This window comes from Embleya sp. NPDC001921 (assembly GCF_053594475.1).
On sequence record NZ_JBSFEO010000062.1, the window covers coordinates 1 to 57,189 of the forward strand.

Annotated in this window: 49 protein-coding genes, 5 tRNA genes and 1 pseudogene (1 of these 55 only partly in view); 23 read left to right on the forward strand and 32 right to left on the reverse strand. The window is 71.7% G+C overall.

The genetic code is table 11. From position 1 onward, the window contains the following. Window positions 1-89: 89 nt before the first annotated feature. Window positions 90-261 (reverse strand): annotated as a pseudogene (locus ACWCPW_RS45180) (IS630 family transposase); the annotation flags it as partial. A gap of 786 nt (window positions 262-1,047) precedes the next feature. Further along, window positions 1,048-1,776 (reverse strand): TetR/AcrR family transcriptional regulator, encoded by a 729-nt coding sequence (locus ACWCPW_RS45185; RefSeq protein WP_449767461.1) that lies wholly within the window; start codon window positions 1,774-1,776, stop codon window positions 1,048-1,050. A 148-nt stretch (window positions 1,777-1,924) separates the two neighbouring features. Between ACWCPW_RS45185 and ACWCPW_RS45190 the strand changes: the two genes are divergently transcribed. Further along, entirely contained in the window at window positions 1,925-3,562 is a 1,638-nt protein-coding gene (locus ACWCPW_RS45190) for an MFS transporter (RefSeq protein WP_449767462.1), read from the forward strand. A 136-nt stretch (window positions 3,563-3,698) separates the two neighbouring features. On the opposite strand, the gene ACWCPW_RS45195 is transcribed toward ACWCPW_RS45190, so the two are convergent. Then, entirely contained in the window at window positions 3,699-5,210 is a 1,512-nt protein-coding gene (locus ACWCPW_RS45195; protein WP_449767463.1) for an MFS transporter, read from the reverse strand. A 400-nt stretch (window positions 5,211-5,610) separates the two neighbouring features. Beyond that, complete coding sequence (locus ACWCPW_RS45200; protein ID WP_449767464.1) at window positions 5,611-5,988, reverse strand: nuclear transport factor 2 family protein; 378 nt, start codon at window positions 5,986-5,988, stop codon at window positions 5,611-5,613. Window positions 5,989-6,207: 219 nt separating this feature from the next. Between ACWCPW_RS45200 and ACWCPW_RS45205 the strand changes: the two genes are divergently transcribed. After that, on the forward strand, window positions 6,208-9,030 hold the full coding sequence (locus ACWCPW_RS45205; RefSeq protein WP_449767465.1) for an AAA family ATPase: 2,823 nt from the start codon (window positions 6,208-6,210) through the stop codon (window positions 9,028-9,030). A gap of 54 nt (window positions 9,031-9,084) precedes the next feature. On the opposite strand, the gene ACWCPW_RS45210 is transcribed toward ACWCPW_RS45205, so the two are convergent. Together ACWCPW_RS45210 and ACWCPW_RS45215 are read right to left on the reverse strand one after the other, a co-directional pair. Beyond that, complete coding sequence (locus ACWCPW_RS45210; protein ID WP_449767466.1) at window positions 9,085-9,870, reverse strand: hypothetical protein; 786 nt, start codon at window positions 9,868-9,870, stop codon at window positions 9,085-9,087. Between the two features lie 154 nt (window positions 9,871-10,024). Next, window positions 10,025-10,603: a TIGR03086 family metal-binding protein gene (locus tag ACWCPW_RS45215; protein WP_449767467.1), complete on the reverse strand. Its 579-nt coding sequence runs from the start codon at window positions 10,601-10,603 to the stop codon at window positions 10,025-10,027. Between the two features lie 93 nt (window positions 10,604-10,696). Here ACWCPW_RS45215 and ACWCPW_RS45220 point away from each other — a divergent pair, with 93 nt between their 5' ends. Next, window positions 10,697-11,509, forward strand: coding sequence for an AraC family transcriptional regulator (locus tag ACWCPW_RS45220; RefSeq protein ID WP_449767468.1), 813 nt, complete (start codon window positions 10,697-10,699; stop codon window positions 11,507-11,509). Window positions 11,510-11,574: 65 nt separating this feature from the next. Then, complete coding sequence (locus ACWCPW_RS45225) at window positions 11,575-12,801, forward strand: DUF2786 domain-containing protein (protein WP_449767469.1); 1,227 nt, start codon at window positions 11,575-11,577, stop codon at window positions 12,799-12,801. 86 nt (window positions 12,802-12,887) lie between these two features. On the opposite strand, the gene ACWCPW_RS45230 is transcribed toward ACWCPW_RS45225, so the two are convergent. The 4 genes from ACWCPW_RS45230 to ACWCPW_RS45245 all read right to left on the reverse strand — a co-directional run bounded on the left by ACWCPW_RS45230 (window position 12,888) and on the right by ACWCPW_RS45245 (window position 17,981). After that, window positions 12,888-13,442 (reverse strand): winged helix-turn-helix transcriptional regulator, encoded by a 555-nt coding sequence (locus tag ACWCPW_RS45230; protein ID WP_449767470.1) that lies wholly within the window; start codon window positions 13,440-13,442, stop codon window positions 12,888-12,890. A 99-nt stretch (window positions 13,443-13,541) separates the two neighbouring features. After that, on the reverse strand, window positions 13,542-15,866 hold the full coding sequence (locus ACWCPW_RS45235; RefSeq protein ID WP_449767471.1) for a DEAD/DEAH box helicase: 2,325 nt from the start codon (window positions 15,864-15,866) through the stop codon (window positions 13,542-13,544). Window positions 15,867-16,074: 208 nt separating this feature from the next. Next, window positions 16,075-17,484 (reverse strand): hypothetical protein, encoded by a 1,410-nt coding sequence (locus tag ACWCPW_RS45240; protein WP_449767472.1) that lies wholly within the window; start codon window positions 17,482-17,484, stop codon window positions 16,075-16,077. A gap of 137 nt (window positions 17,485-17,621) precedes the next feature. Further along, window positions 17,622-17,981 (reverse strand): metallopeptidase family protein, encoded by a 360-nt coding sequence (locus tag ACWCPW_RS45245; protein WP_395864608.1) that lies wholly within the window; start codon window positions 17,979-17,981, stop codon window positions 17,622-17,624. A gap of 151 nt (window positions 17,982-18,132) precedes the next feature. Between ACWCPW_RS45245 and ACWCPW_RS45250 the strand changes: the two genes are divergently transcribed. The 6 genes from ACWCPW_RS45250 (at window position 18,133) to ACWCPW_RS45275 (ending at window position 21,391) form a co-directional block, all read left to right on the forward strand. After that, window positions 18,133-18,205: transfer RNA gene (locus ACWCPW_RS45250), tRNA-Glu, on the forward strand. Window positions 18,206-18,311: 106 nt separating this feature from the next. Continuing rightward, a tRNA-Asp gene (locus tag ACWCPW_RS45255) sits at window positions 18,312-18,386 on the forward strand. Window positions 18,387-18,431: 45 nt separating this feature from the next. Continuing rightward, a tRNA-Phe gene (locus ACWCPW_RS45260) sits at window positions 18,432-18,505 on the forward strand. A 213-nt stretch (window positions 18,506-18,718) separates the two neighbouring features. Beyond that, the gene (locus ACWCPW_RS45265) at window positions 18,719-19,447 is read left to right on the forward strand and encodes a VIT1/CCC1 transporter family protein (protein WP_449767473.1); all 729 of its coding nucleotides are present in this window, start codon (window positions 18,719-18,721) and stop codon (window positions 19,445-19,447) included. A 368-nt stretch (window positions 19,448-19,815) separates the two neighbouring features. After that, entirely contained in the window at window positions 19,816-20,148 is a 333-nt protein-coding gene (locus ACWCPW_RS45270) for a hypothetical protein (protein ID WP_449767474.1), read from the forward strand. Between the two features lie 31 nt (window positions 20,149-20,179). Beyond that, window positions 20,180-21,391 carry a glutathionylspermidine synthase family protein gene (locus tag ACWCPW_RS45275; protein ID WP_449767475.1) on the forward strand — a complete coding sequence of 404 codons (1,212 nt, stop codon included), beginning with the start codon at window positions 20,180-20,182 and terminating at the stop codon, window positions 21,389-21,391. Between the two features lie 803 nt (window positions 21,392-22,194). Here the strand turns inward: ACWCPW_RS45275 and bldC are convergent. Then, window positions 22,195-22,401, reverse strand: coding sequence for a developmental transcriptional regulator BldC (gene bldC / locus ACWCPW_RS45280; RefSeq protein WP_020555617.1), 207 nt, complete (start codon window positions 22,399-22,401; stop codon window positions 22,195-22,197). A gap of 534 nt (window positions 22,402-22,935) precedes the next feature. Then, window positions 22,936-23,817, reverse strand: coding sequence for a hypothetical protein (locus ACWCPW_RS45285; protein WP_449767476.1), 882 nt, complete (start codon window positions 23,815-23,817; stop codon window positions 22,936-22,938). 147 nt (window positions 23,818-23,964) lie between these two features. Here ACWCPW_RS45285 and ACWCPW_RS45290 point away from each other — a divergent pair, with 147 nt between their 5' ends. Both ACWCPW_RS45290 and ACWCPW_RS45295 read left to right on the forward strand, forming a co-directional pair. Next, the gene (locus ACWCPW_RS45290; protein ID WP_449767503.1) at window positions 23,965-25,065 is read left to right on the forward strand and encodes a Leu/Phe/Val dehydrogenase; all 1,101 of its coding nucleotides are present in this window, start codon (window positions 23,965-23,967) and stop codon (window positions 25,063-25,065) included. 239 nt (window positions 25,066-25,304) lie between these two features. Beyond that, window positions 25,305-25,556: a DUF3073 domain-containing protein gene (locus ACWCPW_RS45295; protein ID WP_020555620.1), complete on the forward strand. Its 252-nt coding sequence runs from the start codon at window positions 25,305-25,307 to the stop codon at window positions 25,554-25,556. A 195-nt stretch (window positions 25,557-25,751) separates the two neighbouring features. Here the strand turns inward: ACWCPW_RS45295 and purM are convergent, their stop codons facing one another. From purM to ACWCPW_RS45310, 3 genes are all read right to left on the reverse strand, one after another. Beyond that, window positions 25,752-26,825, reverse strand: a complete 1,074-nt coding sequence (gene purM / locus ACWCPW_RS45300) for a phosphoribosylformylglycinamidine cyclo-ligase (RefSeq protein WP_449767477.1) — start codon at window positions 26,823-26,825, stop codon at window positions 25,752-25,754. A 112-nt stretch (window positions 26,826-26,937) separates the two neighbouring features. Continuing rightward, window positions 26,938-28,494: an amidophosphoribosyltransferase gene (gene purF, locus ACWCPW_RS45305; protein WP_406297788.1), complete on the reverse strand. Its 1,557-nt coding sequence runs from the start codon at window positions 28,492-28,494 to the stop codon at window positions 26,938-26,940. Window positions 28,495-28,531: 37 nt separating this feature from the next. After that, on the reverse strand, window positions 28,532-29,320 hold the full coding sequence (locus ACWCPW_RS45310) for a sterol carrier family protein (RefSeq protein ID WP_449767478.1): 789 nt from the start codon (window positions 29,318-29,320) through the stop codon (window positions 28,532-28,534). Window positions 29,321-29,425: 105 nt separating this feature from the next. Between ACWCPW_RS45310 and ACWCPW_RS45315 the strand changes: the two genes are divergently transcribed. The 3 genes from ACWCPW_RS45315 to ACWCPW_RS45325 are packed head-to-tail and all read left to right on the forward strand — an operon-like array spanning window position 29,426 to window position 31,366. Then, window positions 29,426-29,773: a hypothetical protein gene (locus tag ACWCPW_RS45315; protein WP_449767479.1), complete on the forward strand. Its 348-nt coding sequence runs from the start codon at window positions 29,426-29,428 to the stop codon at window positions 29,771-29,773. Next, window positions 29,770-30,678, forward strand: coding sequence for a hypothetical protein (locus ACWCPW_RS45320; protein WP_449767480.1), 909 nt, complete (start codon window positions 29,770-29,772; stop codon window positions 30,676-30,678). Before ACWCPW_RS45315 ends, ACWCPW_RS45320 begins: the two co-directional genes overlap by 4 nt. Before the next feature lie 34 nt (window positions 30,679-30,712). Beyond that, window positions 30,713-31,366, forward strand: coding sequence for a hypothetical protein (locus ACWCPW_RS45325; protein WP_449767481.1), 654 nt, complete (start codon window positions 30,713-30,715; stop codon window positions 31,364-31,366). 42 nt (window positions 31,367-31,408) lie between these two features. On the opposite strand, the gene purL is transcribed toward ACWCPW_RS45325, so the two are convergent. Genes purL through purS form a run of 3 tightly spaced genes read right to left on the reverse strand, consistent with a single transcriptional unit; the run spans window position 31,409 to window position 34,589 of the window. Continuing rightward, window positions 31,409-33,658: a phosphoribosylformylglycinamidine synthase subunit PurL gene (gene purL / locus ACWCPW_RS45330; RefSeq protein ID WP_449767482.1), complete on the reverse strand. Its 2,250-nt coding sequence runs from the start codon at window positions 33,656-33,658 to the stop codon at window positions 31,409-31,411. Beyond that, a complete protein-coding gene (gene purQ / locus ACWCPW_RS45335) occupies window positions 33,658-34,335 on the reverse strand; it encodes a phosphoribosylformylglycinamidine synthase subunit PurQ (RefSeq protein WP_449767483.1) in 678 nt (225 codons plus the stop codon). Before purQ ends, purL begins: the two co-directional genes overlap by 1 nt. After that, complete coding sequence (purS, locus tag ACWCPW_RS45340; protein WP_391589184.1) at window positions 34,332-34,589, reverse strand: phosphoribosylformylglycinamidine synthase subunit PurS; 258 nt, start codon at window positions 34,587-34,589, stop codon at window positions 34,332-34,334. The genes purQ and purS overlap by 4 nt, the downstream gene beginning before the upstream one ends. 498 nt (window positions 34,590-35,087) lie before the next feature. On the opposite strand from purS, the gene ACWCPW_RS45345 reads away from it, so the two are divergent. The 3 genes from ACWCPW_RS45345 to ACWCPW_RS45355 all read left to right on the forward strand — a co-directional run bounded on the left by ACWCPW_RS45345 (window position 35,088) and on the right by ACWCPW_RS45355 (window position 35,865). Beyond that, window positions 35,088-35,414: a histone-like nucleoid-structuring protein Lsr2 gene (locus ACWCPW_RS45345; RefSeq protein ID WP_126636576.1), complete on the forward strand. Its 327-nt coding sequence runs from the start codon at window positions 35,088-35,090 to the stop codon at window positions 35,412-35,414. 211 nt (window positions 35,415-35,625) lie between these two features. Beyond that, a tRNA-Gly gene (locus ACWCPW_RS45350) sits at window positions 35,626-35,697 on the forward strand. A gap of 92 nt (window positions 35,698-35,789) precedes the next feature. Beyond that, window positions 35,790-35,865 (forward strand) — tRNA-Gly (locus ACWCPW_RS45355). A 155-nt stretch (window positions 35,866-36,020) separates the two neighbouring features. On the opposite strand, the gene ACWCPW_RS45360 is transcribed toward ACWCPW_RS45355, so the two are convergent. The 7 genes from ACWCPW_RS45360 to ACWCPW_RS45390 form a co-directional block, all read right to left on the reverse strand. Then, the gene (locus ACWCPW_RS45360) at window positions 36,021-36,923 is read right to left on the reverse strand and encodes a phosphoribosylaminoimidazolesuccinocarboxamide synthase (RefSeq protein ID WP_449767484.1); all 903 of its coding nucleotides are present in this window, start codon (window positions 36,921-36,923) and stop codon (window positions 36,021-36,023) included. Between the two features lie 108 nt (window positions 36,924-37,031). Further along, window positions 37,032-38,408: a hypothetical protein gene (locus ACWCPW_RS45365; RefSeq protein WP_449767485.1), complete on the reverse strand. Its 1,377-nt coding sequence runs from the start codon at window positions 38,406-38,408 to the stop codon at window positions 37,032-37,034. Window positions 38,409-38,600: 192 nt separating this feature from the next. Next, window positions 38,601-39,881, reverse strand: a complete 1,281-nt coding sequence (gene purD, locus ACWCPW_RS45370) for a phosphoribosylamine--glycine ligase (RefSeq protein ID WP_449767486.1) — start codon at window positions 39,879-39,881, stop codon at window positions 38,601-38,603. 37 nt (window positions 39,882-39,918) lie between these two features. Further along, window positions 39,919-40,521: a hypothetical protein gene (locus ACWCPW_RS45375; RefSeq protein ID WP_449767487.1), complete on the reverse strand. Its 603-nt coding sequence runs from the start codon at window positions 40,519-40,521 to the stop codon at window positions 39,919-39,921. Window positions 40,522-40,594: 73 nt separating this feature from the next. Beyond that, on the reverse strand, window positions 40,595-41,317 hold the full coding sequence (locus tag ACWCPW_RS45380) for a GntR family transcriptional regulator (RefSeq protein WP_449767488.1): 723 nt from the start codon (window positions 41,315-41,317) through the stop codon (window positions 40,595-40,597). A 287-nt stretch (window positions 41,318-41,604) separates the two neighbouring features. Continuing rightward, window positions 41,605-42,957 carry an aminotransferase class III-fold pyridoxal phosphate-dependent enzyme gene (locus ACWCPW_RS45385; protein WP_449767489.1) on the reverse strand — a complete coding sequence of 451 codons (1,353 nt, stop codon included), beginning with the start codon at window positions 42,955-42,957 and terminating at the stop codon, window positions 41,605-41,607. A gap of 108 nt (window positions 42,958-43,065) precedes the next feature. Next, window positions 43,066-44,358 carry an adenylosuccinate synthase gene (locus ACWCPW_RS45390; protein WP_449767490.1) on the reverse strand — a complete coding sequence of 431 codons (1,293 nt, stop codon included), beginning with the start codon at window positions 44,356-44,358 and terminating at the stop codon, window positions 43,066-43,068. 124 nt (window positions 44,359-44,482) lie between these two features. Between ACWCPW_RS45390 and ACWCPW_RS45395 the strand changes: the two genes are divergently transcribed. Then, the gene (locus ACWCPW_RS45395; RefSeq protein ID WP_449767491.1) at window positions 44,483-45,433 is read left to right on the forward strand and encodes a diacylglycerol kinase family protein; all 951 of its coding nucleotides are present in this window, start codon (window positions 44,483-44,485) and stop codon (window positions 45,431-45,433) included. Between the two features lie 90 nt (window positions 45,434-45,523). Here ACWCPW_RS45395 and ACWCPW_RS45400 read toward each other — a convergent pair whose 3' ends face one another. Next, window positions 45,524-45,940, reverse strand: coding sequence for a DUF3151 domain-containing protein (locus ACWCPW_RS45400; RefSeq protein WP_449767492.1), 417 nt, complete (start codon window positions 45,938-45,940; stop codon window positions 45,524-45,526). 98 nt (window positions 45,941-46,038) lie between these two features. Beyond that, window positions 46,039-47,061, reverse strand: coding sequence for a class II fructose-bisphosphate aldolase (gene fbaA / locus ACWCPW_RS45405; protein ID WP_020555640.1), 1,023 nt, complete (start codon window positions 47,059-47,061; stop codon window positions 46,039-46,041). A 615-nt stretch (window positions 47,062-47,676) separates the two neighbouring features. Here fbaA and ACWCPW_RS45410 point away from each other — a divergent pair. Next, a complete protein-coding gene (locus ACWCPW_RS45410; RefSeq protein WP_449767493.1) occupies window positions 47,677-48,303 on the forward strand; it encodes a SigE family RNA polymerase sigma factor in 627 nt (208 codons plus the stop codon). Then, complete coding sequence (locus tag ACWCPW_RS45415; RefSeq protein WP_449767494.1) at window positions 48,300-49,301, forward strand: hypothetical protein; 1,002 nt, start codon at window positions 48,300-48,302, stop codon at window positions 49,299-49,301. Before ACWCPW_RS45410 ends, ACWCPW_RS45415 begins: the two co-directional genes overlap by 4 nt. Window positions 49,302-49,410: 109 nt before the next feature. Here ACWCPW_RS45415 and ACWCPW_RS45420 read toward each other — a convergent pair whose 3' ends face one another. Then, window positions 49,411-50,778 (reverse strand): FAD-dependent oxidoreductase, encoded by a 1,368-nt coding sequence (locus tag ACWCPW_RS45420; RefSeq protein WP_449767495.1) that lies wholly within the window; start codon window positions 50,776-50,778, stop codon window positions 49,411-49,413. A 171-nt stretch (window positions 50,779-50,949) separates the two neighbouring features. On the opposite strand from ACWCPW_RS45420, the gene ACWCPW_RS45425 reads away from it, so the two are divergent. Continuing rightward, entirely contained in the window at window positions 50,950-51,618 is a 669-nt protein-coding gene (locus tag ACWCPW_RS45425) for a DedA family protein (RefSeq protein WP_449767496.1), read from the forward strand. A gap of 216 nt (window positions 51,619-51,834) precedes the next feature. Here ACWCPW_RS45425 and ACWCPW_RS45430 read toward each other — a convergent pair whose 3' ends face one another. From ACWCPW_RS45430 to murJ, 4 genes are all read right to left on the reverse strand, one after another. Continuing rightward, complete coding sequence (locus tag ACWCPW_RS45430; protein WP_449767497.1) at window positions 51,835-52,770, reverse strand: LPXTG cell wall anchor domain-containing protein; 936 nt, start codon at window positions 52,768-52,770, stop codon at window positions 51,835-51,837. 314 nt (window positions 52,771-53,084) lie between these two features. Next, window positions 53,085-53,624, reverse strand: a complete 540-nt coding sequence (pyrE, locus tag ACWCPW_RS45435; protein WP_449767498.1) for an orotate phosphoribosyltransferase — start codon at window positions 53,622-53,624, stop codon at window positions 53,085-53,087. 11 nt (window positions 53,625-53,635) lie between these two features. Further along, the gene (locus tag ACWCPW_RS45440; protein WP_449767499.1) at window positions 53,636-54,457 is read right to left on the reverse strand and encodes a hypothetical protein; all 822 of its coding nucleotides are present in this window, start codon (window positions 54,455-54,457) and stop codon (window positions 53,636-53,638) included. Between the two features lie 88 nt (window positions 54,458-54,545). Further along, window positions 54,546-56,363, reverse strand: a complete 1,818-nt coding sequence (gene murJ, locus ACWCPW_RS45445; RefSeq protein WP_449767500.1) for a murein biosynthesis integral membrane protein MurJ — start codon at window positions 56,361-56,363, stop codon at window positions 54,546-54,548. Between the two features lie 173 nt (window positions 56,364-56,536). On the opposite strand from murJ, the gene ACWCPW_RS45450 reads away from it, so the two are divergent. Continuing rightward, window positions 56,537-57,189 carry the 5' portion of a lipid II:glycine glycyltransferase FemX gene (locus ACWCPW_RS45450; protein WP_449767501.1) on the forward strand. Its footprint extends 544 nt past the window's final position, so the window shows 653 of its 1,197 coding nt (coding positions 1-653); it begins with the start codon at window positions 56,537-56,539; its stop codon lies off the right edge, out of view.

The following is a 57,189-nucleotide window of genomic DNA, read 5'->3' on the forward strand; positions in this document are numbered from 1 at the left end:
CAGGCTGCCACAGCTCGCGGTCGCAGACCCGGAATATCGGCTGGGCCCAGTTGACGGGGCACGGGGCGCCAGTGCTTACGGGACAGCCCTTAGTGTGCTGCGCCAAGAATTCTGGCGATATATTTCGCGAGTGAATCAAGGATTTCGTCGACGGTCTTCGTCCAGACGAACGGTCTCGGGTCCTCGTTGCGCGTCTGGATCCGTGCGGATGTCGGCTTCGAGGGCCTGGACGGATCTGTGGGCGCCACGGCGGATGAGTTTGACATACGAGATGAGTGCGATTTGGCCGCGTTCGGCAGTCTCCCTTGCGTAGGCCAGAACAAAGTCGAAGTCCACATCCTGGCTGGACAGATGTACGGCGCGCGGTCAAGCTCGCGAATCGCATGCTGGCTCAGCATTGGAGAGATGGCCGAATGTCCGGCAGCGCCAGGACGCCGACCCAGGCAATCCGCCATTGTCGAACGAGGGGCCTACGACCAGGCACGGACGCTTCCCGGAGGCTCTGAATGCGTGAGCGATGCGTGAGCGGAGGTGCTCACGCATCGCATCACGAGGCGGTATCAGCGGGACGCAGTGGTGTGCAAATCCGGACAGAAATGCACACCGCTACCCGCCCCAACACCCGCTACCACCACCGCTGTCTAGCTTTTAATCCGCGGGTTCAGGGTTCGATCCCCTGACGGCCCACCGCGCAATACCGCTCCACCGCTGATCAGGACCGGCTTGATGGCCCCCGCCTCGGATAGCGCCGGCGGGCCGCGAGCACATGGTGAACACATCGCCGGCGATCTCGCGGTTCGCCGTCTCGGCTTCGGCCCACTTCTTCGGGACGTACGCGGCGCCATCCCCGTCGGCCGGGGAGAAGCGTTGCCGGACGTTCGCGGCCGGCCGCGCGGGCGTGGCGGTCCTCGGTCCGAAGGGGGCCGGCAACTCCGCGGCCATCCGCGCACTTTCGGGTACGGCTGCCGCGCTCTTACCGACGGCGCGGTGGGGTCTGGGAGACCCCATTCGGCGACGTCCGGCTCTCCGGCGCGCCCGGCGTTCGGCCTATCGCGTGGTCCGGGGCGGGGTCAGGCCCAGGGAGCGGATCAGGTCGTGGATTTCGGTGCGGTAGATGCGGCCCGGGTCGGTGGTCTGGCCGCGCAGGTGGCCGTAGATCTCCAGGGACACCAGGCCGTGCAGCCGGCCCCACACCCGAAGGGCGAGGGCGACCGCGGTCGGTGGCAGGTCGGGGAACTCGGCGCGGATCAGGCCGACCAGCGTCGGGTCGAAGTCGGGCCAGTCGTACGCGTCCTCGGACTGCAACGCCTCGGCGGACGGCCACGCGGCGGCGACCAGACCGGTGAGCCCGGCGCAGGCCCGGTGTCCCGCCTCGGACGCGGCCCCGCCGACCGGTGCCTGGTAGCCCGGTACGGGATCGCCGTAGATCAGTCGGAAGCCCTCCGGGTTGGCCAACGACCACTCCCGGAACGCCCGCGCCCAGGCCAGCATCCGGCCCGCCGCGTCCTCCACCGGCACCCGGTCCCGAGCCGCTTCCGCGGCCTCCACCAGGGACAGGTAGATCTCGCTGATCAGCACGCTCACCAGGTCGTCCCGGGTCGCGTAGTAGCCGTAGATCGCGTTCGCCGTCATGCCCATCTCCCGGGCGATCGCGCGCAGCGTGATCGCGCCGGGACCGCCCTCGGCCAGCAGCTCGAGCGCGATCGTCTTGATCTCGCGGGCGGTCTCCGCCCGTAGCCGGGCCCGGCGGGTCGGCGTGCGTTCATCCATGGCCATGACCGAACTCTACAGCGTTGCGATACTGCTCGACGTGCTGTAACTATACGGCGTGCAGTAAATGCACGCCGCATAGTCAAGATCACTCGGATCACTCGGATCACTCGGATCACACAGAACGCTCGGATCGCACAGAACGGCTCTCGCTGTGCCTGTTTCCCCTGCCCCGAACACCTCCGCACAAAGCGCCGCCACTCGTGGCGCCTCCGCCCGAGACACCTCCGCCCGCGACGCCCCGGCCAGGGGCACTCCCACCGCGTGGTCCCTGGCCGTACTCGCGGCCGCGCAGTTCGTGGTCGCCCTCGACTACAACATCGTGTACGTCGCCCTTCCCGACATCGGCGCCGGACTGGGCTTCGGCGCCCAGTCGTTGCAGTGGGTGGTCAGCTCCTACGCGGTGACCTTCGGCGGCCTGCTCCTGCTCGGCGGTCGGCTCGTCGATCGGCTGGGCGCGCGTCGGATGTTCCTGCTCGGCCTGGCGCTGTTCGGCCTGGCCTGCCTCGCGGGCGGCCTCGCCGGCAACCCCGGCACCCTGCTGGCTGCCCGCGCGGTCCAGGGCGTCGGCGCCGCGATGCTCGCCCCCGCGACGCTGTCCCTGATCAACACCGGCTTCGCGGAAGGGCGCGAGCGCACCCGGGCGCTGTCCGTCTGGTCCGCCGCCGGCAGCGCGGGCCTCGCCGCCGGCGCCCTCCTCGGCGGCGTCCTCACCGAACTCGGCGGCTGGCGCTGGGTGATGTTCGTGATGGTCCCGGCCGCCGCGGCCATCCTGAGTGCCGCCCCGCGCACCCTCGGACCGAAGACACCGAAGACACCGAAGACACCCAAGTCACCCAAAGATTCCAAGGACTCCAAGGAACCCAAGGAACCCAAGGAACCCAACGCACCGACCCACCAGCCCGCCGGCCTGGACGTCCCCGGCGTACTGCTCGCCACCGCCGGCTCCACCCTGCTCGTCTTCGGCCTGGTCAGCGGGCCGGAAGCGGGCTGGGCCTCACTCCGCGGCGCGGGCGCGATCGTCCTGGGCGCCGTCCTGCTCGGCGCGTTCCTGCTCGTCGAGCAACGCACCCGCGACCCGCTCGTACCGCTCCGCCTGTTCGGCAACCGCAGCCTGGCCGTCGCGATGGCCGTGATCCTGGTGTTCCAGAGCGGGCTCGGCGGCGCCTACTACGTGTTCACCACCTATCTCCAGAACGGCCTGGGCTACAGCGCACTGCGCACCGGCCTCGCCTTCGTCCCGGTGACCGTGCTGTCGGTGTTCGCCGGCATGCGGCTCGGCCCCGCCCTGATCGGCCGCCGGGGCCTGCGAACCACCCTGTTCGTAGGGATGCTCGGCAACGGCCTGGGCATCGGCGCCCTCGCCCTCGGCATGTCGAGCGACGGCGCGTTCGTGGCGCTGCTCCCGGGCATCCTGATCTGGGGCATCGGCGGCGGCGTCACCTTCACCGCGATGTTCGTCACCGCGGCCTCCGGCGTGGACGCCCGCGAACAGGGCATCGCGTCCGCCCTGGCCACCACCGCCCAGCAACTCGGCGGCGCGGCCGGGCTCGCCGTACTGATCGCCGTGGCCAACGCGCACCTCGACCCGAGCGCCGGCCCGGCCTCCCCCGCCGACCTCATCGACGGCCTACGCACCGCCGGCCTCGTCGCGGGCGCGGCAGCCGTACTCGGCGCCTTCCTGGCCTTCACCCTCAAGCGCCCCCCGAACCCCGAACCCCGAACCGACACTGGCACCGCCGGGATCGACACCGAAGCCGGCCGAACCCAGCCAAGCCAAAACACCGACTGAACCAGCCGAACCGAGACAACCGCAGCCCAACTCACCCACAAACCCCGAGAACGACAAACGCGATGGGCCCCGACCACCCGGCCGGGGCCCATCGCGTCTCACACGGTCGTACTCACCTCACACCGTCGTACCCACCTCACACCGCAACCGCCACCTTCACCGGCTCGTCGGCCGCCTCGTCGGCGTCCACCGACTCGGCCCCATCCGCCCCGGCCCGCGCCCGCCGGCTCGGCAGCAGTTGCACCAGCACCGCGACCACCGCGCAGAACGCGGTCAGCAGCCACAGGCCGTTCACGAACGCGTCCCCGAAGGTGTCCGCCGTCGGCGCGTCACCCAGCGTGTCGTAGAAGACGATGCCCACCAGGGCCACTCCCAGCGCGCCGCCCACCTGCTGTGCCGTGGACAGCAGCCCCGCCGCCGAACCCACGTGCCGGGCCCGAATCCCGGACAACACCGTCTCCGCCATCGGCCCCATCACCAGGCCCATCCCGAATCCGGCCAGCGCCAGTCCCGGAATCAGCGCCAACGTCGCGTCGGTGTTCGCCAGCGTCTCCACGAGCACCACGTGCCCGACACCCTGGACCGAGGCGCCCGCCGCCAGCACCTGTCGGCCGAGCTTGGCCGCGATCTGCCCCGAGACCGCCGAGGACAGGAAGTACCCGACGCCCAGGGCGATGAACAGCAGCCCGGAGTCGAGCGCCGACATCCCGTGACCCATCTGCAGGTACAGCGCCAGGATCAGGAAGAACGCCGCGTTCACCAGGCCGTACACCAGCGCCATCGTGATGCCGACCGAGAACGACCGCTCACGGAAGAGCACCAGGTCCACCAGCGGCGCACCGCCCTTCGACGCCAGGCCGCGCTGATACAGCGTGAACGCGCCGAGGAGCAGCGGAGCGACGCCCAGCGACAGCCAGGTCCACAGCGGCCAGCCCTGCTCGCGTCCCTGGACCAACGGGAGCACCACCGCGACCAGACCGAGCGTGATCAGCGCCGTACCGACCAGGTCGAGCCGGGTGCCGCCGCCCTCGCCACGGCTTTCCGGTACCAGCTTCGGCGTCAGCGCCAGTGCGACCAGTCCGACCGGGACGTTGATCCAGTAGATGCTGCGCCAGTCGAGCCCGAACAGGTCGACCTGGATCAGCGCGCCGCCGATCAACTGACCGAAGACCCCCGCGAAGCCCATGGCGAGCCCGTACGCGGTGAACGCCTTGACCCGCTGCCCGCCGACGTACAGCACGTTGATGAGGCCCAACACCTGCGGCATCAGCAGGGCCGCCGCCGCACCCTGGACCACCCGGGCGGCGATCAGCGTCTCCGCGTTGCCGGCCAGCCCGCAGCCCGCCGAGGCGAGGGTGAACAACCCCAGTCCGACCGCGAACATCCGCCGTCTGCCGTAGATGTCCCCGAGTCGACCGGCCGTGATCAGCCCGGCGGCGACCGCGAGTCCGAAGCCCGCGACCACCCATTGGATCGCGGCGGGTGTCGCGTGCAGGTCCTCCTGCGTGGCCGGGATCGCGACGTTGACGATGAAGAAGTCCAGCGTGGTGATGAAGATCCCGGCGAGCAGGACCAACAGTGCGCCCCACGACTGCCGGGGCGTCGGTGCCTCTGCTTCGGGAGCGAGGGCCGTCGTGGTGGCGGACATGAGTGTTCCTTTCGGTTCATACGAGCGCCGATCGGCGCGGGACGAGGCAGGTAGGAAGCGGCGACGCACGCGGCGAGACGCGTCCGACACGCGAAGAGAAGAGATGCAGCAGCGCCCGAGAAGCCGAGATCCTGAGATCCCGGGAGGCCGGGAGGGCCGAGAACGGCCGGGAAGGCCGGGAAATTTGCGAGGCCGCGCATCGAGACACCGCGAGGACACCGGGGGGCCGGGCACTGCCTCGCCCCGGCCCCGGGTCCATCCAGCGGATACGGCACCGACACGCACGGCGTCGGAATCAACACGAACGAGGGGTCGACAAGGGCTCGACGAGGGAGCGGCAGGGGCTCGACGCCGGCCCGACGAGGGCACCCGAGGGCGCACCCGAGACCTCAGCGAACGATCACAACCCCGCCGGAACCTTGTCCAGGAAGCCGCTCACCCGAGCGATCCGACCGTCCGCGGCGATCTGGATCACGTCGAAGCCGACCACGATGGCCTCCTCGCCCGCCGGGCCGAGGTTCCACGTGAAACGCGCCAGGTCGTGGTGCCCCTCGACCGGACCACCGAGGCTGAACACCAGGCCGGCGAACTGCCCCTGTACCGCGCCCAGCGTCGCGTCGATCGCGTCGTGGCCCTCGGCCACCACCAGCGGGTCGACGTACACCGCGTCCTCGGTGTAAACCGCCTCGACCAGCTTGTGGCGGGCGGTCGGGTCGGCCTCGTTCCAGGTGGCGATGTAGCGCTCGGCCAGGGCGGTGAAGTCGATGTTCGTGGTCATGGTGACCGTCCTTGTGCTTCCTCCGGGCTTCCGGCCGTTCCGGCGAGCTCCGTTGGACATGAACCTACGGAGCCCCGTACCGACGGGAATCAGTCCCGCATAGGTACTTTGGCGTCGGGGGATCCGCAGGTGGCATCTGTACCGGATCGGTACCGCGTCGGTACCGCGCCGGTACGAGACACGAGATACGAGATCGGCAGACACGGGGGACGGCAAGGCATGTTGTACGGCAGAGACTCCGAGCTGACGACCATCGAACAACTGCTCGCGGACGCCGAGAAGGGCCGCAGCGGCGTGCTCGTCGTGCGCGGTGAGCCCGGCATCGGCAAGACCGCCCTCCTGGATCACGTGGTCGCCGGCACGAGCCTGCGCACCATCCGGGGCACCGGCGTCGAATACGAGGCCGAACTCCCCTACGCCGGACTCAGCCTGCTGCTCCGCCCGGCGCTTTCGCACCTGGACCGCCTGCCCGACCCGCAACGACACGCCCTGGAGGCCGCGTTCGGGCTGGCCGTGGGCGAGCGCTCGGAACCGATGTTCGTCGGCCTGGCGGTGTTGTCGCTGCTGTCCGAGTACGCCGGTGACGGCCCGCTCCTGTGCGTCGTCGACGACGCGCAGTGGCTGGATCGGGCTTCCAAGGACGCGCTCGTGTTCGCCGCCCGACGGCTGTACGCCGAGGGCATCGCGCTGATCTTCGCCGCACGCGACGACCGCCACGCGTTCCCCGTCCCGGGTCTGCCCGAGCTGCACCTGACCGCACTGCGGGCCGAACACGCGAGCGAGCTGTTGGCCGGCCAGGCCGGGGAATTGTCCGCCACCGCCCGCTACCGGGTGCTCGCCGAGGCCCAGGGCAACCCGCTCGCACTGATCGAACTGCCGGTCGCGCTCGCCGGCGAACGGCCGGGCGACACCCTGCGCCCGGGCGCGCTGCCGCTCACCAGTCGGCTGCAGATCGCCTTCCACGGCCAGGTCACCCGGCTCGACGAGCGAACCGGGATGTTGTTGCTGCTGGCCGCGAACGACGACTCCGGCGAACTGGGCGTCCTGCTCCGGGCCGGCGCCGAGTTCGGCGCCGGCCCCACCGATCTGGCCGCCGCGGAGGAGGCGGCGCTGATCGTGGTCGACGACGACCGGCTGCGCTTTCGGCACCCGCTGATCCGGGCGGCGGTCCAGCAGCGCGCGCCGATCGACCGCCGGCTCGCCGCTCACCGCGCGCTGGCCGCCGCGTTCGACGCGCCCGATCACGCGGACCGTCGGGCCTGGCACCTGGCCGCCGCCGCGACCGGCGTCGACGAGCTGGCCGCCGCCGCCCTGGAGAGCACCGGCGAACGCGCCCGCGAACGCAGCGGCCACCTCGCCGCCGCGCTGGCCTACGAGAAGGCCGCGCGCCTGACCGAGGACGTCGAGGCGCGCACCCGCCGGCTCGTGCTGGCCGCCGAGGCCGCGTCCGAGGCGGGCGAGTTGGACCGCGCCCGTACGTTCGCCGAGCGGGCCCAGGCCGGCGCGACCGACGACGCGATCCGGGCCCGGTTGCTGCACGTACGCGCCCTGTCCGATTTCTGGCAGGGCGCGTTCGCCGGCGCGCACGAACTGCTGCACCGAGGCGCCGAGCTGACCGCCGTGACCCACCCGGAGCGCGCGGCGCGCATGCTGCTCCAGGCGATGCACACCGCGTGGTACCTGGGCGAGGAGCAAGTGCGGTCCACGGTACGGGCGTTGGCCGCCCTGGAACTGCCGCCGACGGCCTCCGTGACCCCGGTCGCCCACTTCATCATCGCCGCCTTCCCACCGAACGCGGACACGAACGCGAACACGAACGCGAACGAGGACACCGGGCACCCGGAATCCGCCCGCCCCGAATCCGAGCGCCCCGGATCCGAACCCGCCGATCCCGAGCGCCCCGAACTCGGCGACCTCGTCCGAGTCGCCCACCGAACCGGCAACGACGAGCTCCGCGACCTGCTGCTCGCCTGCGGCGTCGGACTGACCCTCGGTCAGGACGTGCACGCGCACGACATCGCGGCGATGTTCGCCACCGAGAGCCGGCTGCACGGCGGGATCGGTCGGCTGCCGACGATCCTGTTCTTCGTGGCCGAGGCCGAGGTCTTCGAGAGCCGGCACACCGACGCGCTGGCCACCGCGTCCGAGGCGCTGCGGATCGCGCAGGACAGCGGGCAGCAGCAGTGGATCAGTCAGTTCGAGAGCGTGCTGGCCTACCTGGCGGGCGTGTCCGGCGACGAGGAGGCCGCCCACCGGCACGCCGACGCGGCGCTGGCCGGCGGCGTGGGCAGCGCGATGCCGGCCGGCGCGCCGTGGTCGGCGTGGGCGCTGGGACTGCTCGATCTGGGTCTGGGCCGGCCCGAATCGGCGCTGAACCGGCTGGAGCGGCTCACCCGGGAGCCGATGCGTCATCACATCTGCGCGACCCGTTCGATTCCCGATCTGGTCGAGGCCGCCGTCCGGTTCGGCGCCCCCGAGCGCGCGCACGAACCGCTGGCCCGCTTCGAGCGGTGGGCCCGCCGCGCCGACCAACGCTGGGCCCACGCGCTGGTGCTGCGCTGCCACGCGCTGCTGGCCGGCGACGACGCGGCCGAGGAGCTCTGGCTCGCCGCGCTGGCCCGGCACGAGAGCGAGCGCCGGCCGCTGGAGCGGGCCCGGACCGGGCTGCTGTACGGCGAATGGCTGCGCCGGATGCGCCGCAAGACCGACGCGCGCGACCGGCTGCGCATCGCCCTGGAGGAGTTCGACCGCCTAAACGCCCGGTCCTGGGCGGAGCGCGCCCGCACCGAACTGGGCGCGATCGGCGGCAGCGCGACGCCACAGGGTCCCCGCCCCGCCGGCGTGCTCGCGCTGCTCACCCCGCAGGAGTTGCAGATCACCCGGCTCGCCGCGCAGGGATTGTCCAACCGGGACATCGCGGCCCAGTTGTTCCTGAGCCCGCGCACCGTCGGCCACCACCTCTACAAGGCCTATCCCAAGCTCGGCATCGTCTCGCGCACCGAACTGTCCGCGATCCCCGAACTGGCGGGCCGCCCCGGCTGACCGCGACCCGCGACCGCCGCCGCCCGGACCGCCGCCCGCCCGCCCCGCTCGTGCTCAGCCGACGGCGTCGGCCCGAGCGTGCCGGTCCCACCCCGTCGCGACCTGCCGCAGCACCGGGTGCTCGGCCCCGCCCCCGGCGCGGATGTGCTCGTACACGGCGCGCAGCACCTCCGCGCCCTCCGCCGCCCACAACCGTTCCGCGGCCCGGGTCAGGGTGAAGTGGAACCACGCGAAGTTGATCGCACCGTGCTCGAAGGAGCGCTCCATGTCCGCGAGTTCGCGCACCGGGGTGACCTGGACCGGCAGGTCGTCCACGGTCGAGGTGAAGGCCCGCAGGGCCGGCAACAGCTCCGGCTCCACCTCGTGCGCGTAGCCGACCATCGCGAGGTTCGCGTGCAATTCGGCGATCCACATGCCCGGATACCCGGGCCAGACCTGGTCCTGGAAGAGGTGGGTGAGCTCGTGCACCGCCACCAGGTCGAAGTACGGGCGCAGCGCGGGCGGTTCCCCGTACACGGCACGCACCGTCCGGGCCGTCTCGGCGCCCAGGTGCGGCCGGATCGCGGCGAACAGCTCGGTGCCGAACCAGCCGTCGTCGGCGGCCACCCGCAGGTGGTCCCGCGCGCCCTGCGGCGTGCCGTACAGCGGCACCGTCGCCACGCTGTCCCAGTCCGCCGCGTTCGCCACGGACAACCGTATTCGGGGTGCGAAGCCCAGCCGTTCGCCCAGCCACGCGGCGGCGCGATCCACCCGCCCCGCGACGAACTCGGCCCGCTCCCGCGCGCCCGGACTGAATCGGACCGTACAACCGAAACCGTCGAGTGTCGCCAACGCTGCCACGCATGCCTCCGAGTGGGTTCGGCGGCCACCATAGGCACAGCCGTCCCGCTCCCGCTCGGCTCCCCGTCCGCGACGATCCCGACCACCGGCCGCGCCGGGCAGGCCGTCGTGGTCGGGCCGGCGAGGTCGGGCCGGCGAGGTCGGGCCGGCGAGGTCAGGCCTTCCAGCGCGGATCCCGGCCGGACGCGCCGAGCGCGCGCTCGAACGCGCTCGCGTCCTGGGGGACGGCCACCGGCTCGGCGAAGCCGGCGTACTCGCGATACATCTGCGCGTACGTGGCCACGATGCCCTCGATCGCCTCGCCCAGCTCCGCCGACGCGCGATAGTCCTGGCCGGTCGCCCGCGCCACGTCCCAACCGTGCAGCACCGACTCCAAGAGCAGCATCGCGGCGATCTCCGTCGCGGGCATCGTGCCACCGCCGCCGAAGTCGATCTCGCCCTCCCACACCCGCGGATCGGCCCATGCCGCGACCGCGCGACCCAGTTGCGCGGCGTACGCGTCGGCCCAGTCGGGCTCGGCGACGAAGTCGCGTGTGGTCATCTCCTCCGGCAGCGTCGTGCGCAGCGCCCGGTGCTCCATGCCGTGCGAGGTGAACACGACCCAGTGGTTGATCAGCGCCCGGGTGTCGTACCCGCCGCACGGCGTCGGCCCGGCCTCGGGCTCGGGCGGGACACCGTGGGCGATCCGGTCCGCCTCGGCGGCGGCTTCGACGAAGAGGTGGTGAAAATTCATGGATCCGACGCTATGCGACCTGCGGAAACCGGTCTTGAACAAACGCGACGGGGCACGACATGCGGTGTCACCGGCGCCGGCTACGGTGGAGACATGACACTTCCCGATCGCCCTCGCGGGGTGCTGCGCGCAGCCGTCGGACCGGGCAATTGGGACGTGAGCCGGTACGAGCCGGCCCCCGACCTGGCGCCCTTCGTCGACTACCACTGGATCGTGCGCTGGGATCTGCGCGGTCGGGCGCCCTTCAAGCAGAAGGTGCTCTCGCACCCCAACGTGCACGTGGTCTTCGAGCAGCCGTACCCGGCCGTGTACGGCGTGGTGCGGGACGTGTTCGAGCGCGAGCTGATCGGGGCCGGCCACGTGTTCGGCATCCGGTTCCGCGCGGGCGGCTTCCGGTCCGTGCTGGGCGGTCCGGTGGCGGCGCTGACCGATCGGGTGCTGCCCGCGGTCGACCTGTTCGGCCCGACCGTCGCGGAGGTCGGAGAGCGCGTGCTCGGCACCGCCGCCGAGGCCGACCGGGTCGTCCTGGCCGAGTCCTGGCTGCGCGGCGTGCTGTCCGGGCCGGCCCAGGCGCCGCCCGACCTCGACCCCGCGGTGGCCGAGGTCGCCACGATCGTCGAGCGCATCACCACGAACCCGAACCTGTTCCGGGTCGACGACCTGGCCGAGGAGGTCGGCGTCCCGGTCCGCCGCCTCCAGCGCCTGTTCGCCGAGTACGTCGGGGTCGGCCCCAAGTGGGTGCTCCGCCGGGCGCGGCTCCAGGAGGTCGCCGAGCGGGCCGAGCACGGCACCGGGATCGACTGGGCCGCGCTCGCGGCCGATCTGGGCTACGCCGACCAGGCCCACCTGACCCGCGATTTCACCGCCGCCGTGGGCACCGCACCGGGCCGCTACACCCGCACCTGAGCACCCGCGCGCGGCGGCCGACCGGGCCCGAATCGTTCGCGCGCGGACAATGCAATCCTTGACGGGTGCCCACCACGCTCGTCGAAACCCGATTCCACGCCGTCCTGAGCGCGTCCGACGACGCCTTGGAGGACACGATCGACCTCGGCGCGTCCCTGCTCGCGGCCTCCGCCGGCGACTGGCCGGACATCTCGCGCGCCGTGCTCGCCCTGTACGAGCGCGTCGCCGACGGCTGCTGGCGGCGCGGCTGGCAACCCGCCGACGTGGTCCGCGCGGTCACCCGCGAGCTGGGCGAGCGGCACGCCCCGCTCGCCGCCGACGTGGTCGCCGCGCAGGCCCGCAGCCACCCGGGCACCGGCCGCCGCTGGACCGCCCAACTGCGCGATCTGGACGCGACCACCCCGTGGTGGAGCTCGGACGACGCCTACCTCGCCGAACTCGGCGCCCGGGAGAATCTGGACCGCTTCGGCACCGCCGCGCGCGTGCTCGAACTGCTCCGCTGCGTCGCCCGGCTGCCCGCCATCGAGCCGCTCGCCGCCGCGTCCTTCCAGGAGCCGGCCCGCAAGCAGCCCGCCACCGGCGAACCCCGCCAACTGGGCCGGGTGCGCGCTCTGCTCGCCAAGGCCGAGTCGAGCGAATTTCCGGAGGAGGCCGAGGCGTTCACCGCCAAGGCGCAGGAGCTGATGACCCGGCATCGGATCGACGAGGCGCTGCTGGGCGCGCAGGAGGGTTCGCGGCATGCCCCCGCCGCGTGCCGAATCGGCGTGGACAACCCGTACGAGGGCTCCAAGGCGCTGCTGCTCGACGCGGTCGCCGACGCCAACGGCTGCCAGGCGATCTGGTCGAGCTCGCTGGGCTTCTCCACCGTGGTCGGCTTCGACTCCGACCTGGACGCGGTCGAACTGCTCTACACCTCGCTCCTGGTGCAGGCCACCGCCGCGATGAACCGGGCCGGCTCGCGCTACCACGAGTCCGGCCGTTCGCGCCGGACCAAGACCTTCCGCCAGTCGTTCCTGATCGCCTACGCCGACCGGATCCGCGAGCGGCTGACCGCCGCGAAGGAGGAGGCCGAGGCGAGCGCGGACCGGGCCGCCGAGAACCGCCTGCTGCCGGTCCTGGCCGCGCGCGACGTCGCGGTCCAGGAGACCACCGAGCGGATGTTCCCGACCAAGACCACACACCGTCTGCGCGGCCGCGACGCGGACGGATGGCGACACGGCCAGGCCGCCGCCGACCGGGCCGAACTGGGCCTGCGGGACAAGCTGGACCGCGGCGAACCGGCCCGCCCGTAACCGGCGGACACCCCCGGTCACCGCCACGCCCTCGCATCGCGGCCGGGACCCGAGCAGGCCCGCGACCAGGACAACCCGCGCGGCCACTACATCCCCGGCAACCAGGTCCCCCGTTGCGCCGGCACGGCCGACGCGGGCGCGGGCGCCCCGCAACGCCCCTCGGCCACCGCCCGATGCGCCTGACGCGCCGTCATGCCCGGTCCCGCCAACGGCTCGACGTCCTCCAGGTGGAGCGGGTCGCCACACACCGAGCAGATCACGGCGGCCTGCGCCTCGTGGCCCTCCAAGCCGCCGTGCCGATAGACCACCGGCGGCCCGGTCTCGTCCGCCAGCCAGGTGTCGCCCCAGTGCCCGATCGCCGCCAGCACCGGAAAGAAGTCGCGCCCCTTGGCGGTCAGCACGTACTCGTGTCGGGGCCGCCGCTCCTCGTACGGAACCCGGTCGAGCAGGCCCTCCTCGACCAGTCGGTTCAGCCGCTGCGCCAGCACGTTGCGGCCGATCCCCAGATTCTCCTGGAGATCCTCGAACCGCCGGACCCCGTAGGACGCCTCACGCAACACGAGCGGCGTCCACCCGTCGCCGAACAACTCGAGGACGCGCGCGATGGAGCACGGCCAGCTTCCGAACGAGGTCCGCTTCATGTCGCCACATTACTGAGCGGGACGGGATCGATACGCGATCGATCCCGCCCCGCTCAGTGTTTTTGACTACACGTCAGTTACAGCTCGGTCACCCGACGCTCACGCGTCGCGCTTCCAGCGCGGCTTGCGGTCGCCCGCCGGGCCACCGGCCGGACGGTCGTAGTGACCGTCCCGACGCGGGGCACGGTCGTGCGAACGCTCGCCGCCGTAGGACGGGCGGTCGTTGTAGGCCGGCCGGTCGTTGTTGTACGTCGGACGGTCGCCGCGCGGGGCGCGGTCGTTGCCGTAGCCGGGACGGTCACCGGTGCGCGGCGCGCGGTCCCCGTAGGAGGGACGGTCGCCCCGGTAGCCGCCCTCGCGCCGGTCGCCGCCGTAGGAGGGACGCTCGCCGGTACGCGGCGCGCGGTCCCCGTACGAGGGACGGTCGCCGCCACGCGGGGCACGGTCGCCGTAGGACGGCCGGTCACCCGTGCGCGGGGCGCGGTCGCCGCTGTTGTAGGCCGGACGGTCGTTGTACGCGGGACGGTCGCCACGCGGGCCGCGGTCGCCCGACGGACGGTCGCCCCGGTAGCCACCCTCGCGCCGCTCGCCGCCGCCGTAGGACGGGCGGTCGCCGGCACGCGGGGCACGGTCGCCGTAGGACGGCCGGTCGCCACGCGGCGCGCCGCCACGGCGGTCGCCGCCGCGGTCGCCGCCGTACGGCGGACGGTCGCTGCCGCGGTCACGGTCGCCCCGGTAGCCACCCTCGCGCCGGTCGCCGCCGCGGTCGCCGCGGTCCGCACGCTCGTAGCGCTCGGTCCGCACCGGCGCGTCGCCGTTCTTGGCCGCCTCGGCCAGCTCGGCGGCCTTGCGGCGCAGCTCGGCGGCCTCGGCCTTGAGCTCGATGATCCGACCCGCGAGGCGCTCCGCCTCGGCCTCGGCCTCGACCGCGGCGTCCGCCACGGACTGCGCCTTGACCTCGGACAGCGTGCGCGCGCCGGTCAGCTTGCGCATCTCCGGGTCGTTGGAGCCCTGCACCCGAAGGCGGGTCGGCTCGACGCCGGCGTCCTCCATCAGGCGGTCCACCGTGCGGCGCTGGTGCGGCAGCGCGAGCGTGACCACCGCACCGGCCTCGCCGGCCCGCGCGGTACGACCCGCGCGGTGCAGGTAGTCCTTCGAGTCGGCGGCCGGGTCCACGTGCAGGACCAGGTCGATGCCGTCGACGTGGATGCCGCGGGCGGCGACGTCGGTGGCGACCAGGACCGGCGTGCGGCCCTCCTTGTACTCGGCCAGGGTGCGGGTACGCGCGCCCTGGGTCATCCCGCCGTGCAGAGCCTCGGCGCGCACGCCGGCCTCGCGCAGTTGCTGCGCGACGCGGTCGGCGCCGAACTTGGTCCGCACGAAGATCATCGTGCGCCCGCGGCGGGCCGCGATGGCCGCCGTGACGTACGTCTTGTCCTTCGGCTGCACGACCAGCACGTGGTGCGACATGGTGGTGACCGAGGACGCGTGCGGGTCCACCGAGTGGGTGACCGGGTTGTCCAGGTACTTGCGGACGATCGCGTCCACGCCCTTGTCCAGCGTCGCGGAGAACAACATCCGCTGGCCGCCGGCCGGGATCAGGTCGAGCAGCGCGGTGACCTCGGGCAGGAAGCCCATGTCCGCCATCTGGTCGGCCTCGTCGAGGATGGTGATCTCGACGTTGTCCAGCACGGCCGAACCGCGGTCGACCAGGTCCTGGAGCCGACCGGGGGTGGCGACCAGGATCTCCACGCCGCGCTCCAGCGCGAAGATCTGCTTCGGCATCGACATGCCGCCGGTGACCGTCTTCATCCGCAGGTCCAGGATGCGACCGTACGGCTCCAGCGCGTCGTGCACCTGCATCGCGAGCTCACGCGTGGGCGTGAGGATCAGCGCGAGGGGGCGACGGGCCCGCGCCTTGCGACCCGACAGGCGGGTCAGCATCGGCAGACCGAAGCCCAGCGTCTTGCCGGAACCGGTGCGGCCGCGGCCGAGGATGTCCTTGCCGGCCATCGCGTCCGGCAGCGTCGCGGCCTGGATCGGGAACGGGTGGGTCACGCCGCGGCGCGCGAGCGCGTCCACGACGTCCTTGTGCAGACCGAACTCGGCGAAGCTGGGGCCGGTCGGTTCGGGCTTGGCCTCGACCTCGTCCGAGGCGTCGTCCGCCTCGTCGAGCCCGGCCTCGTCGGCGGCGTCGTCCTCGACGCTCGCGTCGACATCCGTGTCGGTGTCGTCGTCGGTGTTCGCATCGGCGTCCGTCGCGGCCTCGTCCTGCGCCGCGAACTCGGTGTCGCCGTCGGTGGTGTCGTCGTTCTCGACGACCTCGGGAGTGATCTCGGTAATCTCCGCGGCGACCTCGGTCACCTCGGCTGCCTGCGCACCCGCCACACCCTCCTGCACCTCGGCACCTTCGGTACCGGGCATGGGCGTAGCAGTGTCATTGGCATAGGGGGGCATGCAAAACCTTCCGGATGCGGCCCGTCTCGAAGGTCCGCAGCCGAAATGTGGTCGCACGAGAAAGCGACACTTCTGCGGAGCACCAGAACGAGCCTACGAGGCGCCGCGACTCATGGCGGCGCCTGGATATGGGCAAAGCGATTCACCAGCGTACCCGATCACTGCGCGTCCATGCCTATCGGGTGCGTTCGTACTCCACCCGCAGGCGTGCGTCCTCGTGAACGACGAGCAGCCTCGGACGCTGCCACGACCAGTGCTCGGGGAGCAGGAACAGCGTCCCCGGGACACGGCGCAACAAGCGCAGTCCGGTGTACCGGTAACGATAGGAAGCACCGATTTCTTCCTCGACCGCGATGCCGTCGTCCGAGCGCATCCGCAGATCCTGCACCGAGTACAGCACCACGCCCGTCCGCCCGGGCAGTTGCCGCGCGACGGCCTCGCCCGCGTCGCGCCCGGACACCTTCGCGTACGCCCCCGAGGCCCAGAACAGGCACAACACCACGGCGGCGGCGACGAGCAGCGCCGACGGCGACCACGGCCGGGCCCCGGCCCCGGGACCGCGCCGGTGCGCGCCGATCCGCCGAGACAGCAGCACCCCGTACGCGCACACCAACAGCCCCGCCGCGAGCGCGCACGGCAACAACAGCGGCCACCACTGCGTGCCGCGGGCCGGCCACCGATACACCGCGACCCAGGTCGCACCGGGCACCGCGAACCACCCGCAGCGCAGCGCCCACGTGCACCACGCGGCGATCCGCCGGTGTCGGCGCAGCCACACCAGCAGCCGAGGATGCGCCACCCGGGCCGCGAGCAGACCCGCGACGGCCACGAGCAGCGGCCGGTACAGCGCGCGCAGGCCGTCCGCGAGGTACTCCCGGGCCGGCGTGTCCAGCACGCTCTCGTCGAACCCGAGATAGGCGGACCGGGCCGAGGCGCGGGCCCAGCCGAAGTAGTGGAGCAGCCCGGCGAGCACGAGCGCGGGCACCACGACGACGGCGGCGAACTCCCAACCGATACTTGCCGATCGACCCTCCGAAGCACCCTTCGCGACCTCGGTGCGCGCGGTCTCGGCGGCCCGGTGGGCCCGGTGCGCGGACCTGCGCCGCCCGGTCGCCCGCCGGTCCCGCGACGCCGAGCCGTGTTCCACGGCGGCGGCCCGCGGCGCGGCCGGTTCGCCGAACCACCGGGTGAGCATCGAGACCGGTTCGCCGTGGCAGACCCGGGCCAACTCGGCGGTGAGCTCGCCGGTCGTCCGGAACGGGGCGAACTCACCCGCCGGTGGCACGACTTGGTCGACCCGCCCGGCCGGCCGCGCGAACCGCGGGTCGGACCCGACGGACCCGCTCGAGTCCGCCTCCTCGACGTCGCCGCCCGCCTCCCGCGGCCGCGGCTCCGGGCTCCCCCACGCCTCGCCCGCGACCGGTTCGTACGCCTCCGGGCCCGCCGACCGGCGCCAATCGCCCTCGCGAGCGCGCGGCACGGCCGAGTCGTGCTCGCCCACACGGGTCAACGATCCGGTTCCGGGAAACTCCGGCTCATCGTCGACGAAGTCCGGCACCGGCCCGATGTCCCCCTGCGTGGTCACCGCTTCAGCATGGGCACGGGAAAAGTCCCACTCCAATTTCGGAGCACCGCCCGTCACCCGTTCGGCCGCAGCGCGTGAGGGCACGAAGGGAGCGCACGCGATCCGGGGCCGGCCCCGCCCGGTGCGCCGACGAGCGCTCAGCCGTACCCGTGCTCGTGCAACCACTCGTCGCCGATCCCGAAGTGGTGCGCGACCTCGTGCACGACGGTCACCTCCACCTCCTCGACGACGTGTTCGTACGTCTCGCAGATCCGCAGGATGGGGTTGCGGTAGATGGTGATCCGGTCGGGCAGCACACCCGCGTACCAGTCACCACGCTCGGTGAGCGGGATGCCCTCGTAGAGGCCGAGCAGGTTGGTCCCGTGTTCGCCGTCGGGGGCCGGTTCGTCCTCGACGAAGATCGCCACGTTGTCCATGAGCTTGGTCAGCTCAGGCGGGATCCGGTCCAGGGCCTCGGCCACCAGTTCCTCGAACTCCTCGCGCGACATCTCCAGCACACCCCCCATTCTGCGGCCTCCGCGCCCACGCCAGGGGGTGCGTGCGCGGGCCCGCGCAGGCCCCCGGTTATCTGTTTTGCAAGCGCCGCCGAAAACCCCGTATAGTTCGGGACGTCCCCGACGGCAACAAGACGCCGGACACGGCCAACAAGCCCCCATCGTCTAGTGGCCTAGGACGTCGCCCTTTCAAGGCGGTAGCACGGGTTCGAATCCCGTTGGGGGCACGCAGCAAACCCCCTCGGGGGCCGCAACAAGCCGGACAGCCAGTACGGTAGGGTTCAACACGAAACACCGCGAGGGAAACCCGGGAAGCCGGGTGGAGATCGTAGAGGTCCTGTGGAGCAGTTTGGAGTGCTCGTCACCCTGTCAAGGTGAAGGCCGCGGGTTCAAATCCCGTCAGGACCGCAAGATGGAAAGATCGGGGCGCCGAAAGGCGCCCTGATCCATCGAGGCCAGGTAGCTCAGTTGGTACGAGCGTCCGACTGAAAATCGGAAGGTCGGCGGTTCGACCCCGCCCCTGGCCACCGCAGCCGGAGACACCGACGCCCCAGACGGAATCCCGTCCGGGGCGTTCTTGCGTGTGCGGGTGGACGGCCGGAGCCCCGACCCGGCCACGACGATCCGACCGCGACGACCGGGCCGCGACGATCCGGCCCCACTGACCCGCCCGGGTTCCGCCCCAGCCCCGCGCCCGTGTCCACGCCGCCCGCGCGGGACTTCGTCGTGATACTTCGTTCATGAGCGCCGCGGACGATCCCGACCGGATGCCCACCCATCCCCCGCACGACGAGGCGATGGGGACCCGGCTGAACTGGCTGCGGGCGGCGGTGCTGGGCGCCAACGACGGGATCGTGTCCACGGCGGGCCTGGTGGTCGGGGTCGCCGGAGCCACCGACGAGCGCGCGCAGTTGCTCACCGCGGGGCTGGCCGGACTGCTCGCCGGGTCGATGTCGATGGCCGCCGGCGAATACGTCTCGGTGAGCACCCAGCGCGACGCGGAGCGGGCCGCGCTGATCCAGGAGCGCCGCGAGCTGACCGACGAACCCGAGGCCGAACTCAACGAGTTGACCGGCCTGTACGAACAGCAGGGACTCACCGGGCGGCTCGCGCGCGAGGTGGCCGAACAGCTCACCGCGCACGACGCGCTCGCCGCGCACGCCCAGGTCGAGCTCAAGATCGATCCGAACGAACTGACCAACCCGTGGCATGCGGCCGGCGCCAGCTTCCTGGCCTTCACGGTCGGCGCGCTGCTGCCGCTGCTGGCGATCGTGCTGCCGCCCGCCTCGGCCCGACTGCCGATCACGGTGGCCGCCGTCCTGGTCGCCCTGGTGTTGTGCGGGTGGAGCGGTGCCCGGCTGGGCGGTGCGCCGCCGGCCCGCGCGATCGTGCGCACCACCGCGGGCGGGGCGCTGGCGATGGCGGTCACCTACGCGGTGGGCAGCCTGCTCGGCGCGACCGGGATCTGACCCCGACCGTCGCGGGTCGAGACCGGTCGAGTGGCGACACCGGATCGCCGAGCCCGCACGTGGAGCGTCGGCGCCTCCGCTCCACGGTGCAAAGCGGTCCGCACCCGCGTCCCGCCGCGTCGAACGCACGGACGCCGCGGGGATCGGACATCACCGGCACCGATCGACAAATCACCCCGGCCAGGTCGAGGACTTCCCCGGTTTCCCCCTCCCGGGGCCACCGTTGGCCCGCAGGTCTCGGTACGGTCCTCGGAGTCGGTCCACACCGGACCGTCACCGGCAGCCCTTCGAGCGGAGGACCCGTGGCCACCCCATCTCGCGCCACCAGGCTCGTGTCGTCAGGCTCGCGTCCGCAACGGAAGGGCGGCGTGAAGTCGACGGCGGTCGCGGCGACCCTGACCCTGACCCTGGCCGGCGCACTCACCGCGTGCGGGAGCGGCGGCGGCAAGAGCTCGGCCAAGAGCGGCTACGCCGAGGTCTGCGCGGACCGGACGCACAACGTGCGCGTCGACGACTTCCGCTGCCTGGGCCGCACCGACCCGGGTCTGTCCTGGTACTACGTCCCGCATTCGTGCGGACAGACGCTCACCCCGACCAGGGGTATGACGTTCGTCTCCGGGCAGGGATCCTTCGATCGCCCGCGCAAGGGCAAGATCGAACGTGGCGGCTTCGGCTCGTGCCCGTCGAAGAGTTCAAGCTGACGCGGTGTCACATCCGGGGAGGGCCTGAGCCATGCGTCGTATACCCAGCACGCCTCGACCGGGCTGGAAGCCACTCGTCGAGTCGCAGGGGCTGCTCTACGCGGCCTGGGAGGACGACGACGGCACGGAGGTGCCGTACTGGCACGAGGAGGCGTACTACGAGCTGACCCTCGACGAGGTCGACCGGCTCGAGGACGTCACCGAGGAACTGCACGAGATGTCCGTGGCCGCCGCCCGGCACGTGATCGAACGCGGTGACCTGACCGCGTTCGGCCTGCCCGACGAGGCCCGCGACTACCTGCGGATCACCCTGGAGGAGGAACACCCGAGCGTCTACGGGCGGTTCGACCTCGCGTGGGGCGGCGACGGGCGCGCGGCCAAGCTGCTCGAGTACAACGCGGACACCCCCACCGCGCTGATCGAGGCCTCGCTGGTCCAGTGGTACTGGCTGCGCGACCGCTTCCCCGAGCGCGACCAGTGGAACAGCCTGCACGAGCGGCTCGTGCGCGCGTGGGGTCGGATCAAGCCCTACCTGCGCTCGGAGACGATGCACTTCGCGCACGTGGAGGGCACCGAGGACGAGGAGGAGTGGCTGCACACCGCCTACCTCCGGGACACCGCGACCGAGGCCGGGCTGACCACGATCGGCCTGGAGGTCGCCGAGATCGGCTGGGACAGCGAGCGGCTGCGCTTCGTGGACCTGGAGGAGCGGGGCATCGACACGATGTTCATGCTCTATCCGTGGGAGGACATGCTCGCCGAGCCGTTCGGGAAGCACCTGATCAGCCACCCCCGGTCGTGCCTGTTCATCGAACCGGCGTGGAAGGCGATCCTGTCCAACAAGGCGCTGCTCGCGGTGCTGTGGGAGCTGTATCCCGGCCACCCGAACCTGCTGCCCGCCTTCCTGGACTCGCCGCGCGGGATGGAGTCCTACGTGGCCAAGCCGCTGCACGGGCGCGAGGGCGACGCGATCCGGATCGTCACGCCCGACGGCGAGCACGTGCAGCCCGCCGAGGCGTACGGCGACGAGGGCTGGTGCTTCCAGGAGTACGTGCCGCTGCCCGACTTCGACGGCAACAAGCCCGTACTCGGCGCGTGGGTGGTGGACGGGAAGTCCGCCGGAGTCGGCATCCGCGAGTCCAGCGGTCCGGTCACCGACGGGTACGCCCGCTTCCTGCCGCACGTGATCGACGGCCCGGCGCCGGACGAGGACACCCGGCTCGCCTGGCTCGACGAGGACTGACCGGGCACGGCGCGCGCACGCGCCCTCCGGGCCCGGTCACCTTGTTGCACACAGTCACGAAGGCCGGCGATTCGGCGGGATCCCGATCGTGGCGGATCGGCCCGGATCCTCACTCAGCGTGTTCGATCGGCGATTTCGGGCCGGGTCCGTCGAATCCACCCGCACCCCGTGCGGATCGGGTCCCCGGACGCCGCTCGGGCTCGGACCGCGCATCCGCCGAGCCGACGCCGCGACCGACCCGCGACCGCCCCGCCGCGGCCCGGTACCCCGCGGGATCGCCACCGGCCCCGTGACGTCCGCGGAGCCCCGGGCACCGAGCGGCGGACGCACCGGCGGGCGGACCCGGCAGACCACCCCTCGACCGGCTCCCCGCCGGAGAGGTTCGAACCACTGCCGCGAGCGGCCGGGCGGAGCACCCCCGCAGCCGACGTGTGACCAAGGTCACTGTTTTGAACGGCGATGGTTTTCATCGGCGGCCGGAAATCGACCGCGCATTCTATGTGATATTTTACTGGCCGCCGTCGGGAATCCCGGATCGAAACGGCCGAGCGAGGCCCTCCGAAGCCCCCGGCCGACCCGGATCCGATCGCGCCGCGGCCCCGGCACACCTCCCGGAGCGGCAGCGAACCGGCGTCCCGCCCACTCCCACCCGCTCCCACCTCCTGCGACCGTTCGGACGCGGAGTGGGACTCACAGGCGACTCACAGGCGCCGCGGGGCACTTCCGGGCGCACAAAAGAGTGCTGCACCGGACCCGGCGGGATCCGGTGCAGCACTCAGGGGAAAAGCTTTTCGACGCAGCCCTCAGGCTTCGCTGCGCTGCTGCGGAATGCCCGCGAGCAGGGCGCGGACCTCCACCTCGCGGTAGCGACGGTGTCCGCCGAGCGTGCGGATCGACGTGAGCTTGCCGGCCTTGGCCCAGCGCGTCACCGTCTTGGGGTCGACGCGGAACATGCTGGCAACCTCGGCCGGCGTCAGCAGCGGCTCGGCATCAGGCGTACGAGCGGTCATGAGCGGCCTCCTCGGGAGAACCGAACCAACACGGTTCTTTCTTCAAATTCTGCACCTTGACCCACGATGTCCTAAATAGTTCACGAGGGCCAAGTCGGTTATAGGACGAACGGCTTGTCCTTCACAGTACAAGTACACCATCCGCCGCACCCGGTTGGTCAAACCGCCGGAATTGGCATCCCAGGGTTCAAGCCACGCGATCCCGAAGGACCAGGCATAGCGGACAGTCACCCGACTGTGACGATGAGTCACTCGAGCCCGAACGACCCCTCGTGTCCACCCCGTCCCACCAGCAACGAAGTATCCCCGATGACTCGACCCGGCCAGACCGACTACATCTGGTTTGTCCTTTTCATCATATACGAACCATTCGCTGGCGTATGCACCCTGTTGTGAGTCGATCTCCGTCAACCTGGAGGGCTGGGAGTCCCACAACTCGAACCAGCAGGTTGAGAGGCTTTCAGATCACAGGGTGACTGAACACGAAAGAGTGACGACGGTCACGCCGAAACTTCACGAAATGCGGACGCTTGCTCAGCTCGCGTGCTCCAGAGCACGTACCGATTGCCAACGCTCCGTAATCCTGCGGTAGGCGGCCGATGCTCGCGCTCCGTCACCGGAACCCAGTGCGGCGATGCCCTCCGCGACGTCCGCGACCGAGTTCTCGGCGGCCGGATCGCCCGACCCGAGCAGCCGCACCAGACCGCCGTAGTCCAGTTCGACCAGCGCGCGCGGATGGAACTCCTCCAGCCAGCGACCCACGCTCTCCAGACCGGTGATCAGCGCGCCGTCCTCGACCGTCTCGCGCAGCACCTTCAGCGCCCTGGCCACCCGCCGCCGGGCCTGCACCATCGGCGTCCGGTAGTAGAGCTCGCCCGGTCCCGCCGCCGCGCCCTCGGCCGCGGGCACCAGGACCCGCTCGTCCGGCGCGAACAGCACGAACCAGCGCACCGGGACGTGCCACGTGCTGCTGTGGATGTGCGGCTGCACGTCGGGATGCGTGGACTTCCAGCGCTCGTGCTCGACGTGCGCCTGGTCGATCACCAAGCGCGGCCAGAACACGTCCAGCACCGCCGCCGGATACTCCCGGCGCAACTCGGCCAGCGCCGTCCAGCAGCGCAGCCGGGTCTGCCGCGGGCAGATCACCGTGACGCCGTCCAGGACGTGCACGTACGCGTCCTCGCTCTCGTGCGGCGGCGCGATCACCGGAGGGGTGGCCAGGAGGTTCTCCAGGCCGCTCCGGTGCTCCTGCGCGGTCAGCCCGGCGGGCGAGGGCGCCTCGGGCGACGCGGAGGGGCCTGCGGGCCGTGTGGCGGCGTAGGCGGCCCACCGCTCGCGTTCCGGTTCGGGAAACGCGGCAAGCGGCTCGTACACCCGCAGGTACGCCGCGTAGGGGGCAACCACCGAAGTCCGCACGAGGGAATCTTGGCACGTCGGGCAGGCCCCGACGTGGAGAAGGTCCAACCCGGTGATCCGCACGGGTTCTAGGCTTGAACCGCCGCGCGGATCCGCGCGGCGCCAACGTCACCACGATCCCATGGAGTCACCACAGTGACCGACAGGATGGAAGGCCCCGACGGCACGACGTCGGGCCTGGTGTTCGGCAGGTCGACCGGCCACGAACAGGTCGTCTTCTGCCAGGACCGCGCGAGCGGCCTGCGCGCGATCATCGCGATCTACTCCAGTGCCCTGGGACCCGCCCTCGGCGGCACCAGGTTCCACCCCTACGAGAGCGAGGCGGAGGCCGTCGCGGACGTCCTCAACCTCTCCCGCGGCATGGCCTACAAGAACGCCCTCGCCGGACTCGACCACGGCGGCGGCAAGGCCGTGATCATCGGCGACCCGACCCGGGACAAGACCGAGGTGCTGCTGCGGGCCTACGGCCGCTTCGTCCAGTCCCTGGGCGGTCGCTACATCACCGCGTGCGACGTGGGCACCTACGTCGACGACATGGACGTGGTCGCCAAGGAGTGCGCCTACGTCACCGGTCGCTCCCCCGAGAACGGCGGCGCGGGCGACTCGTCCGTGCTGACCGCGTACGGGGTCTTCCAGGGCATGCTGGCGTCCGCCGAGCACCGCTGGGGCAGCCCGACGCTGCGCGGGCGCCGGGTGGGCGTGGCGGGTGTCGGGAAGGTCGGCCGGCATCTGGTCGGGCACCTGCTCGCGGACGGCGCCTCGGTGGTGATAACCGACGTCGACGAGCGCGCGGTGGCGCGGGTGCGGCACGAGCATCCCGAGGTGGACTTCGTGGCCGACACCGACACCCTGATCCGGATCCCGGACCTGGACGTGTACGCGCCCTGCGCGCTCGGCGGCGCGCTCGACGACGTCACCGTCCCGGTGCTGACCGCGGCCGTGGTGTGCGGCGCGGCCAACAACCAACTGGCGCACGCGGGCATCGAGAAGGCGCTCGCCGAGCGCGGCGTGCTCTACGCGCCGGACTACGTGGTGAACTCCGGCGGGGTGATCCAGGTGGCCGACGAGCGGCACGGGTTCGACTTCGAGCGGGCCAAGCGCAAGGCCGGCGGCATCCGCGCGACCACCGCGAAGATCTTCGCGCTGGCCGACGAGGAGGGCGTGCCACCGGCCGTGGCGGCGGACAGATTGGCCGAGCGGCGCATGGCGGATGTGGGCCGCCTGCGTGACATCTACCTCCAAACCTGACCGACACGGTATCGTCAGACCCGGCAAAGGACCCCAGATCAGGCCCCTGACCAGCCGGAACGGCAGAGCCCGGTCGGGGTCCGAGCCCCGCTGTCACCCATGCGACGTACCGTCCGGCGGCGGAAGCAGGTACCGTTAATCCCCTACGGGCCGGTTCTCAAGCGTCATCGAACCGTCCCTGACTATGAACGCGTGTCAAGACCCGGGGCCGTGAGCCCCGTCGTTGAGGGGGTCGAGCCATGGGGCGCGGCCGGGCCAAGGCCAAGCAGACAAAGGTCGCCCGCCAGCTGAAGTACAACAGCGGCGGTACGGATCTGAGCCGTCTGGCTGAAGAGCTGGGCGCGTCGTCGCCAACCGACTTGCCGATCGGCAAGCCAGAGGTTGACGACGACACGAGTGAAGACGAGTTCGACGACCCCTACGCGGGGTATTCGGCTCGTTACAACGATGACGAGGACGAGGAAGACGACGGCCGATCGCGCCATCGTTGACGCCCCGATCCTCTTCTTCGAGCACGGGATGCAACGCCCTATTCAGCCGGGGCGCCCGTGCGCTGTGACACCGCCCGGTCCGGGACCGAGTAGGACGACTACTCGACCCCGGGCCGTTTGGCGTGTTCGCGAACACGCCCACGGAGGTGCCGCCGTCCCGATCCGGAACGACGGCTGCCGCCGCGGGTGCTTTCGTCATGCCCGGTGATCGCCGCTCAGTACGGCCCGGCCGGAGCCGGTGACGATCTCGCCCAGGATCCAGGCCGGCACGCCGCGCTCGGCGAGCACCGCCAGGGCCGCGTCGGCCGCGTCCGGGGCGACCACCGCGACCATGCCCACGCCCATGTTCAGCGTCTTCTCCAGTTCGGCCCGGGCCACGTCGCCCAGCGAGCCGACCAGGCCGAAGATCGGCGCCGGGGTCCAGGTCGAACGGTCCAGGCGGGCGTCCAGGTGGGCCGGGAGCACGCGCGCCAGGTTGGCCTCCAGGCCGCCGCCGGTGACGTGCGAGAACGCGTGCACGTCGGTGCGTCGGGCCAGGTCGAGGCAGTCCAGCGAGTAGATCCGGGTCGGCTCCAGGAGTTCCGCGCCGAGGGTGCGGCCCAGTTCCGGCACGTCGCGGTCGAGCTTCCAGCCGGCGATGGTGAAGAACACGTGCCGGGCCAGCGAGTAGCCGTTGGAGTGCAGGCCGGAGGCGGCCATCGCGATCACCACGTCGCCCGCGCGCACCCGCTCCGCGCCGAGCAGGCCGTCGGCCTCCACGACGCCGGTGCCGGCGCCCGCGACGTCGTACTCGTTCGGGTCGAGCAGGCCGGGGTGTTCGGCCGTCTCGCCGCCGACCAGCGCGCAGCCGGCCAGCACGCAGCCCTCGGCGATGCCCTTGACGATCGCCGCGATGCGCTCGGGGACGACCTTGCCGGTGGCGATGTAGTCGGTCATGAACAGCGGCTCGGCGCCGCACACGACCAGGTCGTCGACGACCATGCCGACCAGGTCGTGGCCGATCGTGTCGTGCTTGTCCATCGCCTGCGCGATGGCGACCTTGGTTCCCACCCCGTCGGTCGCGGTGGCCAGCAGGGGGCGCTCGTATCGCTTGAACGCGGACACGTCGAACAGGCCCGCGAAGCCGCCCAGGCCGCCGACGACCTCGGGCCGGGTGGCCTTGCCGACCCATTGCTTCATCAGCTCGACGGCGCGGTCACCGGCCTCGATGTCGACGCCGGCCGCGGCATAGGTCGCGGTGCGGGGGGTGGGGGTGGACTGGTCGCTCACGGCGGCGGCCCTTTCGGGTCGGGTCGGTGGATCTTCTCGGGGCGCCCCGTCGCGGCCCCGGGTGGGGACGCGGCGCGGCGATCCGAAGGAGAGAACTCGGGGGCTCGGCTGATCAGGGACGGCGCAGCGCGTCCTCGGCCCCGCCGCCGCCGAGGAGGGCCTGCACGCCGTCCACGTCGGTGCGGACGGTCTGCTCGATGCCTTCGAGGAGGTGCTTGCCCAGCCGCTCGGGGTCGGGCAGCTCGATCGGGTACTCCCCGTCGAAGCAGGCCCGGCAGAGCCGGTCCTTGGGGATGGTGGTCGCCTCGACCATCGCGTCGATCGAGATGTAGGCGAGCGAGTCGGCCCCGAGGGACTTGGCGATCTCGTCCACCGAGAGACCGTTGGCGATCAACTCGGCCCGGGTGGCGAAGTCGATGCCGAAGAAGCACGGCCACTTCACCGGCGGCGAGGAGATCCGCACGTGCACCTCGGCCGCGCCGGCCTCGCGCAACATGCGCACCAGCGCGCGCTGCGTGTTGCCGCGCACGATCGAGTCGTCGACGACGACCAGCCGCTTGCCCTGGATGACCTCGCGCAGCGGGTTGAGCTTGAGCCGGATGCCCAGTTGCCGGATGGTCTGGCTGGGCTGGATGAAGGTGCGACCCACGTAGGAGTTCTTGACCAGGCCGTTGCCGTACGGGATGCCCGACTGCTCGGCGTAGCCGATCGCGGCGGGGGTGCCGGATTCGGGGGTCGGCATGACCAGGTCGGCGTCGACCGGGAACTCCTGGGCCAGCCGGCGGCCCATCTCGACCCGGGACGCGTAGACGCCTCGGCCGGCGATCGTGGTGTCGGGGCGGGCCAGGTAGACGTACTCGAAGACGCAGCCCTTGGGCTTGGCCTCGGCGAACCGTCGGGTGCGCAGGCCGTGCTCGTCGACCGCGATCAGTTCGCCCGGTTCGATCTCGCGAATGAACGAGGCACCGACGATGTCGAGTGCGGCGGTCTCGCTCGCGACCACCCAGCCGCGCTCCAACCGACCGAGCACGAGGGGCCGGATGCCCTGGGGATCGCGCGCGGCGTAGAGCGTGGTCTCGTCCATGAAGACCAGCGAGAAGGCGCCCTTGATCTTGGGCAGCACCTGCATCGCGGTCTGTTCCAGGGACAGGTCCGGGCTGCCGGCCAGGAGCGAGGTCAGCAGATCGGTGTCGCTGCTGGCCTCGATCCGGCCCTGGTAGGGATAGTTGAGCTCGCCGCGATCGGGGCCCTGCTCGGCGACCAGACGGGACAGCTCACCCGTGTTGGTGAGGTTTCCGTTGTGGCCGAGCGCGATGCTGCCGGTCGCGGTGGCCCGGAAGGTCGGCTGGGCGTTCTCCCAGACCGACGAACCGGTGGTCGAGTAGCGGGCATGGCCGACGGCCATGTGCCCGCGGAGCGAGCCCAGGGTGGTTTCGTCGAAGACCTGGGAGACCAGGCCCATGTCCTTGAAGACCAGGATCTGGGATCCGTTGCTCACAGCTATACCGGCGGATTCCGTCCCGCGGTGCTGCAATGCGTAGAGACCGAAGTAGGTGAGTTTTGCGACCTCTTCGCCGGGGGCCCAAACGCCGAAGACGCCGCAGGCATCCTGCGGGCCCTTCTCGCCGGGGAAGAGATCGTGGTTGAGTCGTCCATCGCCACGTGGCACGTGATCGAGTCTACGACAGGGCCGGATCGGTCGCGGTTCACCCCATCAGTGGCAGGTATCCGGACAAGTCGCTGCGTTCGCCACTCGCCAGCACCCGACCGTCCTCGACCGCGTCCGCCCAGGTCAGACGGCCGGTGGCGAGGCGGAGCCAGGTCCTGGGGTCGGTCTCGACCACGTTGGGCGGAACGCCCCGAGTGTGCCGAGGGCCTGTGACGCACTGCACTACGGCGAACGGCGGGACGCGGACCTCGACCGAGTGTCCGGGGGCCCGGGTCGCCAGCGCGTCGGCCAGCGCGCGGACCACGGTGCCCAGCGCGTGCCGGTCGTGCGGGAACGGCTCGCCGGTCGCGCGTTCGAGGTCGTCGCAGTGCACGACGGCCTCCACCAGGCGGGTCACGAGCATGTCGGCGACCCGCATCGGGCCGATCCGGGTGATGGTGATCCGGGCATCGGGGACGCCGTCGAGGGCGGCGATCGCGTCGTCCACGTAGTCGGCGGGGGTGTGGCCGGCCTCGGCCATGTCGTCGGCGATGGCGGAGATCACCGCGGCGTGCGCGGAGGTGCCGCTCGCCCACTGCTCGACGGTGATCGGGGGTCCGCCGGGGATCGGCTCGGCGAGCCAGCGCGGCACCGCCTGCACGCTCGCGGCCAGGTGGCCGACCAGGTTGGCGGTGGACCAGCCGGTCAGCCCGGAGGGAGCGGCGAGTTGCGCCGGGGTCAGCGCGGACGTCACTTCCACCATCGTGTGCCACTGCGCGATCAGCGCGGCGCGCACCTTGACCGGGTCGACCTTGCGGGGGCGCGGGGCGGCGGGGCGGCTCGTCATGGGTGCAGGTTAGAGGGCTCGATCGGGGACGAGTAGGCGATTCGTTTCTGCACAGATTCGCCGCGCGGGCGCCCGCCCCGATGCCCGGGTCGCCACGCTGGGCACATGAGCAATTACGGGGACCCCGACCGGGTCGAGGCGATCGCGAGCGAGTTGGCGACGGCGAGCGAGCGGGTGCGGCCCGGGCCGGTGAGCATCGAGTGGCACGGCGCCGCCGCGGACGCCTTCGCGGCCCGGGCACAGACCTGGCGCCGCGAGTGCGCGGCGGCCGAACCGGCCGTCCTGGCGGTGGCCGAGGCGTTGCGGGCACACGCGGCGGCGATGCGGGCCGCACTGGCCAGGATCGCGGCCGACGAACGGGCGGCCCGAGCGGCGGCCGGGCCGGACGCGCGCGAACACCTTCCGGCCGGCGGCGGCGCGGCCCGGCCGGCCGAGCGGTGGGCGACGCGGTGACCGCCGGGTTCACCGCGACGCCGGACGCGCTGGTGGCACTCGCGGGCCGATTGCGCGCGGTCGCCGGCGAGGTGTGGGCGCTGCGCGAGCGGGTCGCGGCGGTGGATGTCGCGGCGAGCCGGCCGCTGGCGCCGGCGACCTTCGAGGTACTGCGCGCCCGGCTGCGCGACGCGGTGGAGACGCTGGATCGGGCCGAGCGCACCGGCGTGGACCTGGCCGACCGGCTGACCGAGAACGCCCGGGCGTACGCGGAGGTGGACACGACAGCGGCGACCCGGTTGCTGGACCTGGTGCCGGCCGGTCCCGCTCCCCCGCCGCCGCCCGCCGCGTCGGTCCGGGTCGCCGAGCCGCCGTTCGTGCTGCCCGAGGCATTCCACGGCCCGGTCACGATCCGGCCGATGGGCCGCGGCGCGGGCATCGCCCGAATCACCTCGGTCGCGGCGGGCGGCTCGGGCGGGTCGGGCGCGGCCGTCGCGGCAGGCGCGGCCGCCCCGCCGGACGGGTTGCCCGCGCCGGGCGGGGACGAGATCGTGGCCCGCGCGAAGAGGTGGGCCGACCTGCGGCTGGGCTACAGCATGACCGGGCTGCACGACGGCTACCGCACGGACTGCTCGGGGCTGGTCTCGATGGCCTGGGGCCTGCCACCGCCGGGGTTGACCACGGTGACCCTCCCGGAGGTTTCGCACCCGATCGGCAAGGACGACCTGCGCCCCGGGGACATCCTGCTCGACACCGCGCCCGGCGCGGCCGGTCACACGCTGATCTTCGCGGGCTGGGCGGACGCGGCGCACACGACCTATCACGCGTACGAGGAGAGCGCCTCCAAGGGCGCGCACCACGGCACAATCCCCTACCCGTACTGGCCCGGGCACGGTACCTTCCGGCCGTACCGATTGGGGACGTAGCGGCGTGGTCTCACCGCGCCGACGGGGGTGGGCGATGCGCCTGGGGACGAGGTCCGGCGCGGAATCGAGCAGCAGGACAAGCACCGGCGCCGGCTCCGAACGGCGTGCGGTCCCCGTCGCGGTGATCGTCCGCAGAACGCTGCTGCTGGGGCCGGCCGTCGTGGCGTTGATCACGTGGCGGGTCGCGGCGGCCAACCCGTGGAACCTGGACGTGTTCGACCGGGGGATCCTGATCGGCGGGGTGGTTCCGGCCGCGCTCGGGATCTGCCTGATCGGGATCGAGGTCGCGGCCACGTTCCGGGCCCTGGTGATCCGCCTGGCGGCACTGGGACTCGCGTTCGTGGCCGGGCTGGTGATGGCTCTCGGCACCGTGGTCACCGCGCTCACCCAGGACGACCGCCCGGCCGGGAAGGTCGTGGCGATGTCGCCGGACGGCCGGATTCGGGCGGTGCGGGTGGACGACGCGGCCTCGTACTCGATCGAACCGAGCTACGACCTGGACATCCGAACGAGTACGGGCCTGGAGCGGAGCACGAGCATCCTGAGCGAGTGCGAGGACCACGGGGCGACGGTCACGGGCGTGCGATTCCTCGACAACCGCACGCTGGAGTACACCCCGCCGCAGGGGACTCCCGTGCGCGTGAGCTTCGATCGCAATCTGAAGGCCGAAAGGCAACAGTGCCCGTGAGGGGTGCACGAGGCACCCCTCACGGGCACGGGATGTCGCCGATCAGCCGAACAGGCCCTTGAGGGTCTCCTCGTGAGCGGTGCGCAGTTCGCTCAGCGCCACCGTGAAGTGGCCCTGGAAGTCGAGTGTGTCACCGTCGACCACACCGATCCGGGCGCACGGCAGGCCGCGCACCTTGCACATGTCGGAGAAGCGCAGTTCCTCGCTCCGCGGCACCGCGACGATCGCTCGGCCCGCCGACTCGCTGAACAGCGCGACGGTCGGGTCGAGGTCCTCGGCCAGCACCACCCGGGCGCCGTGGCCACCGGCCAGGCACGCCTCGACCAGCGCCTGGGCCAGACCGCCGTCGGCGAGGTCGTGCGCGGCGTCGATCATGCCGTCGCGCGAACCCGCGATCAGGACCTCGGCGAGCAGCCGCTCGCGCTCCAGGTCGACCCTCGGCGGCAGGCCGCCCAGGTGATCGTGGGCCACCTGCGCCCACGCCGAGCCGGACAGCTCCTCGTGCGTGTCGCCCAGGAGCAGGATGATCTGCCCCTCCTCGGCGAAGCCGATCGGCGTGCGCCGCTCGACGTCGTCGATCACACCCAGCACGCCGACCACCGGCGTCGGGTGGATCGCCGTCTCGCCGGTCTGGTTGTAGAACGACACGTTGCCACCGGTGACCGGCGTGCCCAGGATCTGGCACGCGTCGGCGAGACCGCGCGTGGTCTCGGCGAACTGCCACATCACCGCCGGGTCCTCGGGCGAACCGAAGTTGAGGCAGTCGGTGACGGCCAGCGGCTTGGCGCCGGTGGTGGCGACGTTGCGGTAGGCCTCGGCCAGCGCGAGCTGCGCGCCGACGTACGGGTCGAGCTTGCAGAAGCGGCCGTTGCCGTCGGTGGCGAGCGCGACCCCCAGGCCGGTCTCCTCGTCGATCCGGACCATGCCGGAGTCCTCCGGATGGGCCAGCACGGTGTTGCCGAGGACGTACCGGTCGTACTGGTCGGTGACCCACGACTTGTCCGCCAGGTTCGGCGACGCGACGACCTCGAGCAGGGTGGCCTTGAGCTCTTCGGCCGTGCCCGGGCGCGGCAGCCGCTCGGCGGCGTCCGCCTGGAGCGTGTCCTGCCACTGCGGGCGCGCGAACGGCCGCTCGTAGACGGGGCCCTCGTGCGCGACGGTGCGCGGCGGCACGTCGACGATCTGCTCGCCGTGCCAGTAGATCTCCAGCCGGTCGCCCTCGGTGACCTCGCCGACGACGGTGGCGATCACGTCCCACTTGTCGCAGATCTCCATGAAGCGGGCCACGTGGGCCGGCTCCACGACCGCGCACATGCGCTCCTGCGACTCGCTCATCAGGATCTCTTCGGGCGAGAGCGTGTGGTCGCGCAGCGGGACGGTGTCCAGCTCGACCCGCATCCCGCCGGAACCGGCCGAGGCCAGCTCGGAGGTCGCGCAGGACAGGCCCGCGCCGCCGAGGTCCTGGATGCCCGCGACCAGGTGCTCGCGGAAAAGCTCCAGGGTGCACTCGATCAGCAGCTTCTCCTGGAACGGGTCGCCGACCTGGACGGCCGGGCGCTTGGCCGGGCCGTCGGCGTCGAAGGTCTCCGAGGCCAGCACCGAGACGCCGCCGATCCCGTCGCCGCCGGTGCGGGCGCCGTACAGGATCACCAGGTTGCCCGCGCCGGAGGCCTGCGCGAGGTGGATGTCCTCGTGCTTCATCACGCCCACGCACAGCGCGTTGACCAGCGGATTGCCCTGGTAACAGGGGTCGAAGACAATCTCGCCGCCGATGTTGGGCAGGCCCAGGCAGTTGCCGTAGCCGCCGATGCCCGCGACCACGCCGGGCAGCACGCGCCGGGTGTCGGGGTGCCCGGCCGCGCCGAAGCGCAGCGGGTCCATCACCGCGACCGGGCGGGCGCCCATCGCCAGGATGTCGCGCACGATGCCACCGATGCCGGTCGCGGCGCCCTGGTAGGGCTCCACGTAGGACGGGTGGTTGTGCGACTCGACCTTGAAGGTCACCGCGTAGCCCTGGCCGACGTCGACGACGCCGGCGTTCTCGCCGATGCCCACGAGCATCGCGTCGTTGGCGGGCATCTTGTCGCCGAACTGGCGCAGGTGCACCTTGCTCGACTTGTACGAGCAGTGCTCGGACCACATCACCGAGTACATCGCCAGCTCGGAGGACGTCGGCCGGCGGCCGAGGATCTCCCGGATGCGCGTGTACTCGTCCGGCTTGAGGCCGAGTTCGGCGAAGGGCTGCTCGACCTCGGGGTGGTCGAGCGCGTTCTTGACGGTGTCCAGGCTCATCAGGCGTTCACCAGGCGCTTCAGGATCGAGGTGAAGAAGGGGAGGCCCTCGGTCGTCGGACCGGTCAGCGCTTCGACCGCGTGCTCGGGGTGCGGCATCAGGCCCACCACATTCCCGGCGGCGTTGCTGATGCCGGCGATGTCGCGCCGCGATCCGTTCGGATTGACGTCGAGGTAGCGCGCGATCACGCGGCCCTCGGCCTCCAGCATGTCCAGGGTGCGCTCGTCGGCGACGAAACCGCCTTCACCGTTCTTGAGCGGAACGGTGATCTCCTGCCCCGGCGCGAAGTCCGACGTCCACGCGGTGGACACGTTCTCGATGCGCAACTTTTGGTCGCGGCAGATGAAGTGCAGGTGGTCGTTCCGGGTGAGCGCGCCCGGCAGCAGGTGGGATTCGCAAAGAATTTGGAAACCGTTGCAGATGCCCAATACCGGAAGGCCGGCCCGCGCCTGCTCGATCACCGATTCCATGACCGGAGAGAAGCGCGAGATGGCGCCGCAACGCAGGTAGTCGCCGTACGAGAAACCACCGGGGAGGACGATCGCGTCGACCTGCTGGAGGTTCTTGTCCTTGTGCCACAGGGCGACCGGCTCGGCACCGGCGATACGCACCGCGCGCCGGGCGTCGCGGTCGTCGAGCGAGCCGGGGAAGGTGACGACGCCGACGCGGATCGTCACTTCCCCTCCTCCGCCTCGACGCGGACCACGAAGTCCTCGATCACGGTGTTGGCGAGGAACGACTCGGCGGCTTCGCGGATGCGGGCGAGGGCGGCCTCGTCGACCGGTCCCTCCAGCTCCAGTTCGAAACGCTTGCCTTGGCGGACGTCGGTGATTCCGTCGAATCCCAGACGCGGCAGCGCGCGCTGCACGGCCTGCCCCTGGGGATCGAGGATTTCCGGCTTGAGCATGACGTCGACGACGACGCGTGCCACAGGCACTCCCACTGTGATGGTTCGGGCCGGTCCGTATCCGGGATACGGGGGTTCGGACCCTGCTGCTGGATCGGGCCGGTCGACGCCGGCACCCGATGGATCGGCGGTATCAGGGTACCGGCCGGCTCCGGGAGGCCGTTCCGGCGCCAAGTTATCCACAGCTTTGAAGTTGTCCACAGGGGGATCGACGCGATCAGGATGTCAATAAATCACCGCCAAACGGGCAATGCGCCGCACTCGGGGCTCGCACGAGGTCGACTCGCCCTTGCGTTGTCCACAGGCTGTGGATCACGCACCGGCCCGACCCGCGGACACGCCCGTGCGCGCGCGGCGAGAGGAATATCTCGCGTATCGTGAAAACGAATCGCCGACCGGTAAATTAGCGCTTACCGAACCGAAGAACAGCGGACGACACCGCTACGGTTCGCGTTTAGCGCTTAGACTCGGCAATGTAGTTTTGTTTTTCGCCTCGGTGCTATCACCCGAGAGGACACCGCCATGGCCCAGCGTGTAGTCGTCAGCCTGCACGACGACATCGACGGAAGCGAGGCCACGGAAACCATCCGTTTCGGCCTCGACGGCAAGTCGTATGAAATCGACCTTTCGGAAGAGCACGTTCAGCAGATGCGGGATGCCCTGGCTCCTTATCTCGCGGTCGCGCGGCGCACCGCGCGCACGGGAAAGCCGTTCCGCCAGACGACCGTCACCTCCGACCCCGCGGCGGTGCGGGCCTGGGCCCGTGCGCGCGGCATGGACGTACCCGCCCGCGGGCGCATCCCGGCCCGCGTGTACGCGGAATTCGAGGCCGCCAACACCGCCAACTGACGGCACCGCCGTCCCGGGCGTCGGGCACGACCGACGCCCGACCGGGCCTTTCGGCCCCCGTTCCGCGCCTGTCGGCGGGACGGGGGCGGGCCGTCCCGGAAGAACTTTTCCGGCAAACAGGGACATCTGTAGCGATCCGACTCCGGAGCGTACTCGGCACCTCCGGGGGTCCTATAGAGTTCTCTTGCACCCGGGAAACCGGGGAACACACGCAGGCGTAGCTCAGTGGTAGAGCGCCCCCTTTCCAAGGGGGAGACGCAGTGTTCGATTCCTGTCGCCTGCTCTGCTCGGCCCCTCGAACCGAGGTCGGTGGCAACCACCTCCGCGGATCGGGTAGGGTTGGGGACACAACGCGGGGCCGAAACCCCGAGTCGTGCGGACGTGGCTCAGTTGGTAGAGCATCACCTTGCCAAGGTGAGGGTCGCGAGTTCGAATCTCGTCGTCCGCTCCATAAGAAGGCCGGATCACTCATGTGATCCGGCCTTCTTGTCGTCCGCGCCGGTCGCTCACGCGTGTCGTCCCCGCGGAACGCGGCGCATCGCCCGTGGGCCGGCCGATCGTCGTCGGGCCCGGGGCGCCCGGCCCGACGACGATCGGGTCCCCGGGTCAGGCCCAGCGCCGCCCGGTCAGGCGCTCGTACGCCTCGACGTACTTCTCGTGCGTGCGCCGCACGACCGCCTCGGGCATGGCGGGCGGCGGGGTGTCCGCCGCGCGATCCCAGCCGGACTCGGGCGAGGCCAGCCAGTCGCGCACGTACTGCTTGTCGAAGGACGGCTGGGCGTGCCCGGGCTCCCACTCGTCGGCGGGCCAAAAACGCGACGAGTCGGGGGTGAGCACCTCGTCGGCCAGGACGAGGCCGCCCTGCGGGTCGAGGCCGAACTCGAACTTGGTGTCGGCCAGGATGATCCCGCGCTCGCGGGCGATGTCCCGGGCCCGGCCGTACACGGCCAGCGTGGCCCGGCGCAGCGTGGCGGCGAGCTCGGCGCCGTGGTGCTCGGCGACGTAGTCGTAGGAGACGTTCTCGTCGTGCTCGCCGACCTCGGCCTTGGTCGCCGGGGTGAAGATCGGCGCGGGCAGTTCGGAGCCGTCGGTCAGGCCCTCGGGCAGCGTGATGCCGCACACCGTGCGCGAGGCGCGGTACTCCACCAGGCCGGATCCGGTCAGGTAGCCGCGGGCGACGCACTCCACCGGCACCATGTCCAGGCGGCGGCACACCAGCGCGCGGCCGGCCCAGTCGGCGGGGGCGCCGGCCGGCACCTCCGTGGAGATCACGTGGTTCGGGTACAGGTCCGCGAGCAGGTCGAACCACCACAGCGACATGCTGGTGAGGATCCGGCCCTTCTCCGGGATCTCCGGGTCCAGGACCCAGTCGAAGGCCGACATCCGATTGCTGGCCACCATCACGAGGTTGCCCTCGGCGTCGGTGTACAGGTCGCGCACCTTGCCGGTGTGGATGTGGGTCAGACCGGGAACCTCGACCGGCTCGGGCTTGGTGACGAATCCGCTCACTGAAACCAGCGCTTTCTTGGGTCGTGGTGGGTGAGGCGAGTCTTTCACGACGCCTTCCACACCCCGACCGCCCCGACCGATCGCGGCCGTTCACCGACGGGGCGGGCCTCAGGCGGCCGAGCCGCCCGGGTGCACCGGCTCTCGGGTGGCGATGCCGATCCGGGCCAACCAGGTGCGCAGCGGGGCGTCGTTGCCCTCGTCGACGGCGCGGGTGATCAGGGTCGCCAGGTCGACCGCGTGGCCGCTTCCGTCGACCAGGACCGGGCCGTCCAGCCAGTCCACCGCCGGGTGCATCCGGCCGGTGTCCAGGGCCGCGCACGCGACCACCGCGAACAGGTGGTCGGCGGCCTTGCGGTGGTCCTCGTCCGGATCCCGGCGCAGCACCGCCAGGGCGTCGTCGACCGGCGCCGCGAACGCCTCGGCCCGGGCCCGCCAGACCGGCTCGATGACCGCCTCCGGGTACTCCGCCCAGTCGACCGGGTCCGGGGTCGGCCCGTCCGCGAAGATGCCCGCCGCGAGGCGGGAGATCTCGCCGTCCATGGCGACCGCGTCGGCGAGCAGGTCGCTGGCGGGCCGCTCGGCCAGGCGCGCGCCGAACGCGTTCGCGAGCTTGTCCCGTCGGGAGAGCTCGGTCAGCGCCGACACCACGCCCGCCATCAGCGCGTCCGGGCGCCGCCCGATCGTCCACGCGGGCGCGGCGAGCCGGGTCAGCAGGCGGTCCCAGCCCGCGTAGGCCAGGCCGACCTGTTCGTGCGCGGTGGCCCGCAGCTCCGGCTCCAGCGGGATGGCCAGCGCCGCCGCGCCGACCGCGATCTCGCGTTCCATGAGTTCGGCGTGCCCCTGGCACAGGCCGAGCAGTTGGCGGGCGAAGGCGCGGGAGGCCCGGCGGGCCGGGCGCAGCGGGACCGGACCCAGCGGGCGGCGCACGTCGGCGACCGCGTCCAGCCGGCGCACCCAGCGCCGCGCGCCCACGACGGCCGGTTCGGCGGAGGCCTCGGTGCCCGCCACGACCGGCGCGAGCAGCGCGCGCAGCTCGCCCACCCGCAGCCACCACAGGAAGGGCGCGCCGATCACCAGCACGGTGCGCCGGGGTCGGCGGGCGTCGGGTTCCAGCCAGCTGTCGCATTCGGGGCACAACCGGATGCCGTCGGGTGTCGGCACGTGCAGTTCCTCGGCCAGCTCGCGCACCATCGCGTGCAGCTCCGGGGCGTCCCGCGGGCCCAGCGTGATCGCCGGGATACCCGTCCTGCGCACCAGCGCGAGGTCGAGCGCGACCCACGCGAGCACCGCCACCAGGGCCACCGCGAGGGTGGCCAGCAGCGTGCCCGGGGCGCTCTCGCCGAAGGTGCGCGAGGCGCCGTACAGCAGCAGGCCGGCGGCCGTGAGCGCGGCAAGGACAGCGCCGTTGCGCACCCACAGCACCGCGCGCGCCCGTGCGCGCGCCTCGGCCAGCGCCAGTGGTTCGGCCGACTCGCCCACACGCATCGCCCCCATCCGATCCTGGATCCGGGGATCACTCGTCCGGGTCGTCGGTCACGACCCGCGGTGCTCGCACGATAATGCGACGAGTTCGGGTGTTCAGCCCCTTCGGGCCGAACACCATCCCTGCGAGTGAGATCCGGGGCCGGACGGCTGTGTGGGTTTGAGCCGACCGATGGCGGATCCGAACGGCCGAATTCAGCCGTTCGGGACGCCGTCCGCGATGCTGATCTCGCCCCGGATCGCCTTGGCCGCGATGTCGGTGCGGTGGTGCGAGCCGGGCAGGCCGATCAGCGCGACACCCTCGTACGCGCGGTCGCGTGCCTGTTCCAGGGTCGCGCCGGTACCGGTCACCGAGAGCACCCGGCCGCCGGAGGAGAGCACCTCGCCGCCCTCGCCGCGACGGGTGCCGCCGTGCAGGACGTAGGTGTGCGGGAGCTTGGCGACCTCGGCCAGGCCCTTGATCGGGTCGCCGGTGCGCGGCGTGGCCGGATAGTCCTCGGCGGCCACCACGACGGTCACCGCGGCGCCCTCGTGCCAGCGCAGCGGCTCCAGCTCGCCCAGGCGCCCGGTCGCCGACGCGTGCAGGACGCCGGCCAGCGGGGTGGCCAGGCTCGCCAGCACGACCTGGGTCTCCGGGTCGCCGAACCGGCAGTTGTACTCGATCACGCGCGGGCCGCGCGAGGTCAGCGCCAGGCCGATGAACAGCACGCCGGAGAACGGCGTGCCGCGGCGGCGCATCTCGTCCACGGTGGGCTGGGCGACGGTGCGCACCAGGTCCTCGGTCAGGCCCTCGGGGGCCCACGGGAGCGGGGTGTAGGCGCCCATGCCGCCGGTGTTGGGGCCGGCGTCGTCGTCGCCGACCCGCTTGAAGTCCTGGGCGGGCTGGAGCGCGACCACGTCGTTGCCGTCGCACAGCACGAACAGCGAGACCTCGGGGCCGTCCAGGAACTCCTCGATCACCACGCGGTCGCAGGACGCGGCGTGCTCGCGGGCGACCTCGAGGTCGTCGGTGACCACGACGCCCTTGCCGGCGGCGAGGCCGTCGTCCTTGACCACGTACGGCGGCCCGAACGCGTCCAGCGCGCGGTCGGCCTCCTCGGGCGTGGTGCACAGGTAGCTGCGCGCCGTGGGCACGCCGGCCGCGGCCATCACCTCCTTGGCGAACGCCTTGGAGCCTTCCAGGCGCGCGGCGGTGCCGGACGGGCCGAAGCAGTCGATGCCCCGGGCGCGCACGGCGTCCGCGACCCCGGCGACCAGCGGCGCCTCGGGGCCGACGACCACGAGGTCGACGCCGAGGCGTTGGGCGAGGTCGGCGACGTCCCCCGCGTTGAGGGCGTCGACCTGGCGCAGCTCGGCCACCTGGGCGATGCCGGCGTTGCCGGGCGCGCAGTAGACGGCGGAGACCGCGGAGTCGAGGGAGAGCGAGCGGCACAGCGCGTGCTCACGGGCACCGCTGCCAATCACGAGGACCTTCACACCGGCAGCCTAGTGGGGCGCGCGGCGGGCATCGAACTCAGGCGAAGACCACCATCGCGCCCAGCGTCACGCTCTCCTGGGCGGCGGCGTACAAGGTCGCCCACACGAATCGCTCGCGGGCGAACGGCGCGCCGTCGTAGGTGGGCGTGGGTCGGGGCGGGTCGAGCAGGTCCACGCCGATGTACGGGGCGAGGTCCTCCAGCTCGCGCAGCATGCCCAGGCTGGAGCCCAGCGGCCCGCCGCCCTCGGGCAGCGGGTCGTCCATCAGCGGCTGCGGGAAGTCGACCGGCAGGTAGGCGCCGGCGTGGTCGTAGTGCCAGACCAGGTGGGAGAACTGGGCGGCGGCCTCGAAGGTCTCCAGGAGGCGGTCGTAGTCCTCGCCCAACTGCTCCACCGGGGTGACCGGGAACCCCGTGCGGTGCAGCAGGTAGGCGCGGCGCAGATAGTGCAGCGACTCGTGGTCGAACGCGCCGGCCAGACGCACCTCGGCGGTGCCCGGCTGCCACGTGCGCACCGGCACGGCCGGCAGGCCGTTGCCGACGAGCGCGGCGTCGTAGGCGGCCAGTTCGTCGCGGAACGGATTCTCCGGGTTGTGACACAGCGCGTCCACGAGCGGAACGAGCCAGACGTCGCAATCCACGGTGCAGCTCCCGGTCTTGTCGGTGCGGGTGGCGTTCAGGGCGCCACCGTACCGCCCTGGGGCAGGGCGATCGTCAGCGCGCGTCCGCGAGTTCGCGAGCGAGCCGGCGGCCGACCGAGGTGTAGTCGCGCATCAGGGCCATCGCGCCCTCCGCGTCGCGTCGCGCGACCCGGTCGGCGAGTTCGCGGTAGCGGCCCCAACCGGTCTCGGTCGGCGGCGCCTCGCGCAGGTAGGGAACGATGTACATCCAGGCCTGGACCCGCAACACGGCCAGCACGTCCGCCAGTCGGCGATTGCCGCTCCAGCGCCCGAGTTCGCCGAAGAAGCGGCGATCGAGCAGGGCCACCTCCGAGACGTCCCCGTTCCAGCGCGCGCCGTCGAGGCGGTCGCCCAGCGCGCGCAGTGTGGGCATCGCCTCCTCCGGCGCGGTGCGCGCGACCCGGCCGATCAGCGGGACGCCCAGCAGTCGGCGCGACTCGACGATCTCGGCGAAGTCGGTCCAGGTGAAGGCGCACACCTGGAAGCCGCGGTGGTGGCCGCCGAGCAGCAGGCCCTGCGCGGCCAGTTGGATCAGCGCCTCGCGTACGGGGGTTGCCGACACCCCGAAGCGCTGCGCGGTCTCGTTGACGGTGAGCGAGGTACCGGCCGCCAGTCGCCCGGTCACCAGGTCGTCGCTGAGCACCTCGGCGATCTCCTGGCGCAGGCTGGTCCGCCGCAACGGGGCCTGCCCGCCGATGGGATCGGCCACGCCGAAAAGCAGGCCGCCGTCTAAAACACTGCCCTGTGCCGACTGCACGCGGTCTCTTCTCGCCGGCCGTCGGCACCGTCGCGCCGACGGGCACCCGTCCGATCAAGTCGATCGCGTCGATCATATGAACGGATATCCGATTTGGGGAGCAACGTGCCCATCCGATTTCGCCCGCGACGTCGGGAGTCGGCCGCAGGATGCCCGGGGATCGCACCGCAGGGCACGCGAAAAAGCCGTACCCGCACCGGTCGGGGTGCGGGTACGGCTTCGTTCGGCGGTCCGGTCCGGGCGGCCCGGGCGGGCCGACGCAGGCCTGACGACCGATCAGGACGGGGTCAGACGCAGTACGCGTCCGCGACGGTCAGCGCCTCGTCCAGGATGGCCAGGCCCTCCTTGACCTCGGCCTCGGTGCTCGTGCACGGCGGCACCACGTGGGTGCGGTTCATGTTCACGAACGGCCACAGGCCCCGGGCCTTGCAGGCCGCGGTGAACTCGTTCATCGGCTGCGCGGCCGGGCCGGCGGCGTTGTAGGCGACCAGCGGCTCGCGGGTCTCCTTGTTCTTGACCAGCTCGATCGCCCAGAACACGCCGAGGCCGCGGACCTCGCCGATGCTCGCGTGCCGCTCGGCCATCGCGCGCAGTTCGGGGCCGATCACGTTCTCGCCGAGCGACTTGGCGTTCTCGACGATCTTCTCCTCGCGCATCGCGGTGATCGTCGCGACGGCGGCGGCGCACGCGAGGGGGTGACCGGAGTAGGTCAGGCCGCCGGGGTAGGGGCGCTCGCGGAAGGTCTCGAAGATCCGGTCGGAGATGATCACGCCGCCGAGCGGGACGTATCCGGAGTTGACGCCCTTGGCGAAGGTGATCAGGTCGGGCGTGACGCCCCAGTTGTCCACCGCGAACCAGGCGCCGGTACGGCCGAATCCGGCCATCACCTCGTCGGCGATCAGGATGATCCCGTACTTGTCGCACAGTGCCCGGACACCGGCGAGGTAGCCGGCCGGCGGCACCAGGATGCCGGCGGTGCCCACCACGGTCTCCAGCACGATCGCGGCGATCGTGGCTGCGCCCTCGAACACGATGGTGTTCTCCAGGTGCGCCAGCGCGCGCTCGCACTCCTGCGCCTCGCCGTCCGCGTGGAAGGCGGAGCGGTAGGCGTACGGGCCCCAGAAGTGCACGATGCCGGACACGCCGGTCTCGTTCGGCCAGCGGCGCGGGTCGCCGGTCAGCGCGATCGCGTTCGCGGTGGCGCCGTGGTACGAGCGGTAGGTGGAGAGCACCTTGTGCCGGCCGGTGTGCAGGCGCGCCATCCGGATCGCGTTCTCGTTCGCCTCGGCGCCGCCGTTGGTGAAGAAGACCCGGTTCAGGTCGCCGGGCGCGAGCTCGGCGATCAGGCGCGCGGCCTCGCTGCGGGCGTCGTTGGCGAAGGCCGGCTGGACCATGCACAGCTTGTCGGCCTGCGCCTTGATCGCCGCGACGACCTTGGGGTGTTGGTGCCCGATGTTGGTGTTGACCAACTGGGACGCGAAGTCCAGGTACCGGTTGCCGTCGTAGTCCCAGAAGTAGGAACCCTCGGCACCCGCGACCGCCAGCGGGCTGATGAGCCCCTGTGCGGACCAGGAGTGGAAGACATGGGCGCGGTCGGCGTCGTAGACGGCCTTCCCGGCCGCCGGGTCCAGAGTGCTCATGCGGCCACCCTACGGGGGCACGAACGCGGCCCGAACCTGCAGATTGTCAACGATCACGGGGCCCGCCCGACAGTGTGTCGGACGGGCCCCGCCGTGCCTCGTCGCCCGCTACTTGCCGCGGAGCAGGCTGTTGATCTCGATGGTCTGCGTGCGGCCGGGGCCGACGCCGATCGCCGAGATCGGGGCGCCGGACATGTCCTCCAGGGCCCGGACGTACGCCTGCGCGTTCTTGGGCAGATCCTCGAAGGTCTGCGCGCCGGTGATGTCCTCGGTCCAGCCGGGGAGCTTCTCGTAGATCGGCTTCGCGTGGTGGAAGTCGGTCTGCGACATCGGCAGTTCGTCGTGCCGCACGCCGTCGATGTCGTAGGCGACGCAGACCGGGATCTCCTCCCAGCCGGTCAGCACGTCCAGCTTGGTCAGGAAGAAGTCGGTGAGCCCGTTGACCCGGGTCGCGTAGCGCGCGATGACCGCGTCGAACCAGCCGCAGCGCCGGTCGCGACCGGTGGTCACCCCGCGCTCGTGGCCGATCCGGCGCAGCGCCTCGCCGTCCGCGTCGAAGAGTTCGGTCGGGAACGGTCCGGCACCCACACGCGTGGTGTACGCCTTGAGGATGCCGATCACGCCGGTGATCTTGGTCGGGCCGATGCCGGATCCGGCACACGCGCCGCCCGCCGTCGGGTTGGAGGAGGTCACGAACGGATACGTGCCGTGGTCCACGTCCAGCAGCGTGCCCTGGCCGCCTTCGAGCAGGACGACCCTGCCCTGATCCAGGGCCTGGTTCAGGACCAGCGTGGTGTCGGCGACGTACGGCTTGAGCTGCTCGGCGTAGCCGAGGTATTCCTCGACCACTTCCTCCACCCGCAGCTCGCGGCGGTTGTACATCTTGACCAGCATCTGGTTCTTGTCCGACAGCGCGCTCTCGACCTTTTGGGTCAGGATGCCGACGTCGAACAGGTCCTGGACGCGGATCCCGACCCGGTTGATCTTGTCGGCGTAGGCCGGGCCGATGCCGCGCCCGGTGGTGCCGATCTTGCGCTTGCCGAGGAACCGTTCCGTCACCTTGTCCAGGGTGCGGTGGTACGGCGTGATCAGGTGCGCGTTGCCCGAGATGAGCAACTTGGAGGTGTCGATGCCGCGTTCGACCAGGGTGCTGATCTCGTGCAGCAGCACCCCCGGGTCGACCACGACACCGTTGCCGATGACGGGCGTGCACTCGGGCGTGAGGATGCCGGAGGGCAGCAGGTGGAGGGCGTACTTCTGATCGCCGATGACAACGGTATGGCCGGCATTGTTGCCGCCCTGGTACCGGACCACGTAGTCGACGGATCCGCCGAGCAGGTCGGTAGCCTTCCCCTTGCCCTCGTCTCCCCATTGGGCGCCGACGAGTACGAGTGCGGGCATGAGGCGTACACCCCTTCCAGGCGGGGCATGTTTGACAACGGGAGCCCCGGACGGTCCAAGCCCCTTGACGCGGTGCGCGGCAAGGGGCTCTTGCGGGGAGAGGTTACCTGAGGAAGGACGACCGGTGTCGGCCGAGCGCTCGCTGCTCGTGATCACGGACCCTGCGGCTCGCTCGGCGGACGGCGAATCCGTCCGGGTCGCGCTCGATGTTCTGCGGGCCTGCGCCCCCAGCAAGATCGTCATTCCCACGGACACCGCCGACCTGCAACGCGCGCTCGCGCGGCGGGGCCGTCGGCGTGTCGTGGTGATCGGCGGGGATGCCGGAGTGCACGCCGTGGCCCGTTTACTGGATCGTCAGGAAGAGCTCGGGGAAACCCCGTTGGGCATCGTCCCGGTGGACACCGGCAGCGGCCACGGACTGGCCGAGGCGCTCGGCCTGCCGGTCGAGCCGGCCAAGGCGGCACGCGTGGCGTTGGGCGAGAACGAACGTTCCTTCGACCTGATGTCGGACGACCTGGGCGGCCTCGCGCTGCGTTCGGTCCGGATCGGCCACGGGGTGCGTTCCACCCGTCCCGCGCCGGTGCGGACCATGCCCGGACGCGGTTGGCGCGGGCTGGTCGACCACGCCGTGCGGACCGTTTCGAGCACCGTCGGCGCGGCGGTGGGGCCCTCGGGCCACCGGCTGCGGATCGAGGCGGACGGGTGTGTCGTGGCCGACATCGATCGGCCGGTGTTGTCCGTGCACCTGGGGTGCGACGGCTCGATGACACCCGGGTCGAAGATGACGGAAGTCACGTCGAACGGGCCCGGCACCGGCAGTGCAGGAAACGGGACGAGGAGTGCGAACAGGACGAACGACGCGGGGCTGGCGAGCGTGATGATCACCGGCCATCCCGGGGCCGCCCGGTTCGGCGCGGCGCAGGCCCGCGACGCGCTCGTGCAGTTGCGCGCACACGAGATCACCGTGTGCGGTCGCGACTTCACCTACGCGGCGGACGGCATGGCGACCGGGCCGGTACGGCTGCGTACGTGGACGGTGCGGCCGAGCGGCTGGCGGCTGTTCGTACCGGCGTAGCCCGCACCGAAACCGCGGGGGCAACGCCGGCCGGGCCGAAAGATCCGGTCCGGCCGGCGTTCGAGGCGGGTTCGACCGAAGGCCGGGTACTCAGCCCTCCAGCGCGTCCGCACCCGCCGGACTGCTGTCCCGCAGGAAGATCGTGCAGCGCGAGTACTCCTCCTCCTCGCCGATCGCTCCCGCCGCCCGCGCCAGCGCGTGCAGCGAGCGCAGGAAGCCCCGGTTCGGCTCGTGCTCCCACGGCACCGGGCCGTGGCCGCGCCAGCCGGAGCGGCGCAGCGCGTCCAGGCCGCGGTGGTAGCCGACCCGGGCGTAGGCGTACGACTCGATCACGTTGCCCTGGGCGAACGCGGCGTCGGCCAGTTCGGCCCACGCGAGGGAGAAGGTCGGGAACTTCGCGGCCACCTCGACCGGCGGCACACCGTCCGCGAGCAGCGCCAGCGGCTCGGGTTCCTCGGGCAGGTAGGTGGGGTCGGGTCCGCCGAAGAGGTTCTGATCGATGGTCATGGGCCCATGATTGCCCATCGCGACGGCCCGTCACGACGCGAAGCCCGCGACCTCGTGGTCGCGGGCTCCGGTCGGGCGGGGTGTGGCCCCGGCGGGTGCTACTTCAGCCGGGTGCCCGCGGAACGCAGGTCCCGACAGGCCACGACGACCCGCTCGGCCATTCCGGTCTCGGCCGCCTTGCCGTACGAACGCGGGTCGTACAGCTTCTTGTTGCCGACCTCGCCGTCCACCTTGAGCACGCCGTCGTAGTTGCGCAGCATGTGGTCCACGACCGGGCGGGTGAAGGCGTACTGCGTGTCGGTGTCGACGTTCATCTTGACCACGCCGTAGTCGAGCGCCTCGCGGATCTCCTCCAGGAGCGAGCCCGAGCCGCCGTGGAAGACCAGGTCGAAGGGCTTCTCCCGGCCGTACTTCGCGGCGACCGCGTCCTGGATGTCCTTGAGGATGCTCGGGCGCAGCTTGACGTTGCCCGGCTTGTACACGCCGTGCACGTTGCCGAACGTGGCGGCCAGCATGTACCGGCCCTTCTCGCCCAGGCCGATCGCCTCGACCGTCTCCAGCGCGTCGGCCGGGGTCGTGTAGAGCTTGTCGTTGATCTCGTTGTCGACGCCGTCCTCCTCGCCGCCGACGACGCCGATCTCCAGCTCCATGATGATCCGCGCGGCGGCGCACTTGGCGATCAGCTCACGGGCGATCTCGAGGTTCTCGTCGAGCGGTACGGCCGAGCCGTCCCACATGTGCGACTGGAACAGCGGGTCCTGTCCCTTGGCCACGCGCTCGGCGGAGATGTCGATCAGCGGGCGCATGAACCCGTCGAGCTTGTCCTTGGGGCAGTGGTCGGTGTGCAGCGCGATGTTCACCGAGTACTTCTCCGCGACCACCTTCGCGTACTCGGCGAAGGCGACCGAGCCCACCACCATGTCCTTGACGGTGGTGCCGGACAGGAACTCCGCGCCGCCCGTGGACACCTGGACGATGCCGTCGCTCTCCGCCTCGGCGAAGCCGCGCAGCGCGGCGTTCAGGGTCTGGGACGAGGTCACGTTGATCGCCGGGTAGGCGAATCGACCGGCCTTCGCCCGGTCGAGCATCTCGGCGTAGACCTCGGGAGTTGCGATGGGCATGCGTCTGCTCCTCGTTGCTCAGCCAAGCGGTGATATGAGGGTTTTCGGACACGGATGGCCGTATCCCCGCTTGCCGCCCATCCTGGCAGACCACTCCGAACGACACCGCATCCCGTCCTCCCCGTTCGGAGGAGCGGGTGCCGCATCTGACGGATCGTCAGGTCGACGTCGCGCGGTCGCGCCGAACTCTCGGGGAACTTCCGTACGAACTTGCACTTCCGACGCAACCATCCCACCGGATGTGCGTCCTAGGCAGTGAGAGCGGGCAAGCGGGGACACGGCGGGAACAACGTGCGGGGCCGAGCGACACCGGCTTTCGCGGCGTCCGCGGCCCCGTCCGTCCTCGGTTCTTTTTCCACAACCTTCCCCAAGGGAGACCCCTGTCATGCGCGTGACGGTTATGCGCAGATTTGTCGGCAAGGTGGTCGCGGTCTCCGCCACGGCCGCGCGCCCGGGCGTCGGCTCGGCGGGGCGCCGTCGCGGCGCGAACCGAGCTGCCGGAGAAAGAACTTCGGTCGACCGCGCAACCCTTCGGGGTGCGGCGCGTCACCAGGACACGGGCTGTGCACGGAGGGTGGGGGGCGGTCTCATGACAGCGAAGGGGGCGGCAGGGCTGTGGCGCTGCTGAGCATGCCGGCATTCGGGGGCGACCAGGCGTCGTCCGGCTTCCCGTCGGAGGGCGCGGCGGTGCCCGAAGCACCACGTCGTACGCGATTTCGGATCCTGCGCGGCGGCGGCGAGGACCCGCCGGCCCGCCCGACGTTGACCGAGCTCTATCACGCCCAACGGCTCGGCATGGTCCGACTGTCCATCCTGCTCGTGGACGACCTCGGCACCGCCGAGGACGTCGTCCAGGACGCCTTCACCGCGCTGTACCGACGCTTCGGCGAGGAACTGGACGACGTCGACAACGCGCTGGCCTACCTGCGCACCTCCGTGGTCAACCTCTCCCGCTCGGTGCTGCGGCGCCGGCGCACCGCCCGTGCCTACGTGCCCCCGCACGAACCCGACGCCTCCTCGCCCGAGGACGTGGTGGTCCTGTCCGAGGAGCACCTGCGGGTGCTCGGCGCGGTCCAGCGCCTGGCACCGCGACAGCGCGAGGTGCTGGTGCTGCGCTACTGGTCCGATATGACGGAGGCTCAGATAGCCGAGACCCTCGGGCTCTCCCGTGGAGCGGTGAAGTCCACGGCAAGCCGTGCCATCGACGCCCTCGAAAAACTCATGAAGGACGAACAGTGGTGACCGAACGCCATGCGCGCGACGAATCGATGGAGGATCTGCTGCGCGCGGCCCTGGCCTCGCGCGCGGACTCAGTCACGCTCGGCTCCCTGCGACCGCCGGGCCCACCCACCGCGAAGGACGCCCACCGCGGTCGGCGTACGAGGGTCGGCGTCCCGCTCGGCATCCTGGCCGCCGTGGCCGCGGCCTTCGGCGGGGTGTCCCTGATCGGGGCACCGCGACACCAGGACGGCGCGCCCGCCCAGGGGCCGGTGTCGGTGAGCGCGCTGCCGACCTCGGAGCACACCGCGGTACCCGAGGCGCCGGCGCGGGCCGTGCCGACGACGAGCGCCCCGCGAACCACCACTCCCCCGGCGGATCCCGACCCGGATCCCGACTCGCCGGCGACGAGCGAGCGGACCCGGACGTCGTCTCCGCCGAGCCGAACGGGCACCCCCGGCACGCCGACGAGCACCCGGCCGGTCGACAAGACCTTCGGCGCGCAGGCGATCAAGGTGAACCTGCCGGCCGGATGGCGCGAACAGGCCCGCGAAGCCGACTCCGGCGGGGTCCGCCGCAGCCGCTGCTTCCTGGCCGCCGGGACAACGGGGAGCGCGCTCACCTGCGACCTGAACTCCGTCGAGATCCGTGTCGACGAGCTGGACGCCCCGGCCCGGTGGAGCTACGCGACGACGATCGATCAAAGCCCGTACGGCTACGCCACCCAGCCGGTCTGCGCGAAGGACGGGCGCCTGGTCGTGCTGAAGGACACCGAGACGATCACGGCCAAGGTGGTGACCAGGGAGAAGCGCACCGTCGGCGGGCGCGGCGCGGAGTACCGCGTGGTCTCGGTGACCTGCGCGGGCGGCCAGAACTTCAAGGTGCGCACCTGGTCGATCGTGGATCAGGGCATCGAGATCATGGCCACCGGCGTGGACGCCGGGACCGACGGCGCGATCGACAGCCTGATCGCGTCCATCGACCCGACCGGCTTCAAGCCCCGCCCGTATTCGGCGCGCTGACCGCTCCGCGCCGCCGGCCGACCGGCTCCGCCCGCCCCGACCTCGCGCCGCCCGCCGGCCCCCGCCGGCCGTTCGGGCGGCGGGGCCGGCGTCGGACCGGCGCGAGGGGTCAGTGGTCCTCGGCGACCCTCTGGGCGGCCTTGCGCGCCGCCACCAGGATCGGGTCCCACACCGGCGAGAACGGCGGCGCGTAGCCCAGGTCCAGGGAGGTCATGTCCTCCACCGTCATCCGGTGGGTGAGCGCGACCGCCGCGGTGTCGATCCGCTTCGCGGCGCCGTCCCGACCGACGATCTGCACGCCCAGGAGTCGGCCGGTGATCCGCTCCGCGATCATCTTGACCTTCATCGAGCGCGCGCCCGGGTAGTAGCCGGCCCGGCCGGTGGACTCGATGGTCGCGGTCACGAACTCGAATCCGGCCGCCGCCGCGTCCTTCTCGCGCAACCCGGTCCGGCCGATCTCCAGGTCGCAGACCTTGCTCACGGCGGTGCCGACCACGCCGGGGAAGGTCGCGTAGTCCCCGCCGATGTTGGTGCCGATCACCCGACCGTGCTTGTTCGCGTGGGTGCCCAGCGCGATGTGCTGCCGGCGGCCGGAGACCAGGTTGAGCACCTCGACGCAGTCGCCGCCCGCCCAGATCCCGTCCGCGGTGACCCGCATCCGCAGGTCGGTGCGCAGACCGCCGCTCGCGCCCAGCGGCAGGCCCGCCTCGCGGGCGAGTTCGGTGGCCGGGCGCACGCCCAGACCGAGCACCACGATGTCCGCGGGAAAACGGCCGTCGGCGGTCAGCACGGCACTCGCGCGACCGTCCGTCAGCTCGATCTCGCGGGCCTCGGTATCGGTCACCACGTCGATGCCCAGGCCCTCCATGGCCTCGTGCACCAGCGCGCCCATGTCCGGGTCGAGCGTGGACATCGGTTGCGCGGACCGGTCCACGACGGTCACCGACAGGCCCTTGCGGACCATCGCCTCGGCCATCTCGATGCCGATGTAGCCGCCGCCGATCACCACCGCCGTACGGTGCTCGGGGGCCAGCCAGTCGATCAGCTCGCGCGCGTCCTCCAGGGTCTGCACGCCGTACACGCCGGGCGCGTCGATGCCCGGCAGCGGCGGCCGCACCGGCACCGCGCCGGTGGCCAGCACGAGCTGGTCGAAGCCGATCCGGTCGGCCCGGCCACTGCCCAGGTCGCGGACCGCGATCTCGCGGCGATCCAGGTCCAGGCCCTCCGCCTCGACGCCCAACCGCAGGTCTATCCCGCGCTTGCGATGCTCCTCGGGCGTACGGGCGATCAGCGCGTCCGGACCGTCCACCTCGCCCGACACCAGGTACGGGATGCCGCACGCGGAGTACGAGGAGAACCGGCCGCGCTCGACCACGACGATCTCCAGGTCGTCCTCGCCGCGCCGCCGCCGGGCCTGCGAGGCCGCACTCATTCCGGCGGCGTCGCCGCCGATCACCACCAGTCGCTCGATGCCCACGTGCTGCCCCTGACTCTGTGTGCGTCCATGTGTCGCCGGGTGTCGGGACACCGCCCGACCGGCGCGCGATCGGCGCGACCATCACCCGGCAAGGTCCCGACCTCGTAATGATGCGCGGTTCACGACGGGGACGGGTGACGGGGCACGCGTCGCGCGGACTACCCTCCAGAGGTGGAATTCCAAGCTGTCAACGTCCTCGACGCGACGTCCCTCATCTCGACGTTCGGACTCATCGGCATCCTCGCGATCATCTTCGCGGAGACGGGTCTGCTGGTCGGGTTCTTCTTCCCCGGCGACTCGATGCTGTTCCTGGCCGGCGTCGCCGCGTCCTCGTCGGCGGAGGAGATCGTCGGCACGTCCATCTCGCTGCCCTGGTTGCTGGTCGGCGCGCCGGTATGCGCGATCGCCGGTGCCCAGCTCGGTCACTTCCTCGGCGCCCGGTTCGGCACCAAGATGTTCAACAAACCGGACTCGAAGCTGTTCAAGGCCGAGTACGTGACCAAGGCCGAGCAGTACTTCGAAAAGTTCGGCCCGGCCAAGGCAGTGGTGCTCGCCCGGTTCATCCCGATCGTCCGCACGTTCCTGAACCCGGTCGCGGGTGTCCTGGAGATGCCCGCCCGGACGTTCTTCCTGTGGAACGTCATCGGTGGCCTGGTGTGGACCGACGGCATCATCCTGCTCGGCTACAAGCTGGGCGACACGATCGGCAGCAGCATCGACAAGTACCTGCTGCCGGGGGTGTTCGTCATCGTGCTGATCTCGTTGCTGCCGATCATCATCGAGGTCATTCGCAGCAAGCGTGAGGCGAAGCGCGAAGCGGCATCGTCGTCGGGTAGCTGAACACATACGCTCTGAAGCGGCGGTGCGCATATGTGCGCCGCCGCTTTTTCATTGCCCGGACCACCGGGGTTAATCAGTCGTATCGAAATGCATCCGCGTACAACCTTTTCCCGCCGTCATGAGTCGTCTCGACCGCGACTATTGCGGGAGAACGAAAAACACCCTGCCCCCGGACGGGGACCGGGGGCAGGGCGGCTTTGGGGCGGGCGTCCACCGTCAGGCGGAGGCACCGTTTCCGCGGCGACGCGCGATGACGACGAAGCCCGCGCCCAGGACGAGCGCGGCGCCGGCCGCGGCACCGATCAGCACCGGGGTGTTGCTGTCGTCGGCGCCGGTTGCGGCGAGCTCCTTGCCGGGCTTGACCGTGCCGGGCTTCGGCTTCGGCTTGGGCTGCGGCTTCGGCTTGGTCCCGGGGGTACCGGGGGTGCCGCCGGGAGAGTCGGCCTTCGCGATCAGGAAGCCGAACGTGTCGGACAGCGCGAACGCGGAACCCTCCTCCTCCTCGCCGAGGAAGCCGACGGTGGCGTTGAAGCCCAGGTTCTTGCCCAGCGGCGCGTCCTTGGTGACCGCGATCCGAAGCTGGATGGTGACCGACTTGCCCGCCGCGACCTGGTAGGGGGTCTCGACGTACTCGCCGTCCATCGCCAGGAAGCCGCCCACGGCGCCGTCCTCGTCGCCCAACTGGGCACGCTTCCAGGTGTTGCCGTCCAGGTACTCCAGGACGATGTGCGACGCCTTCAGGCTCTTGTCGGCGTTCCAGAACTGGAAGCCCGGCGCGAGCGCGAGCGACTTCTTGCCCTGGTTGGTGATCGTGGTCGAGAACGGGGTCGCCTTCGCCCCGCCGACCAACTTGCCCGGGAAGCCGTTGACCTTCGCGGAGATGCCCTCGCTGACGGCACCGCCACCGACGAGGACGGGCGGCACGTCCGCGTCGCCCTTCCCGGCGGCCGGAGCCGCGGTGGTCGGAGCGGTGCTCTTGGCGCCCGTCCCCGGCTTGTCCGCCTCGCCCTTGGGCGCCGCGGTCGAGGACGCGGTGGTGGTGGGGGCGGAGCTGGTCGAACCGGCGGCCATCGCGGCGGGAGCGGCGAAAAGCGCGGCCGAGGAGACCAAGGCCACGACGGCGGTCGTGGAAAGGCTGCGGCGCAACTGCATCAAAACCTCTTCGAATGGTGGAGCGGAGACGGCCGCCGGGTCGGACGGGGAACCGACCCGGCGGCCCGAGGGGAAAGGGCAGGGGTGATTACGCCCCGTTCGGCGCGAATCGACTCAGCCGCGAGATCGCGGCCGGCGCGCACGGGACGACATACACGAAGAATTCACACTTCCCCCCCGGGAAGTCCGGTCGGCGGACGCGCCGACGTCGGAACTGGTCCGACAATATCCGAGACCGCGAAAAAAGCAATGGCCGCCCCATGAATGCGCAAGGCATCACACGGGGCGGCCGGAGCGGAATGTACGGGTGGGCCTTAATTCAGTTCGAGATCTTCCAGGTGGTAGGCGACCCGGTACTCCAGGCCGGCCTTTTCCACCGTCGGGGCGGCTCCGCGCTCGACGATCACCGCGACCGCGACGACCTCGGCGCCGGCCTCGCGCAGCGCCTCGACGGCGGTCAGCACCGAACCGCCGGTGGTGGAGGTGTCCTCGACCGCCAGCACCCGGCGGCCCTTGACGTCGGGCCCCTCGATGCGGCGCTGAAGCCCGTGCGCCTTGCCGGCCTTGCGCACCACGAACGCGTCCAGCTTGCGCCCCTGCGCGGCGGCGGCGTGCAACATCGCCCCGGCGACCGGGTCGGCGCCCAGCGTCAGGCCGCCGACCGCGTCGAACTCCAGGTCCGCGGTGAGCTCCAGCATGACCCGGCCGACCAGCGGCGCGGCCTCGCCGTCCAGGGTGATCCGGCGCAGGTCGACGTAGTAGTCCGCCTCCCGGCCGGAGGAGAGGACGACCTTGCCGTGCACGACGGCCTTGGTCTTGATCTGGTCGAGGAGCGCATCGCGGTCGGAACTCATGGCACCGGAGCCTAACCGGCGCGACGCCGACGCACGCGCACCCGACGCCAGACGAGCAACGCGCCGAGGACGGGCACCAGGACCCCGACCGCACGGCGCGCGGCGCGGCCGGTGCCGTGGCCCGCCCGGGACCACAGATCCGGCTCCGCGTCGCCGTTCGCGGCCGCGCGCGACGCGGACGGCCGGGCGCCCTGGGTCCGGGCACGCGGCGTGGCGAACGGGTCCGGGAGCGGCACGACCGACTCGAACGGGGTGTCCGCAGGCACCGGCGCCAGTTCGTCGGTCAGCGCCGCGGCGAACAGGTCGGCTGCCCGGACGAACGCGGCAGCCGGGCGGATCGGGGCGGACCCGACGGCGTCGCCCCCGGCGCCCTCGTCGGGCGCGTCGGGCGTGTCGGGCGCACCCGACGCGTCGGCGAACACGATCCGGGTCCGGCTCGGCCCGTCCTCGTCGTCCGCGTCCAGGTCGTACAGCCGCACGGCGAACTCCGCGCCGACGCGGATCGTGCCGGACCGCGCCGCGCCCCGGTCGCCGTCGCCGCTTTCGTCACCACCGCCGTCGCCGCCGGCGCCGTCCACACTCTCGACGCCCTCGACGCTCGCGACCAGCGCGAGCGGCTCGATCGCGTCCACCAGCCGCAGCGTGCCGCGATGGGTGATGGTGTCGGCACCGACCCGCAGTTGCCACCGACCGGTCAGCTCGATGCCCTCGGCACCGGTCCGGGCCGGCTCGTCGAGCAGCAGGCCGGGAACACACTGGGCCAGCCGCTCGGCGTCGTGGAAGGTGTCCCAGACAGATCGGACCGGGATCGGCACGACGACTTCGTACTGCATCCGTTCTCCCCGTTCATGGCGGCGGACGACGCTCGACCGGCTCACCCGTGAACCGACCCGTGCGGTCGGCAGGTACGGTCCCACCCCATCACACCCGCCGGTGTCGTCCGGTCGGCGCGTCGGGGTCGATCACGCGCGGCGTGGCGCCCGGGTCGGGATCCGGGCGCGGCGACTCCCTCGGCAACCACAACCGACGCGCCCGCGGATACGCGATCGGCACCACGAGCACCGCGAACAGCGCCGCCGCGCCGACCAGCGCGACCGCCGAGCCCACCGGCCCCGAGCCCAGCGTGTGCGCGCACCGACGGGCGAGCAGCCACGAGCCGCCCGCCGCGGCGGCGGAGACGACGGCCAGGCCCACGTGAGTGCGCGCCACCCGGACCGTGTCCAGCCCGCCCAGCCGCCGGCGCAGCACCCGGGCCAACCACACCAGGCCGATCACCTGCGCGGCGCTGTACCCGGCCGCCATCCCGGTGACCGCCCACTCGGCGGGCAGCGTGCCGTAGGCCACGAGCGCGAACAGCGCCCCGGCCGCGGTCATCGCGACATTGGCCCAGAACGGCGTACGCGCGTCCTGGACCGCGTACAGCCCGCGCTGGATCAGGTACTGCGCCGAGTACGCGATCAGCCCCGGCGCGAACGCGGACAACATCAGGCCCATCGCGCGGGTGTCCGCCTCGGTGGTGACGCCGTGCCGAAAGACCACGGCGGTCACCTGCGGACCCAGCGCGAGGAACAGGAACGACACCGGCACGATCACCAGCGCGTTCAGCCGCAGGCCCCGGGAGATCGACTCGCGGACCCGCGCGGGGTGTCCGTCCGCCGCGGCCCGGCTGATCCGGGGCATCAGCATGGTCGCGATGGACACGGTGACCACGCCGTGCGGGACGATCCACAACAACTGGGCGTTGGCGTACGCGGTGTAGCCCACGCCGTGGCCGACCCCGGAGTCCACCGCCTTGTCGGAGACCTCGACCGCGAGCCGGGTGACCAGCCAATAGCCCACCTGGGAGACGCCGACCAGGCCGACCGCCCAGCCGGCCATCCGCAGCGGCGTGCCCAGTCCGTGGCCGCGCCAGTCGAAGCGTGGTCGCCAGCGCACCCCCGCCGCGCGCAGGTACGGCACCAGCGCGGCCGCCTGCACCACGATGCCCAGCGTGGTGCCCAGCCCGAGCAGGCGGGTCTGCGCGGGCGTGATGCCCTGCGCGTCCCGGACGTCGTGCGCGACCAGCAGGAAGGACCCGAAGACCGCGATCACCACGAGGTTGTTCAGGATCGGCGTCCAGGCCATCGGCCCGAACCGGCCGCGCGCGTTGAGCACTTCGCCGACCAGGGCGAACACGCCGTAGAAGAGGATCTGCGGCAGGCACATCCGGGCCAGCGCGATGGTGAGGTCGCGCTGCGCGCCGTCGTAGTCCGCGTAGGCGGACACGATCGCGGGCGCGGCGAGCACGCCCGCGATCGTGAGCACGAGCAGCAGACAGCCGACCGCGGTGAGCAGACGGTCGGTGTAGCCGGCGCCGCCGTCCGCGTCCCGCCGTGCGGCGCGCACCAGTTGCGGCACCAGGACCGAGTTGAGCGCGCCGCCGACGAGCAGGATGTACAAGATGTTGGGCACCGTGTTCGCGACGTTGTAGCCGTCGGCGAACAACCCCGTTCCCAGGGCGGCGACCACCGTCGCGCTGCGGGCGAAGCCGGTCAGTCGCGACACCGCCGAGCCCAGCGCCAGGCTCGCGCCGCCGCGCAGCACCGACCGGCCGGCGCGCCCGGCACCGCCTCGCGCGGCCCGGTCGGCCGCCGGTTCCCCCGGCCGCGCCGACGCTGCCGCGGGCGCGTTCGACGCGTCGTCGCGGGCCTGTCCACGAGCGTGCCGACCGCGCGGCGGCGCCGCGACGACATCGCTCACAAAAGCCTCCGATTCGGGCTCGATCGGGGCTCCGGACATGGTCCCCCTCTATCTGAGTCCTCGGCGGGCCACTTGCGTTGCATCCGAATTTTCCGGTGACGAAACCCGCTGCCACGGGCTCTTAAAGGGGTGCGGGGCTACCCCGCATCCCTCCGTCCCCGAGGAGAAGTCCCGTGGTCACGCTGCTCCCGGCGCCGCCCGCGCGCTCGACCGTTCCCGCCGCGCCCGTCCCCGCCGCCCTCGTGCCCGCCGCGGCCGGCGACCCGAGGCTGCGGGTCGCCCCGCTGACGCCCGACGCGCATCTGGCCCATCTCGACGGGCGCGGCGACGCGGGCTTCCTGCAATACCCGTCCTGGGCCGTGGTCAAGGAGGCGTGGCGCAGCGAGGGCATCGGCTGGTACGACGCGGACGGCGTCGTGGTCGGGTCGGCGCTGGTGCTGTACCGCAAGATGCCCAAGGTGCCGTACTGGTTCGCGTATCTCCCCGAGGGCCCGGTGATCGACTGGACCGACCCGAACCCGCAGCGGTGGCTGGCGCCGCTGATCGAGCACATGCGCGCTCGGCATGTGTTCACGGTCCGGATGGGCCCGCCGCTGGCGCACCGGCGGTGGCAGGCACAGACCGTCAAGGACGCGGTCAGGCACGGTCTCAAGCACCTGGACCGGGTCACCCCGGACGAGATCGACCCGCTGGGCGCCACCGTCGCGCTGCGGTTGGGCGACCTGGGCTGGCGCGCGTCCGGCGACGGCGCCGACGCGCAGCCCCGATACACCTTCGAACTTCCCTTCCAGGGACGTTCGTTGGACCATGTCAAGGCGGGGTTCAA

What these genes read in the sequence shown, in the direction of transcription:
- ACWCPW_RS45185 (WP_449767461.1), bottom strand. Translation starts at nt 1,776, where the DNA reads ATGGCCATGGATGAACGCACGCCGACCCGCCGGGCCCGGCTACGGGCG.
- ACWCPW_RS45195 (WP_449767463.1), bottom strand. Translation starts at nt 5,210, where the DNA reads ATGTCCGCCACCACGACGGCCCTCGCTCCCGAAGCAGAGGCACCGACG.
- ACWCPW_RS45200 (WP_449767464.1), bottom strand. Translation starts at nt 5,988, where the DNA reads ATGACCACGAACATCGACTTCACCGCCCTGGCCGAGCGCTACATCGCC.
- ACWCPW_RS45205 (WP_449767465.1), top strand. Translation starts at nt 6,208, where the DNA reads ATGTTGTACGGCAGAGACTCCGAGCTGACGACCATCGAACAACTGCTC.
- ACWCPW_RS45215 (WP_449767467.1), bottom strand. Translation starts at nt 10,603, where the DNA reads ATGAATTTTCACCACCTCTTCGTCGAAGCCGCCGCCGAGGCGGACCGG.
- ACWCPW_RS45220 (WP_449767468.1), top strand. Translation starts at nt 10,697, where the DNA reads ATGACACTTCCCGATCGCCCTCGCGGGGTGCTGCGCGCAGCCGTCGGA.
- ACWCPW_RS45230 (WP_449767470.1), bottom strand. Translation starts at nt 13,442, where the DNA reads ATGAAGCGGACCTCGTTCGGAAGCTGGCCGTGCTCCATCGCGCGCGTC.
- ACWCPW_RS45235 (WP_449767471.1), bottom strand. Translation starts at nt 15,866, where the DNA reads ATGCCCGGTACCGAAGGTGCCGAGGTGCAGGAGGGTGTGGCGGGTGCG.
- ACWCPW_RS45265 (WP_449767473.1), top strand. Translation starts at nt 18,719, where the DNA reads ATGAGCGCCGCGGACGATCCCGACCGGATGCCCACCCATCCCCCGCAC.
- ACWCPW_RS45275 (WP_449767475.1), top strand. Translation starts at nt 20,180, where the DNA reads ATGCGTCGTATACCCAGCACGCCTCGACCGGGCTGGAAGCCACTCGTC.
- bldC (WP_020555617.1), bottom strand. Translation starts at nt 22,401, where the DNA reads ATGACCGCTCGTACGCCTGATGCCGAGCCGCTGCTGACGCCGGCCGAG.
- ACWCPW_RS45290 (WP_449767503.1), top strand. Translation starts at nt 23,965, where the DNA reads ATGGAAGGCCCCGACGGCACGACGTCGGGCCTGGTGTTCGGCAGGTCG.
- ACWCPW_RS45295 (WP_020555620.1), top strand. Translation starts at nt 25,305, where the DNA reads ATGGGGCGCGGCCGGGCCAAGGCCAAGCAGACAAAGGTCGCCCGCCAG.
- ACWCPW_RS45310 (WP_449767478.1), bottom strand. Translation starts at nt 29,320, where the DNA reads ATGACGAGCCGCCCCGCCGCCCCGCGCCCCCGCAAGGTCGACCCGGTC.
- ACWCPW_RS45315 (WP_449767479.1), top strand. Translation starts at nt 29,426, where the DNA reads ATGAGCAATTACGGGGACCCCGACCGGGTCGAGGCGATCGCGAGCGAG.
- ACWCPW_RS45325 (WP_449767481.1), top strand. Translation starts at nt 30,713, where the DNA reads ATGCGCCTGGGGACGAGGTCCGGCGCGGAATCGAGCAGCAGGACAAGC.
- purL (WP_449767482.1), bottom strand. Translation starts at nt 33,658, where the DNA reads ATGAGCCTGGACACCGTCAAGAACGCGCTCGACCACCCCGAGGTCGAG.
- ACWCPW_RS45345 (WP_126636576.1), top strand. Translation starts at nt 35,088, where the DNA reads ATGGCCCAGCGTGTAGTCGTCAGCCTGCACGACGACATCGACGGAAGC.
- ACWCPW_RS45365 (WP_449767485.1), bottom strand. Translation starts at nt 38,408, where the DNA reads ATGCGTGTGGGCGAGTCGGCCGAACCACTGGCGCTGGCCGAGGCGCGC.
- ACWCPW_RS45385 (WP_449767489.1), bottom strand. Translation starts at nt 42,957, where the DNA reads ATGAGCACTCTGGACCCGGCGGCCGGGAAGGCCGTCTACGACGCCGAC.
- ACWCPW_RS45390 (WP_449767490.1), bottom strand. Translation starts at nt 44,358, where the DNA reads ATGCCCGCACTCGTACTCGTCGGCGCCCAATGGGGAGACGAGGGCAAG.
- ACWCPW_RS45400 (WP_449767492.1), bottom strand. Translation starts at nt 45,940, where the DNA reads ATGACCATCGATCAGAACCTCTTCGGCGGACCCGACCCCACCTACCTG.
- fbaA (WP_020555640.1), bottom strand. Translation starts at nt 47,061, where the DNA reads ATGCCCATCGCAACTCCCGAGGTCTACGCCGAGATGCTCGACCGGGCG.
- ACWCPW_RS45430 (WP_449767497.1), bottom strand. Translation starts at nt 52,770, where the DNA reads ATGCAGTTGCGCCGCAGCCTTTCCACGACCGCCGTCGTGGCCTTGGTC.
- pyrE (WP_449767498.1), bottom strand. Translation starts at nt 53,624, where the DNA reads ATGAGTTCCGACCGCGATGCGCTCCTCGACCAGATCAAGACCAAGGCC.
- ACWCPW_RS45440 (WP_449767499.1), bottom strand. Translation starts at nt 54,457, where the DNA reads ATGCAGTACGAAGTCGTCGTGCCGATCCCGGTCCGATCTGTCTGGGAC.